This is a genomic window from Litchfieldia alkalitelluris (assembly GCF_002153425.1).
Taxonomy (GTDB): Bacteria; Bacillota; Bacilli; order Bacillales; family Salisediminibacteriaceae; genus Evansella; species Evansella alkalicola.
Window position 1 is genome coordinate 744,089 of sequence record NZ_KZ119600.1, and the last position, 57,671, is coordinate 801,759.

General features: G+C 40.4%; 60 protein-coding genes (2 of these 60 running past the window's edge). 39 read left to right on the plus strand and 21 right to left on the minus strand.

Annotated elements, in window-relative coordinates; genetic code table 11:
* From BW724_RS03500 to BW724_RS03520, 5 genes are all read left to right on the plus strand, one after another.
* Nucleotides 1-509: the final stretch of a gluconokinase gene (locus BW724_RS03500; RefSeq protein WP_088073698.1), read on the plus strand. 1,036 nt of this gene lie to the left of the window's left edge; 509 of the gene's 1,545 nt are visible here — the last part of the coding sequence; the start codon falls outside the window, past its left edge; its stop codon occupies nucleotides 507-509.
* 2 nt (nucleotides 510-511) lie between these two features.
* Complete coding sequence (locus tag BW724_RS03505) at nucleotides 512-1,855, plus strand: GH1 family beta-glucosidase (RefSeq protein WP_088073699.1); 1,344 nt, start codon at nucleotides 512-514, stop codon at nucleotides 1,853-1,855.
* A 242-nt stretch (nucleotides 1,856-2,097) separates the two neighbouring features.
* A complete protein-coding gene (locus BW724_RS03510) occupies nucleotides 2,098-2,943 on the plus strand; it encodes a DegV family protein (RefSeq protein WP_088073700.1) in 846 nt (281 codons plus the stop codon).
* Between the two features lie 56 nt (nucleotides 2,944-2,999).
* On the plus strand, nucleotides 3,000-3,518 hold the full coding sequence (locus BW724_RS03515; RefSeq protein ID WP_205160357.1) for a D-lyxose/D-mannose family sugar isomerase: 519 nt from the start codon (nucleotides 3,000-3,002) through the stop codon (nucleotides 3,516-3,518).
* 151 nt (nucleotides 3,519-3,669) lie between these two features.
* Complete coding sequence (locus BW724_RS03520) at nucleotides 3,670-5,418, plus strand: hypothetical protein (protein WP_088073702.1); 1,749 nt, start codon at nucleotides 3,670-3,672, stop codon at nucleotides 5,416-5,418.
* Nucleotides 5,419-5,471: 53 nt separating this feature from the next.
* Here BW724_RS03520 and BW724_RS03525 read toward each other — a convergent pair whose 3' ends face one another.
* Nucleotides 5,472-6,467, minus strand: coding sequence for an LLM class flavin-dependent oxidoreductase (locus BW724_RS03525; RefSeq protein WP_088073703.1), 996 nt, complete (start codon nucleotides 6,465-6,467; stop codon nucleotides 5,472-5,474).
* Nucleotides 6,468-6,611: 144 nt separating this feature from the next.
* Here BW724_RS03525 and dacB point away from each other — a divergent pair, with 144 nt between their 5' ends.
* The 3 genes from dacB (at nucleotide 6,612) to rbsK (ending at nucleotide 9,935) form a co-directional block, all read left to right on the plus strand.
* Nucleotides 6,612-8,090 carry a D-alanyl-D-alanine carboxypeptidase/D-alanyl-D-alanine endopeptidase gene (dacB, locus tag BW724_RS03530; RefSeq protein WP_176371275.1) on the plus strand — a complete coding sequence of 493 codons (1,479 nt, stop codon included), beginning with the start codon at nucleotides 6,612-6,614 and terminating at the stop codon, nucleotides 8,088-8,090.
* A 127-nt stretch (nucleotides 8,091-8,217) separates the two neighbouring features.
* On the plus strand, nucleotides 8,218-8,949 hold the full coding sequence (locus tag BW724_RS03535) for a DsbA family protein (protein WP_088073705.1): 732 nt from the start codon (nucleotides 8,218-8,220) through the stop codon (nucleotides 8,947-8,949).
* A gap of 47 nt (nucleotides 8,950-8,996) precedes the next feature.
* Nucleotides 8,997-9,935, plus strand: coding sequence for a ribokinase (gene rbsK / locus BW724_RS03540; RefSeq protein ID WP_088077651.1), 939 nt, complete (start codon nucleotides 8,997-8,999; stop codon nucleotides 9,933-9,935).
* A 22-nt stretch (nucleotides 9,936-9,957) separates the two neighbouring features.
* Here rbsK and BW724_RS24035 read toward each other — a convergent pair whose 3' ends face one another.
* Nucleotides 9,958-10,182: a sporulation protein YjcZ gene (locus tag BW724_RS24035; protein WP_088073706.1), complete on the minus strand. Its 225-nt coding sequence runs from the start codon at nucleotides 10,180-10,182 to the stop codon at nucleotides 9,958-9,960.
* 185 nt (nucleotides 10,183-10,367) lie between these two features.
* On the opposite strand from BW724_RS24035, the gene BW724_RS03550 reads away from it, so the two are divergent.
* The 9 genes from BW724_RS03550 (at nucleotide 10,368) to BW724_RS03585 (ending at nucleotide 20,077) form a co-directional block, all read left to right on the plus strand.
* The gene (locus BW724_RS03550; RefSeq protein WP_088073707.1) at nucleotides 10,368-11,309 is read left to right on the plus strand and encodes an ABC transporter ATP-binding protein; all 942 of its coding nucleotides are present in this window, start codon (nucleotides 10,368-10,370) and stop codon (nucleotides 11,307-11,309) included.
* 11 nt (nucleotides 11,310-11,320) lie between these two features.
* Nucleotides 11,321-12,283: an ABC transporter permease gene (locus BW724_RS03555; RefSeq protein WP_088073708.1), complete on the plus strand. Its 963-nt coding sequence runs from the start codon at nucleotides 11,321-11,323 to the stop codon at nucleotides 12,281-12,283.
* A 129-nt stretch (nucleotides 12,284-12,412) separates the two neighbouring features.
* Complete coding sequence (locus BW724_RS23450; RefSeq protein WP_176371276.1) at nucleotides 12,413-12,574, plus strand: hypothetical protein; 162 nt, start codon at nucleotides 12,413-12,415, stop codon at nucleotides 12,572-12,574.
* A 33-nt stretch (nucleotides 12,575-12,607) separates the two neighbouring features.
* Complete coding sequence (locus BW724_RS03560) at nucleotides 12,608-13,189, plus strand: hypothetical protein (RefSeq protein WP_088073709.1); 582 nt, start codon at nucleotides 12,608-12,610, stop codon at nucleotides 13,187-13,189.
* Between the two features lie 1,155 nt (nucleotides 13,190-14,344).
* Nucleotides 14,345-15,499, plus strand: a complete 1,155-nt coding sequence (locus BW724_RS03565) for a sensor histidine kinase (RefSeq protein ID WP_235848883.1) — start codon at nucleotides 14,345-14,347, stop codon at nucleotides 15,497-15,499.
* Nucleotides 15,496-16,134 carry a response regulator gene (locus tag BW724_RS03570; protein ID WP_088073710.1) on the plus strand — a complete coding sequence of 213 codons (639 nt, stop codon included), beginning with the start codon at nucleotides 15,496-15,498 and terminating at the stop codon, nucleotides 16,132-16,134. Before BW724_RS03565 ends, BW724_RS03570 begins: the two co-directional genes overlap by 4 nt.
* 594 nt (nucleotides 16,135-16,728) lie before the next feature.
* Nucleotides 16,729-17,661: an ABC transporter ATP-binding protein gene (locus BW724_RS03575; protein ID WP_088073711.1), complete on the plus strand. Its 933-nt coding sequence runs from the start codon at nucleotides 16,729-16,731 to the stop codon at nucleotides 17,659-17,661.
* A gap of 10 nt (nucleotides 17,662-17,671) precedes the next feature.
* Nucleotides 17,672-18,970: an ABC transporter permease gene (locus tag BW724_RS03580; protein ID WP_088073712.1), complete on the plus strand. Its 1,299-nt coding sequence runs from the start codon at nucleotides 17,672-17,674 to the stop codon at nucleotides 18,968-18,970.
* Nucleotides 18,971-20,077 carry an ABC transporter permease gene (locus BW724_RS03585; protein WP_088073713.1) on the plus strand — a complete coding sequence of 369 codons (1,107 nt, stop codon included), beginning with the start codon at nucleotides 18,971-18,973 and terminating at the stop codon, nucleotides 20,075-20,077.
* Between the two features lie 201 nt (nucleotides 20,078-20,278).
* On the opposite strand, the gene BW724_RS24235 is transcribed toward BW724_RS03585, so the two are convergent.
* Nucleotides 20,279-20,407 carry a hypothetical protein gene (locus BW724_RS24235; protein ID WP_268876139.1) on the minus strand — a complete coding sequence of 43 codons (129 nt, stop codon included), beginning with the start codon at nucleotides 20,405-20,407 and terminating at the stop codon, nucleotides 20,279-20,281.
* 732 nt (nucleotides 20,408-21,139) lie between these two features.
* Between BW724_RS24235 and BW724_RS03590 the strand changes: the two genes are divergently transcribed.
* On the plus strand, nucleotides 21,140-22,171 hold the full coding sequence (locus BW724_RS03590) for a serine hydrolase domain-containing protein (protein ID WP_176371277.1): 1,032 nt from the start codon (nucleotides 21,140-21,142) through the stop codon (nucleotides 22,169-22,171).
* 49 nt (nucleotides 22,172-22,220) lie between these two features.
* Here the strand turns inward: BW724_RS03590 and BW724_RS03595 are convergent, their stop codons facing one another.
* Nucleotides 22,221-22,619, minus strand: coding sequence for a DUF4181 domain-containing protein (locus BW724_RS03595; protein ID WP_176371278.1), 399 nt, complete (start codon nucleotides 22,617-22,619; stop codon nucleotides 22,221-22,223).
* Nucleotides 22,620-22,847: 228 nt separating this feature from the next.
* On the opposite strand from BW724_RS03595, the gene BW724_RS03600 reads away from it, so the two are divergent.
* Together BW724_RS03600 and BW724_RS03605 are read left to right on the plus strand one after the other, a co-directional pair.
* Nucleotides 22,848-23,693 carry an AraC family transcriptional regulator gene (locus tag BW724_RS03600; protein WP_088073715.1) on the plus strand — a complete coding sequence of 282 codons (846 nt, stop codon included), beginning with the start codon at nucleotides 22,848-22,850 and terminating at the stop codon, nucleotides 23,691-23,693.
* Nucleotides 23,694-23,851: 158 nt separating this feature from the next.
* Nucleotides 23,852-25,156 (plus strand): globin-coupled sensor protein, encoded by a 1,305-nt coding sequence (locus tag BW724_RS03605; protein ID WP_235848884.1) that lies wholly within the window; start codon nucleotides 23,852-23,854, stop codon nucleotides 25,154-25,156.
* A gap of 94 nt (nucleotides 25,157-25,250) precedes the next feature.
* Here the strand turns inward: BW724_RS03605 and BW724_RS23455 are convergent, their stop codons facing one another.
* From BW724_RS23455 to BW724_RS03620, 3 genes are all read right to left on the minus strand, one after another.
* Entirely contained in the window at nucleotides 25,251-25,643 is a 393-nt protein-coding gene (locus BW724_RS23455) for a DUF4190 domain-containing protein (RefSeq protein ID WP_176371279.1), read from the minus strand.
* Nucleotides 25,644-25,827: 184 nt separating this feature from the next.
* Nucleotides 25,828-26,589 (minus strand): PRC-barrel domain-containing protein, encoded by a 762-nt coding sequence (locus BW724_RS03615; RefSeq protein ID WP_088073717.1) that lies wholly within the window; start codon nucleotides 26,587-26,589, stop codon nucleotides 25,828-25,830.
* 123 nt (nucleotides 26,590-26,712) lie between these two features.
* Nucleotides 26,713-27,627, minus strand: a complete 915-nt coding sequence (locus BW724_RS03620) for a DMT family transporter (RefSeq protein WP_328588739.1) — start codon at nucleotides 27,625-27,627, stop codon at nucleotides 26,713-26,715.
* 1,849 nt (nucleotides 27,628-29,476) lie between these two features.
* On the opposite strand from BW724_RS03620, the gene BW724_RS03625 reads away from it, so the two are divergent.
* From BW724_RS03625 to BW724_RS23460, 4 genes are all read left to right on the plus strand, one after another.
* The gene (locus BW724_RS03625; protein WP_088073719.1) at nucleotides 29,477-29,845 is read left to right on the plus strand and encodes a PadR family transcriptional regulator; all 369 of its coding nucleotides are present in this window, start codon (nucleotides 29,477-29,479) and stop codon (nucleotides 29,843-29,845) included.
* Nucleotides 29,832-30,869 carry an HAAS signaling domain-containing protein gene (locus tag BW724_RS03630; RefSeq protein ID WP_088073720.1) on the plus strand — a complete coding sequence of 346 codons (1,038 nt, stop codon included), beginning with the start codon at nucleotides 29,832-29,834 and terminating at the stop codon, nucleotides 30,867-30,869. Before BW724_RS03625 ends, BW724_RS03630 begins: the two co-directional genes overlap by 14 nt.
* A 264-nt stretch (nucleotides 30,870-31,133) precedes the next feature.
* Entirely contained in the window at nucleotides 31,134-31,682 is a 549-nt protein-coding gene (locus BW724_RS03635; protein ID WP_088073721.1) for an isochorismatase family protein, read from the plus strand.
* A 333-nt stretch (nucleotides 31,683-32,015) separates the two neighbouring features.
* Nucleotides 32,016-32,180, plus strand: coding sequence for a hypothetical protein (locus BW724_RS23460; protein WP_176371280.1), 165 nt, complete (start codon nucleotides 32,016-32,018; stop codon nucleotides 32,178-32,180).
* 42 nt (nucleotides 32,181-32,222) lie between these two features.
* On the opposite strand, the gene BW724_RS03640 is transcribed toward BW724_RS23460, so the two are convergent.
* On the minus strand, nucleotides 32,223-32,954 hold the full coding sequence (locus BW724_RS03640; protein WP_088073722.1) for a gamma-glutamyl-gamma-aminobutyrate hydrolase family protein: 732 nt from the start codon (nucleotides 32,952-32,954) through the stop codon (nucleotides 32,223-32,225).
* Between the two features lie 317 nt (nucleotides 32,955-33,271).
* Between BW724_RS03640 and BW724_RS03645 the strand changes: the two genes are divergently transcribed.
* A complete protein-coding gene (locus tag BW724_RS03645; RefSeq protein WP_088073723.1) occupies nucleotides 33,272-34,255 on the plus strand; it encodes an immunoglobulin-like domain-containing protein in 984 nt (327 codons plus the stop codon).
* A gap of 636 nt (nucleotides 34,256-34,891) precedes the next feature.
* Nucleotides 34,892-36,862 (plus strand): S8 family serine peptidase, encoded by a 1,971-nt coding sequence (locus BW724_RS03650; protein ID WP_088073724.1) that lies wholly within the window; start codon nucleotides 34,892-34,894, stop codon nucleotides 36,860-36,862.
* A 145-nt stretch (nucleotides 36,863-37,007) separates the two neighbouring features.
* On the opposite strand, the gene BW724_RS03655 is transcribed toward BW724_RS03650, so the two are convergent.
* The 4 genes from BW724_RS03655 to BW724_RS03670 form a co-directional block, all read right to left on the minus strand.
* Entirely contained in the window at nucleotides 37,008-37,223 is a 216-nt protein-coding gene (locus BW724_RS03655; RefSeq protein ID WP_088073725.1) for a hypothetical protein, read from the minus strand.
* 2 nt (nucleotides 37,224-37,225) lie between these two features.
* Entirely contained in the window at nucleotides 37,226-37,453 is a 228-nt protein-coding gene (locus BW724_RS03660; RefSeq protein ID WP_088073726.1) for a hypothetical protein, read from the minus strand.
* Between the two features lie 40 nt (nucleotides 37,454-37,493).
* Entirely contained in the window at nucleotides 37,494-37,817 is a 324-nt protein-coding gene (locus BW724_RS03665) for an ArsR/SmtB family transcription factor (protein WP_088073727.1), read from the minus strand.
* A gap of 124 nt (nucleotides 37,818-37,941) precedes the next feature.
* A complete protein-coding gene (locus BW724_RS03670; protein ID WP_088073728.1) occupies nucleotides 37,942-38,157 on the minus strand; it encodes a hypothetical protein in 216 nt (71 codons plus the stop codon).
* 182 nt (nucleotides 38,158-38,339) lie between these two features.
* Here BW724_RS03670 and BW724_RS03675 point away from each other — a divergent pair, with 182 nt between their 5' ends.
* From BW724_RS03675 to BW724_RS03690, 4 genes are all read left to right on the plus strand, one after another.
* Entirely contained in the window at nucleotides 38,340-38,804 is a 465-nt protein-coding gene (locus tag BW724_RS03675) for an NUDIX hydrolase (protein ID WP_417891440.1), read from the plus strand.
* Between the two features lie 214 nt (nucleotides 38,805-39,018).
* A complete protein-coding gene (locus tag BW724_RS03680; RefSeq protein WP_088073730.1) occupies nucleotides 39,019-39,813 on the plus strand; it encodes an ABC transporter ATP-binding protein in 795 nt (264 codons plus the stop codon).
* Nucleotides 39,814-39,837: 24 nt separating this feature from the next.
* On the plus strand, nucleotides 39,838-40,959 hold the full coding sequence (locus tag BW724_RS03685) for an ABC transporter substrate-binding protein (RefSeq protein WP_088073731.1): 1,122 nt from the start codon (nucleotides 39,838-39,840) through the stop codon (nucleotides 40,957-40,959).
* 5 nt (nucleotides 40,960-40,964) lie between these two features.
* Nucleotides 40,965-41,729 (plus strand): ABC transporter permease, encoded by a 765-nt coding sequence (locus BW724_RS03690; RefSeq protein WP_088073732.1) that lies wholly within the window; start codon nucleotides 40,965-40,967, stop codon nucleotides 41,727-41,729.
* A 95-nt stretch (nucleotides 41,730-41,824) separates the two neighbouring features.
* On the opposite strand, the gene BW724_RS03695 is transcribed toward BW724_RS03690, so the two are convergent.
* Nucleotides 41,825-42,325, minus strand: a complete 501-nt coding sequence (locus tag BW724_RS03695) for a winged helix-turn-helix transcriptional regulator (RefSeq protein WP_088073733.1) — start codon at nucleotides 42,323-42,325, stop codon at nucleotides 41,825-41,827.
* Between the two features lie 135 nt (nucleotides 42,326-42,460).
* Here BW724_RS03695 and BW724_RS03700 point away from each other — a divergent pair, with 135 nt between their 5' ends.
* The 8 genes from BW724_RS03700 (at nucleotide 42,461) to BW724_RS03735 (ending at nucleotide 49,709) form a co-directional block, all read left to right on the plus strand.
* Entirely contained in the window at nucleotides 42,461-42,985 is a 525-nt protein-coding gene (locus BW724_RS03700; RefSeq protein WP_088073734.1) for a DUF4242 domain-containing protein, read from the plus strand.
* 25 nt (nucleotides 42,986-43,010) lie between these two features.
* On the plus strand, nucleotides 43,011-44,303 hold the full coding sequence (locus BW724_RS03705; RefSeq protein WP_088073735.1) for an acyl-CoA dehydrogenase family protein: 1,293 nt from the start codon (nucleotides 43,011-43,013) through the stop codon (nucleotides 44,301-44,303).
* 191 nt (nucleotides 44,304-44,494) lie between these two features.
* A complete protein-coding gene (locus BW724_RS03710; RefSeq protein WP_088073736.1) occupies nucleotides 44,495-44,707 on the plus strand; it encodes a hypothetical protein in 213 nt (70 codons plus the stop codon).
* A 736-nt stretch (nucleotides 44,708-45,443) separates the two neighbouring features.
* Entirely contained in the window at nucleotides 45,444-45,701 is a 258-nt protein-coding gene (locus BW724_RS03715) for a hypothetical protein (RefSeq protein ID WP_088073737.1), read from the plus strand.
* Between the two features lie 376 nt (nucleotides 45,702-46,077).
* Nucleotides 46,078-47,121: a DUF3895 domain-containing protein gene (locus BW724_RS03720; RefSeq protein WP_088073738.1), complete on the plus strand. Its 1,044-nt coding sequence runs from the start codon at nucleotides 46,078-46,080 to the stop codon at nucleotides 47,119-47,121.
* A gap of 241 nt (nucleotides 47,122-47,362) precedes the next feature.
* The gene (locus tag BW724_RS03725; protein WP_088073739.1) at nucleotides 47,363-48,727 is read left to right on the plus strand and encodes a dipeptidase; all 1,365 of its coding nucleotides are present in this window, start codon (nucleotides 47,363-47,365) and stop codon (nucleotides 48,725-48,727) included.
* Nucleotides 48,728-48,822: 95 nt separating this feature from the next.
* Nucleotides 48,823-49,275: a GNAT family N-acetyltransferase gene (locus tag BW724_RS03730; RefSeq protein WP_088077658.1), complete on the plus strand. Its 453-nt coding sequence runs from the start codon at nucleotides 48,823-48,825 to the stop codon at nucleotides 49,273-49,275.
* A 14-nt stretch (nucleotides 49,276-49,289) separates the two neighbouring features.
* On the plus strand, nucleotides 49,290-49,709 hold the full coding sequence (locus BW724_RS03735) for an HIT family protein (protein ID WP_088073740.1): 420 nt from the start codon (nucleotides 49,290-49,292) through the stop codon (nucleotides 49,707-49,709).
* Nucleotides 49,710-49,778: 69 nt separating this feature from the next.
* Here the strand turns inward: BW724_RS03735 and BW724_RS03740 are convergent, their stop codons facing one another.
* Together BW724_RS03740 and BW724_RS03745 are read right to left on the minus strand one after the other, a co-directional pair.
* Nucleotides 49,779-50,030, minus strand: a complete 252-nt coding sequence (locus tag BW724_RS03740; protein ID WP_088073741.1) for a DUF2164 domain-containing protein — start codon at nucleotides 50,028-50,030, stop codon at nucleotides 49,779-49,781.
* Between the two features lie 121 nt (nucleotides 50,031-50,151).
* A complete protein-coding gene (locus tag BW724_RS03745; RefSeq protein WP_088073742.1) occupies nucleotides 50,152-50,517 on the minus strand; it encodes a cupin domain-containing protein in 366 nt (121 codons plus the stop codon).
* 247 nt (nucleotides 50,518-50,764) lie between these two features.
* Here BW724_RS03745 and BW724_RS03750 point away from each other — a divergent pair, with 247 nt between their 5' ends.
* The gene (locus BW724_RS03750) at nucleotides 50,765-51,430 is read left to right on the plus strand and encodes a DUF4352 domain-containing protein (protein ID WP_088073743.1); all 666 of its coding nucleotides are present in this window, start codon (nucleotides 50,765-50,767) and stop codon (nucleotides 51,428-51,430) included.
* A gap of 52 nt (nucleotides 51,431-51,482) precedes the next feature.
* Here BW724_RS03750 and BW724_RS03755 read toward each other — a convergent pair whose 3' ends face one another.
* The 6 genes from BW724_RS03755 to BW724_RS03780 form a co-directional block, all read right to left on the minus strand.
* The gene (locus tag BW724_RS03755) at nucleotides 51,483-51,959 is read right to left on the minus strand and encodes a CBO0543 family protein (protein ID WP_088073744.1); all 477 of its coding nucleotides are present in this window, start codon (nucleotides 51,957-51,959) and stop codon (nucleotides 51,483-51,485) included.
* Nucleotides 51,960-52,108: 149 nt separating this feature from the next.
* The gene (locus BW724_RS03760; RefSeq protein ID WP_088073745.1) at nucleotides 52,109-52,621 is read right to left on the minus strand and encodes a MarR family winged helix-turn-helix transcriptional regulator; all 513 of its coding nucleotides are present in this window, start codon (nucleotides 52,619-52,621) and stop codon (nucleotides 52,109-52,111) included.
* 184 nt (nucleotides 52,622-52,805) lie between these two features.
* Nucleotides 52,806-55,427, minus strand: a complete 2,622-nt coding sequence (locus tag BW724_RS03765; protein WP_235848885.1) for an ABC transporter permease — start codon at nucleotides 55,425-55,427, stop codon at nucleotides 52,806-52,808.
* Entirely contained in the window at nucleotides 55,424-56,107 is a 684-nt protein-coding gene (locus BW724_RS03770) for an ABC transporter ATP-binding protein (RefSeq protein ID WP_088073746.1), read from the minus strand. The genes BW724_RS03765 and BW724_RS03770 overlap by 4 nt, the downstream gene beginning before the upstream one ends.
* A gap of 350 nt (nucleotides 56,108-56,457) precedes the next feature.
* Nucleotides 56,458-57,459: a sensor histidine kinase gene (locus tag BW724_RS03775; protein WP_088073747.1), complete on the minus strand. Its 1,002-nt coding sequence runs from the start codon at nucleotides 57,457-57,459 to the stop codon at nucleotides 56,458-56,460.
* Between the two features lies 1 nt (nucleotide 57,460).
* Nucleotides 57,461-57,671: the 3' portion of a response regulator transcription factor gene (locus BW724_RS03780; protein WP_088073748.1), read on the minus strand. The gene runs 482 nt beyond the window's last position; only the last 211 of its 693 coding nucleotides appear in the window; its start codon lies beyond the right edge, outside the window; it ends in the stop codon at nucleotides 57,461-57,463.

Sequence of the window (57,671 nt, forward strand, 5' to 3'; positions counted from 1 at the left end):
CTTTCCTTTATGGGGAACGAGCTCCTTACTGGAATGCAAATGCTAAGGGATCATTTATCGGAATCACTCATCAGCATAAGCGGGAGCATTTTATTCGTGCTGCATTGGAAGGGATCATTTACAGCATCTACTCGATAGGGAAATTATTAGAAGAGAACACACAGCCCATCAAGGATATCATCGTTTCTGGCGGCTTTGCGAGATCGGCCCTTTGGAGGCAGATACTTTCTGATGTTTTCGGGAAAAAAGTCCATGTTCCCGTTAGCCATGAAGCTTCCTCCTTAGGTGCTGCAGCAATCGCTTTATATAGCCAAGGCTTCATACGTGATTTGACTGATGTGAAAAAATGGGTGGACATTCGTCACACACATCAACCTAAAACTGTGAATCATGAAGTGTATGGGGAGATTTTCGCTGTTTATGCTAATCTCTATGAAAAATTGAAAGGTGAGTTTGATGTGATTTCGGAGTTGCAACGGAAGTTAAGCAATGGAAAGGGAGGAAACTAAGAATGATTCAATTTCCGAAAGATTTTGTATGGGGAACGGCCACTTCATCATATCAGGTTGAAGGTGCAGTAAGGGAGGATGGTCGCGGTGAAACGATTTGGGATCGCTTTTGTAGAGTTCCAGGCAAGGTGAGAAATAAAGAGAATGGTGACGTGGCATGCAATCATTATCATTTATTTGAAGATGACATTGACTTAATGAAATCGCTGAATATTCAATCCTACCGTTTTTCAGTGGCGTGGTCTCGCATTTTTCCAGAGGGTACTGGGAGTGTGAATGAAAAAGGACTCGATTTTTACAAACGAATGGTCAATAAGCTGTTGGAAAACGATATTGAGCCTCTACTTACGCTGTATCATTGGGACTTACCACAAGCCCTGCAGGACAAAGGTGGCTGGACCAATAGGGATATGACAGACTACTTTACAGAGTACGCCAGCTGTTTGTATCAAGAGCTAGGGGACGTGGTAAAAAAATGGGGGACGCATAATGAACCGTGGGTTGTTTCTTATAAAGGTTACTCATTAGGGAATAGTGCACCAGGCTATTTGGACTTCCGATCCCACTTAATGGCTGCTCATCACTTGATGTTATCCCATGGCAAGGCAGTAAAGGCATTTAGAGAGTTAGGCCCTAATAATGGGGAAATTGGTATTACACTTAATATTGAGCCAACCTACCCGTTGGAAGATACAGAGGAATGTTTTCAAGCGGCAAAAATAAAGGATGGCTTCCAAAATCGGTGGTTTATGGATCCGGTGATGAAGGGGAAGTATCCTGCAGATATGGTGGATTTGTATTCGAAGTTTGAGTCATTTCAATTTATTAAGGACGGCGACTTGAGTACTATATCGCAGGCAATGGATTTCCTAGGAGTAAACTATTATTCTATTGCTACAAACAAGAAGGGCACCGATGGCGAACTTGGCTTTCTCGGAGTAGAATCTGTAAAAACTGGCAAGGATCAAACGTTTATGGGGTGGGAAGTGGAGCCTCAGGGACTGGTGGATACATTGTTGCGAATAAAAAAGGATTACGGTGATATTCCATTATATATTACTGAGAATGGTGCCGCTTATGATGATCAAGTGGAGGAGGATGGCTCCATCCAGGATGATGATCGATTGGAATTTGTTCAAATGCATTTGAGTGCCTGTAAAGAAGCAATTGTAAGAGGTGTGAATTTAAAAGGCTATTATCTATGGTCGTTCATGGACAATTTTGAGTGGAGATATGGTTATTCTAAGCGTTTTGGTATCGTTAGAGTAGACTATGAAACACTAAAGCGAACTCCTAAGAAGAGTGCCTATTGGTATAAGCGAGTGATAGAGGAAAATGGATTTTAATAGACGGCTCTGTGAAAAAATTGAAGTTGCTTTTTGAACAGTTTGATTGAAACGAAGGTGCTTGACGTACGTGGAAAAAGCAATGATATGAAGCCCCAGCAGATAAAGGAGGGTGAAGCATTGCACGCGGCAAGGGAGTATCCTGAAGTGGGAATCAACTTTGAACAAATAATGAACTTAAAGGGTTTCCTATGCAATTGTCGAATACACCTCATAATGAATTAATATATGAGGTGAATGGCATGGGAACAATAAAAATAACTAGTGACAGTACATGTGATTTATCAGAAGAGTTAATTGGAAAATACGAGATTGATACCGTTCCACTCTATATAAACTTAGGTGAAGAGTCATATAAAGACATGGTGGAGATCAAGCCATCGGATATTTTTTCGTACGCAGATAAAACAGGAACTCTCCCTAAAACATCTGCCGTTACAATTGGTGATTATATAGAATTGTTTTCTAAATACACCAATTCACATGATGCCATCATTCATATTAACTTAGGGCAAGGGTTCTCGAGTTGTTATCAAAATGCAACGATAGCAGCAAAGGATTTTGAAAATGTTTATGTTGTAAATTCAGCTAATTTAAGCTCTGGAACTGGCCATCTTGTGATTGAAGCAGCCATCATGGCCCAAGAGGGAATTCCTGCAAAAGAGATTGTTGAAAGATTAGAAGAGTTAGCTAATAGGGTAGAAGCTAGCTTTGTCATTGATACGTTGGATTATTTACGTATGGGGGGAAGATGTTCCTCTGTAGCGGCGTTAAGTGCCAATTTGTTAAATATAAAACCGAGTATTGAAGTAATGAATGGTGCAATGGAGGTTGGGAAAAAATATCGTGGTCGCTTTGAGAAGGCGATTCCAAAATATATTGCAGACAGGTTAAATGAACGCAATGATATTATTCCAGACCGTATTTTTATCACCCATACAGGTTGCTCCGAGGAGCTTGTAGATAAAACCAAGGAGTTAGTAAAGGAGCATTATGCCTTCTCTGAAATTCATGAAACTACTGCCTCCTGTACTATTTCGAGCCATTGTGGTCCTGGCACGTTAGGGATACTGTTTATTAGGAAATAAGGTAGGGGTTAGGGCTCAACATAGAGACCACATCATCAGAAAGGAGAATGCTATCAATGGACCACCAAACAGCTATCGAAAAAACAATTACCATGCTTGAGGAAAACAATATTGTTTTAACAGAAGAAGAGAAAAAGAATATTGAAGTTGCAGACATGGGGTTAGGGAACCTGGAAGTAGAAGGACTGCAACTATATACGTATATTAATACAGAACGCTATTGTGCGAAGGAGCTCGTCCTTTTTCCAAACCAAACATGTCCTGAGCACTTACACCCGCCTGTCAATGGTGAGGAAGGAAAACAAGAAACTTTCCGTTGCAGGAAAGGAACTGTGTATTTATATGTGGAAGGGGAAGCAACAAAGGATACCAATACCCACCCACCAAAGGGAAAAGAAGTGTATTATACAGCAAAGCATGAAGTTGTACTAAGACCTGGGGAACAGTATACGATACCTCCGAATACGAAGCATTGGTTTAAAGCCAGTGATGAAGGTGCAATTGTATCTGAGTTTTCCAGTACGAGTAGGGATGAGTTTGATATCTTTACTGATCCTGAAATTAAGAGAGTCTAGAACTAGATGGCAGTAACGAGGTTAGGTTGAAGGTGTCCATGAAGTCAGCCCCTATTGACTTTATGGGCACTTTTTTTTAAAAGGGAAGTATGAATGGCAATGGCACTGGCTCCGAATTCGAATGGAGACTGAACTGGGGTAGGGAGGCTATTTGAGTCTTCATTTTCAAGGAATGGAGACTGAACAGGAGTTGCAAAGCGATTTGAGTCTTCATTTTCCCAGAATGGAGACTGAACTGACTCTGGGTCCTGTTCAAATTTATTCGCATTCAGTGGTTTTAAGGACTAGATTTAGGCTTGTTATTTATTCTAGTCCGCATTCTATGAAAATGCGGCCAAGGATTTGTATTTCCATCAAAGTTAGTCCGCATTCTATGAAAATGCGGCCAAGGATTTGTATTTCCATCAAATCTAGTCCGCAATCTGTGAAAATGCGGCCTAAGATTTGCATTTCCATCAAAGTTAGTCCGCAATCTGAGAAAATGCGGACTGAGATTTGTATTTCCATCAAAGTTAGTCCGCAATCTGAGCAAATGCGGCCTGAGATTTGGATTTCCATCAAAGTTAGTCCGCAATCTGAGCAAATGCGGCCTAAGATTTGCATTTCCATCAAAGTTAGTCCGCAATCTGAGAAAATGCGGCCTAAGATTTGCATTTCCATCAAAGTTAGTCCGCAATCTGAGAAAATGCGGCCTGAGATTTGTATTTCCATCAAAGTTAGTCCGCATTCTATGAAAATGCGGCCAAGGATTTGTATTTCCATCAAAGTTAGTCCGCATTCTATGAAAATGCGGCCAAGGATTTGTATTTCCATCAAATCTAGTCCGCAATCTGTGAAAATGCGGCCTAAGATTTGCATTTCCATCAAAGTTAGTCCGCAATCTGAGAAAATGCGGACTGAGATTTGTATTTCCATCAAAGTTAGTCCGCAATCTGAGCAAATGCGGCCTGAGATTTGGATTTCCATCAAAGTTAGTCCGCAATCTGAGCAAATGCGGCCTAAGATTTGGATTTCCATCAAAGTTAGTCCGCAATCTGAGCAAATGCGGCCTAAGATTTGGATTTCCATCAAAGTTAGTCCGCAATCTGAGCAAATGCGGCCTAAGATTTGGATTTCCATCAAAGTTAGTCCGCAATCTGAGCAAATGCGGCCTAAGATTTGGATTTCCATCAAAGTTAGTCCGCAATCTGAGCAAATGCGGCCTGAGATTTGTATTTCCATCAAAGTTAGTCCGCAATCTAAGAAAATGCGGCCTGAGATTTACATTTCCATCAAAGTTAGTCCGCATTCTATGAAAATGCGGCCAAGGATTTGTATTTCCATCAAATCTAGTCCGCAATCTGAGCAAATGCGGCCTAAGATTTGGATTTCCATCAAAGTTAGTCCGCAATCTGAGAAAATGCGGACTGAGATTTGGATTTCCATCAAAGTTAGTCCGCAATCTGAGAAAATGCGGCCTGAGATTTGTATTTCCATCAAGGTTAGTCCGCAATCTGAGCAAATGCGGCCTAAGATTTGCATTTCCATCAAAGTTAGTCCGCAATCTGAGAAAATGCGGCCTAAGATTTGCATTTCCATCAAAGTTAGTCCGCAATCTGAGAAAATGCGGCCTGAGATTTGTATTTCCATCAAATCTAGTCCGCATTCTATGAAAATGCGGCCAAGGATTTACATATCCATCAAATCTAGTCCGCATTCCGGGAAAATGCGGCCAAGGATTTGCACTTTCATCAAACCTAGTCCGCATTCTATGAAAATGCGGACTAAGAATTGCATTTCCATCAAATCTAGTCCGCAATCTGAGAAAATGCGGCCTGAGATTTACATTTCCATCAAACCTAGTCCGCATTCCGATCAAATTCGGCATAGGATTGCACTTCCCTCAAATCTGCGCTCCTAACCAAGACAACTATGATTAACAGAATCCACTCGGATCGGAACTTTTACACTTAACTATAGCAACTCATCAGCCAAAAGCTTGTAGGAATGGAGGCGGTCGTCAGGTGAATGAGTGATTGTTATGATCATCATTTCATCGGCGTTATATTCTTTTTGTAGTTTTTTGAGGTTCGTAGCAACTTCTTGTGGGTTGCCAATGATCATATTAGCTTTTCTATTTTTCACAGAAAGCTTCTCCTTATCAGTTAGACTCTTACTTTTTACTTCCTCTAAAGACGGGACCCCTTGACTCCCTTGTCCACCTTCTGTCTGCATTCCCCATATTAACCAACTTAATGCGATTTCCTCCGCTTTCTCTGTTGTTTCTGCGCAGACAACGGATACTGCTACAATAACTTCTGGTTTCGTATTTACTTTACCAGGCTGAAAGGCATCAATGTATTTTTCCACAATGTCTATTCCATTTTTTTCACTCATAAACTGACCGAATGCATACGGCAATCCGTATTTAGCAGCTAAGAGGGCACTTTTCATACTCGTACCTAGAATCCAAGGAACTGGTGCTTCGTTTGGAAACGGATTAGCTGTTAAGTTATGGTAGGTGTGACCTTCTGGAAAGTCGTTATGAATAAAGTGAAGAAGTTCTTCCACTAAGTTAGGCATATCATACACTTTTTGCAGAAAGTTGTCTGACAAGGCATTTGTCGCTTCGGCTGATCCCCCTGGTGCTCGTCCTAGTCCAATATCCATGCGTCCAGGAAAAAGGGTTGCTAATGTATGGAACGATTCAGCAATCTTGTATGGTTTATAGTGAGGCAGGAGGGTAGCACCTGATCCAAGTCGGATAGATTTTGTATGTGCGCCTATGTAGCTGAGTAATACTTCAGGTGAAGTGCATGCTAAACCTGGCAGGTCGTGATGCTCTGCGATCCAATATCTTGTATACCCGTACGCTTCCCCAGCTTGCGCTAAGGCTACAGCCTCAAGCAGTCCTTCCTTTGAGGTTTGATTCGTGGAGATGGGGGCTTGGTCTAATATGCTTAACTTCATCTATATCAATCCTTTGAAAAATTTTCCTGTTCTAATAATACATTGTATGAGGAAGCTCCATATTACACAAGTAGTATAAACGAAATGGGATTGTTTTACATTAATGTGTGGAGGACATTCAATATTGAAAGGGGCACCAGACTCTTGAATTTTTTCAAAAGAATACTAACAGTAGCTTTAATATTGCTAATAGTAAATACTCAAATTGTCTATGGGACAACCAGTTCCACTCAAATGGGAGATATATTAAATACGATTTTTCAAGAAGAATCAGCATTAACGGGAGCCGTGGTTGGTGTTAGTGTCAGGTCAGCTGAAACGGGTGAGTTATTATACGATTACAATGGAAAAACTCGTTTAAAGCCAGCTTCCAATTTGAAGTTATTTACGGCCGCGGCTGCATTATCAGTGCTTGGGAAAGACCACACCTTTCAAACTGAAATATTGACCGATGGGAAAATGAAATGGAAGGTGCTTAATGGAAATCTTTATATAAAAGGAAAAGGTGATCCAGCCCTAACATACCAAGACATAGTAGCGTTGGCAAAGGGTGTGAAAGATGCTGGTGTGAAAGTCATTCGCGGTGACATTGTGGCAGATGATACTTGGTACGATGATGTCAGGTATTCGATAGATGTTCCTTGGAGTGACGAGACTTATGATTACGCAGCGCAAATTTCTGCATTAAGCCTTTCTCCAATGAAAGATAGTGAAACGGCCTGCATTATTGTGGAGAGCCTTCCAGGGGAAAGGGTTGACGACAAAGCCGTAGTGAAAGTATTTCCCGCAATGGCTGACGTTCGTATTGTGAATGAAACAGTTACCGTTACAGAGGAAAGTGAACATGATAAGGAACTGGAGATTACGCGAAAACATGGAACTAACACCATAGTGGTCGACGGCGAAGTTCCAATCAATAGTGAAAACAAAAAAGAGATTGTACCAGTTTGGGAACCTCAGGAGTTGGCGGGTAAAATGTTTTATGAAGCCTTAAAGGACCAAGGGGTCATCGTTTTAGGGGACCTTACATTTCATGAAGCACCAGATAACGTCACGGAGATTGTGGGAAAAAAATCGTCGCCGTTATCTGAACTCATCATTCCTTTCATGAAGCAAAGTATCAATAGCTATGGTGAAGTTTTAGCAAAAGAAATGGGGAGACAAGTTCATGGAGAAGGAAGCTGGAAAAAGGGGCTTGATGTTGTGGGAGACGCCTTAAGTGAATGGGACATTTCTATAGATGAGCTGGTGATAAGGGACGGATCGGGCATTTCTCATGTGAACGCCATACCAGCAAATGAGGTAACAAAATTATTATATGAAGTCCAACATGAGGATTGGTTCCAAGCATTCTTTGACTCCTTACCGGTCGCTGGGGCAGCGGATAAAAAAGATGCTGGAACATTGAAAAATCGTTTGAAACAAAAACAGTTAGAGGGGAAAGTATGGGCAAAGACAGGAACCTTGTCCACTGTATCTTCTTTATCTGGGTATGTGGAGACGGCGAACGGGGAGAGGCTAATTTTTTCTATCCTCATAAATAACGTCCTTGATGAGTTTGATGGGAAAAAGATAAAAGATAGGTTCATCTACACTCTGGTTCAAGGGGCGATGACGCATTAAAATCTGAGGGTGTACTCGGACATGAAATTGTAACAAACACGCATGCCATTCCTTCTAAATCTAGTTATGATAAAACTTAGAAAGAGTGTAATATAATGGTTTTTTAAACTAGGGGGTGGCTCAAATAATGAAATGGGTGTTTGGGATTGTGAAGCTGTTATTGATACTAGCACTAGTGGTGATGTCTGGTTTATTTCTTTTTAATATGAGTAGTGGGAGTGGTATAGACTCTACAGGTGAAGCATATCTTGCTGAGTCTAGAACAATTGATGAATATGAAGTCTATGAAACGATTGAATTTACAGTAGACAGGGTCTATTTAGGAGAAGAATCTGCTACAAATGAAGTGATCCTAGTTTTGGATTACATGTGTCCGTTTTGTAAGGATTGGCTGGAGGAAGTGTTTCCAAAACTAAAGGATGATTTTATTGATCAAGGTAAAGTAAAGTATTTTTCCATCCCACAAGTTTACTTAAGTAAACAATCACTCGCCTTAACAGAGTTTACACAGCAGGTGGAGGAGACACACCCTGAACGCTATTTTGAATTGCTAAATAGAATTTTTGCAGACCATACAATAGAAGAATGGGGATCAGAAGAATATATAGCAAACGTGTCACAGGAAATGAATTTGTCTGGTTGGGAGGAAGTTGAGTTAGACTATGATGTAATACGCAGGACGCGTCAGGTCACGAGAGGTTTAGATGTAGACGTTGTACCTTCTATCTATGTGAATGGTCGTAAGGTTAATGATATGATGGATTATGAGGAAATTGTAGATCTCCTAATGGAAACGGAGAGGCCGCCGCAATGGGTTCCGTCAGAAGAAATGTGTGGCCAGGATGATGATGATTGTTAATGTCCTCAAGGTATAAAATAGATGGTGAAATAGGAGGAGGTGGACAAATGCCTAAGCCGAGACTCGTTGTTATTGGTAGCATGAACATGGATATTGTTGTGGAAACAAAGCAAGTACCAGAAAAAGGTGAAACTGTATTAGGGCAAAAGGTGAGTTTTGTACCTGGAGGAAAGGGAGCCAATCAGGCAGTTGCATGTGCACGGCTGGGAGCGGAAACAAGCATCATAGGAGCAGTGGGAGATGATGCATTTGGGTCGCAACTCCTAAATAGTTTAGAGGAGAATGATGTAGACATTTCTGGAGTGAAAAAGGTCGGGGGTACATCTTCCGGTGCAGCTTCTATTTATCTATCAGAAGGGGATAACAGAATTGTTGTCATTCCAGGTGCAAATGAAAGATTAACCCCAGACGATATTGATGAAAATGAAGATAAATTAGTATGTTGCGATGTTGTTTTATTGCAATTAGAGATACCTATAGAAACAGTCGTTTATGCTGCAAAAAAAGCAAAGTCATACGGGAAAACTGTGCTGTTGAATCCGGCACCAGCACAACCACTTCCGGATGAGATATTTTCCAACATAGATATTTTTACTCCAAATGAAACGGAATTGATTAGCTATACTGGGCTAGATAAAGGTAAGGATTCACTAGAAGTAGGGATGAAAGAGTTGCGAATGAAGGGTGTAAATCATATAGTCACTACTCTAGGGGAAAAGGGGTCAGCGTACTTAAATGAGAGTGATCAAGTGGAGTATGAATCAGGATATCAGGTGACAGTTGTAGATACAACTGGAGCAGGTGATGCTTTTAATGGGGCTCTCGGATTTGCAATAGGTGAAGGAAAGAAAATAAGGGAAGCACTGGAGTATGCTTCCCTTGTATCCGCCATAGCTGTTACGAAATTCGGAGCTCAGGGGGGAATGCCCACTGAAGCCGAGATCCAGGCTTTTGCTCTAGAGGGGAATAAATTGAAGGACACCTAAATGGTGACCTTATGAAATTAGATTAGTAACCTGGTGTAACGACAACGGCACCAATAATTACTAGTAGAACGAACACTACTAGAATAAATGAGAAACCGCCTAGAGGTAAGTTTGTGTGTGTCATGAGAATACCTCCTTTAATAGCAGTTAAAATTGAAAGGGAGAATGGAATCTCCCTTTCTACGTTTACCATATTTATTAAATCAAGTTTTTGATTGGATTCATGTCTAAAAATAAAAAACTCCACGATTGTCCTTCTTCTTGAAATCGTTTCTTCTTACGCTTTTAACTGCCCCCCCCAACCCAAAGAGCAACCTCAATCTCAAATCTAAAATTTAACCTCCTACCAAAGAACTAATTTACAAATATTTGAAACTTTCTCTACTCTCAAACGTCTAATACTATTAGAAACAAATTAGGGGGCATTTTTGAATGGAAGACTTTGTTTTAGAAGTAGAAGGTCTTACGAAAACAGTGAAGGGTAACAAAAAAATAGTAAATGAAATGTCCTTTCAGATGAAAAGAGGGGAAATCCTCGGTCTGTTAGGGCCTAATGGCGCTGGTAAAACAACGACAATTAGAATGCTTGTAGGTCTTATTGGCAAGACGGCTGGTAAAGTAGTCATTAACGGGAAAAACCTAGACGTAGAAGGGCAAAGGTGTAAAGAAGATATTGGAGCAATTGTAGAAAACCCTGCTTTTTACGAACATATATCTGGTTTTAAAAACTTACAGCAGTATGCCCGAATGGCTCGCCAAAATATTACGACTGATAGATTAAATGAAGTGGTGCAGCTTGTTAAGTTGGAACATGCCATTCATGATAAGGTCAAAACATACTCTTTAGGTATGAAGCAGCGCCTTGGTGTTGCCCAGGCAATCATACATAAACCTGCCGTACTCATTCTTGATGAGCCAACAAATGGACTAGACCCACAAGGGATTCGTGATTTAAGAGACTACTTAAAAGTTTTAGCCAAAGAAGGCACTTCAACACTCGTTTCTTCTCACTTATTAAGCGAAATGCAGCTCATGTGCGATAGGGTAGTGATAATGGAGCGTGGAAAAGTAATTGATGTTACGGAAGTTTCCAATATAAGTAATGGTTCGGACTCAGACAATAAATCAGTACTTATAGCTGTGACAGTTGCTGAAGGACAATCTCTTGATCTTGTATTGGACGGCGCATCTAGTAATTATGAGCTTATGAAAACAAATGGCAATGTCGTAACTATTAAACTCGCTCATGATAAGATCCCCGAATTAAACCGTTTCCTTGTAAAAAAAGGAATAGATGTATTTGGAATAGAGATCGTAAAAACAACATTGGAAGACCGATTCTTACAAGTGACGAATCTGGCAAATGAAGGTTAGGGGGGCTGTGCATGATATCGTTACTAAAAAATGAATGGATAAAGCTATGGACAAAAAAACAGCCATGGATTTTTGTAATCTTGATCGTTGTAATTACTGTTGGAATAAGCTTCTTGTATCAAGCCCTTGAATCTAATATGGGTAGTGGAAATCAGTCTGGAGACTGGCAAGTAGGTTTAGAAATGGAAATAGAAAGCGACCAGGAGCTGATGAATTCTTCAGATGCAGAAGCTTGGGATCGGGATATGGCAGAAATGAGGGTGGAGCAAAATCAAGCATATTTAGAGGCAGGAGTAAACCCTAATGCCGTAACCAATATCTCCTTCTTGAATGATACGTTTCTTATGGCGGCCTCTTTCATTACATTGTTTAGTGTGATAGTTGCGAGTACAGTTGTTTCATCTGAATTAAATACAGGCACCATTAAGCAGTTGCTTATTAGGCCGTTTGAGCGCTGGCAGTTTCTATTGTCGAAGTTTATTATTGTGGTTTTATTTTCTCTCATTTTAATTGTTATCTTGTTTGTAACCATGTTGCTGATGGGAACCATCTTGTTTGAAACAGCTAGCTGGGGTAGTGCTGTACTGGAATGGGGTGCAGAAGGGAATTTTGTTGCACCTGGACATGAATTAATTTTTTCAAAACTCGGGTTGTATACGTTGAATATGCTCGTGTTTGTCATTATATCCTTTTGCATCTCCACGTTATTTAAGAGTCAGGCATTAGCCGTTGGGGTTGGTATCTTCACTTTGTTTTTCACAAATATATCTCAGCCGTTCGGTATGTTACTAGAAAATAAAGCATGGTATAAGTTCATCATTCTTCCACACTTAAGTTTGCCTGAATATGCGAGGCAGGGCACGTTAATAGAAGGTGTGACACTGCCGTTTTCCTTGATGATCATTGCAGTATATTGCATCATCTTAATGACTATCACAACTGTTTACTTTCAGAAAAAAGATATTGCTTATTAAATTTAATGGAAGTCTGCGATAATACAATTCTGATTTATCGTTTATCGTTCTAATTTGTAAAAAGGATGTAACCTCTCTCATATAACCTCGTCTAATATATTGAAAAGAGGTTATGAGGGAGGTTTATTTATGAGTTTTAGACATACGCTTGCTTTTTTATCCATAATAACGATCGGGATATTTAGTTTATTTTCTAGTTCTGTTTTAGCAGAATCAGGGGAAGTGAGGGACGGGGAAAACTTGTTGATTGAGCTAGATGATGAGGCACCTGAGTTTCATTCTTTCGATTAAATTGATCAAATCCGTGAGTATATTAATGATCACGTGGATCCGAGTCAATTTGCCAGCCTTCACCTGGACTATGAACAGAATCCTGCAGGAACAATTATCCTTTCCTTTACAGTGGAGCCTTCAGATGAAGTGAAGAAAGAGATAGAAGCCTTGGTGGCGGACGACCCAGGGGATGTTGCCTTTCGAGTTGTTCCATACACGGAAAAGGAATTGATGGAAAAACAACGTGAAATTGATCATGCTGTTTTTGAAGAGAATGTATTAGAAGATAAAGGGATATCTGTTTATTATACTTCGCCTGATATTATAAACAGCAGAGTGGAAGTTGGAATTTCCCCATTTAATGAAGAAACGGTGGCAGTTATTCACGAACTGTTTGGGGACGAAATGGTAGAAGTGGTTGAAGGGCAACAACCACAGTTACTCATTGGTGACGATGCAATTGGTAATAAAGAGATGGCAGTAGTCGAGGATCCAGTATTACAGGACGCTTTGGACGACGAAGTGGAAATTCAAATTATGTCGTCTGATTCAGAACTGGACGTAATGGACAGTGGTGAGGAGCCTGGATTCTTCGCAAGAATTTGGAATTGGTTTATTGGGTTGTTTCAATAGGGGTAGATTGTATTTAATGATTGCTGGTTGAGGGTGTCTCCGAAAGTTTTGTATTTGGACTTTCGAGAGAGACCCTCTTTTTGTGTTTATGTTACTTGGAATGCATGATTTGAGCGTAGTTTCAAGCGCTATGGGCGGAGTTCCCTATTTAGGGTGGATCTTTTGTTGAGGGGTAATTAGGTATTTTTGTAAGTGGTGGGTGTTGGTGCCCGGAGCGGAGTTCTTATTTGTGTTTCGGGCACTAATGAGTTGTGATAGTGCCCGGAGCGGAGGTCTCGATGTGGTTTCGGGCACTAATGAGTTGTGATAGTGCCCGGAGCGGAGGTCTCGATGTGGCTTCGGGCACTAATGAGTTGTGATAGTGCCCGGAGCGGAGGTCTTATTTGTGTTTCGGGCACTAATGAGCATTGATAGTGCCCGGAGTGCAGGTCTCGATGTGGTTTCGGGCACTAATGAGCTGTGATAGTGCCCGGAGCGGAGGTCCCATATGTGTTTCGGGCACTAATGAGCTGAGATAGTGCCCGGAGCGTAGTTCTTATTTGTGTTTCGGGCACTAATGAGTAGAGATAGTGCCCGGAGCGGAGGTCTCAAAGTGGTTTCGGGCACTAATGAGCTGTGATAGTGCCCGGAGCGCGGGTCTCAAAGTGGTTTCGGGCACTAATGAGCTGAGATAGTGCCCGGAGCGAAGGTCCCATATGTGTTTCGGGCACTAATGAGTAGTGATAGTGCCCGAAGCGGAGGTCCCATATGTGTTTCGGGCACTAATGAGCTGAGATAGTGCCCGGAGCGAAGGTCCCATCAATGTTTCGGGCACTAATGAGTTGTGATAGTGCCCGGAGCGCGGGTCTCGATGTGGTTTCGGGCACTAATGAGTAGAGATAGTGCCCGGAGCGGAGGTCTCAAAGTGGTTTCGGGCACTAATGAGCATTGATAGTGCCCGGAGCGAAGGTCCCATCAATGTTTCGGGCACTAATGAGCAGAGATAGTGCCCGGAGCGCACAACCCATAAGGTTTTCAGGCACTATCAAGCTCTCACCGAAGCATCAAATCGAAACAGCTCGCAAAATTCATATAATTGTTATTGCGGTTTTGCTATGATAAGACTAGTAATTGGTTATTGGTACGAAAATCAAGTTTTTCAAGGGGAGAATTGGCTTGAATACATATTTGATATGGCTATTATTACTAATGATATCTTGGCTATTTGCCTTATTACAATTTGAAGGGAGCTTACTAGAGATTCCTTTTCAGATTGTTGGGAGTGCGGCCTTCTTTGCTGTCATTTTCCTGTTACCTTTATTTAAGAAAAATCAAATCATTTATACGATCATCATGAGTGCTGCAGCTTTGCTCGCTGTCATCATCCTTTGGCCTGAAAATGATGGAACAGTAAATGTATACGTTCTTCTTGTTTTTACTATCATTGCAGGTATGTCGGTCATCACCCTTTCTTGGCAAAGTGTCTTTGTGGGAGGCATCTTGCTAACTGGAATGGTTGCACCTTATTTTTCCCACTATCCGAGCTTTGCACCAGCATTTCTCATCTTGTATGGTGCGTTGCTGAGCCTTGCGTTAGTGACTTACCGTCAAACGAAAACGAAGGTCGATGGAATTGAAGCACGAAATGAAGCGTTATTTAGTGAATATAGAAAACTTAAGCGACGCCTCGTGAATGAGGAGCAGGCTGCAAGACAAGAGGAAAGGGCTCAAATTGCAAGGGAAATTCATGATTCTGTTGGACACAAATTAACGGCTTTACTTATGCAACTTGAAGTTGTCCGAATGGAGCAAAAGGGACAAGAAGATCAGGTTGATGACCAAAGATTATTGGAATTAAAACAGCTGGCAAAGGAAAGTCTTGAGGAAACGCGGAGTGCTGTAAAAACGTTGAAACAAGATGAAGTTGGTGGCCTAACGGCGATTATTAGACTTATACGGAAGTTGGAAGCGGAAAATTATATGCGGGTTCATTTCTCGATTAGGCATGGCGCATTAACAGCCCCATTAGGTAATGAACAATCTGTGGCAGTGTACCGCGCTGTACAGGAGGCATTGACGAATGTAATGCGCCATTCGGGGGGAAGGGAAGTAGAAATTGTTTTTGAAGCGCCTGCTGGTGGGGTATTCAGGTTTGAAGTCTCAAATCCATTGAAAACAGAGAGCCGAATAAAAGAGGGATTTGGACTTTCCTCAATGAGAGAACGAATGGAGCAAGTTGGGGGAACACTTGACATTGCTCAATATGATGATCAATTTATAGTGCGAGGCACTTTACCATTATTAGATGTGAATAGGAGGGGAACGGAATGATACGGATTTTGTTAGCTGAGGATCAAGGAATGGTGAGGCATGGTTTGAAAATGATGGTGGAGACGGATGAAGTGATGAAGGTCATTGGAGAAGCGAGTAATGGAAAGGAAGCCATTTCTCTTTGTGAAAAACATCATTTTGACGTGATCATTCTAGATATTCGTATGCCTGAAATGGACGGCTTAGAAGCAGCACGTATCATTCACTCCCGTTGGCCAGATAGGAAAGTACTCATATTGACGACATTTAATGATGATGAATATGCGCTGGAGGCACTGAAGAGTGGGGCAAGTGGTTATATGTTGAAGGATGCAGAACCACAGGAGTTGATAAAAGCTATTCGAAGTTGTTTAGCTGGGGGACTATCTTTACAGGATCAAGTGGCTGCAAAAGTAATGCCACGCCTTATTAAACAACAGCAGCAGGTTTCAGAAGAAGCGGATCCGTCCCTCACACCTCGAGAGCTAGACATTATCCGTAAAATTGGCGAGGGCAGGAGCAACAAGGAAATAGCGGAAGAATTAGCGTTATCTGTAGGTACGGTAAAAAACCATATTAGTATCATCCTAGATAAGCTTGAGCTGAGGGATCGCACGCAGATTGCGATCTATGCCATTAGACATGAGATTGTTTAGGGTATTGTAGTAATGGCTGTTTGTTTCGTTCAAGAAGATAAAATGACTTAAGTCATGGTAAAACAAAAAAGTGATGACTGAAGACAGTGGGAGCACTGTCTTTTTATGTATATACTTTGATTAAGCAAGTGGATAAGGCTGTACCGCGTCGGTAATATTTATGTTTTTCTAAGAACAATTGAAAAAGTAGCTTAATGAATAGCTCTGTTACAGGATAATGTTGATATTTAATACTTTTTGATTTTTGTGGAAGGTGCACCTGTCTCTTCCTCTACGAGCAAATGCTTCGTAGTGTATCCGTCGAGACAACTCGCAGCATACTCGTGATGTTTATGCTCGTTCCTGCGGGATTAAAGGCAGGGGTAAGACCCCGCAGATGCAGGAGGCAGGACGCCGACATTACGCCGTTGCCCACAGGACGTGGGCAAGTTCTTAGGCGGAATTTGGAGGAGGCTTACCAGCCGCCCGCGGCAAAGAAGACACTGCGAAGAATGAGCAGATGTCGCACTTGTACCTTGCGTGAAAGCGAGTACCTGTAACAATAAATCAACATCTGTATTTAAGAGAGCTTAATGAAAAAAAGGAGGTAGCAATATGCTTGAAACGGAAGAGCTAAAAAAGGTTTTTAAAGGTAAGCCAGCAGTAGATGGTGTTAATTTATATATGGACGAAGGAGAATCGGTAGGGCTGTTAGGGCCAAATGGAGCAGGGAAATCAACGACTATTTCTATGATTTCGTCCCTTATTAAACCGACTTCTGGAGACGTTAAATTGAAAGGACAAAGCGTCCTAAAGGATCCAGGGATTATTCGAAATGTACTCGGAGTTGTTCCACAAGAAATTGCATTATATGAAGAGCTTACTGCATACGAAAACTTAAAGTTTTTTGGCAGAATATATGGTCTAAAAGGGAAAGAGTTAGATTTAAAAATTCAGGAAGTATTGGAAATAGTCGGGTTGCGAGATCGCCAGAAGGATATTGTTAAAACTTATTCTGGAGGTATGCAAAGACGGATTAACATGGCAGCAGCAATGCTTCATGAACCAGAACTTCTTATAATGGATGAGCCAACAGTAGGGATTGATCCTCAATCAAGGACCCACATCCTAGATACAGTGAGACATCTCAATCAGGAGAAAGGCTTAACCGTCCTTTATACGAGCCATTACATGGAGGAAGTGGAGCGACTTTGTGACCGCGTTTATATTATGGACCATGGTCAAGTAATCGCATCAGGAACGAAGGACGAGTTAAAAAGTATTTTATCAGGTGAGGAGACGATCTTAATTGATTTAGACCGCCCTTACCCAGCTTTAGTCACAGACTTGCAGTCACATGAAGGAATTAGGCAGGCGCTGGAGACGACTAAAGGTTTGAAGCTAATTGTACCAAAGGGAAGTAAATTGCTCGGAAGTATATTTCAAATTGCAGAACGTCATCAAGCACAGATTCTAAATGTCAATGTGCAAGTGCCAACATTGGAAGACGTGTTTTTACACCTAACTGGCAGAAAGCTTAGGGATTGAGGTGAAAAAAATGGGCAATTTTCTTAAGAAGGATATACTCGTTTTGCTTCGAGATCGTACAGAATTAATCCTCCTCTTACTCATGCCAGTTATATTAATCGCTATACTGAGCTTCGCATTACGGGGAGTTCTAGGTGGAGAAACAGCTGACATTCACTTGGACATAGGATTTGTGATGGAGGATGATGAACAGCAAGGGATCGTCACATTCATTGAGGAATTGGAAAGCTCGGGAATGCCCCTTGAAGTGGTTCAGGAGCTACAATATGCTGCAGAAGAAGCAGAGCCTTATACGATGTTAATAGATTTATTGAACCATGAAAGTATTACGGACATGGTGACACTAGTAGAACTCGATTTTTTACAAGGGAAAGAAGCTTTAGAGAATGAGGAAGTTTCCGCTTTGTTAACCATTCCTGAACATTTCACGTACCGTACACTTCAGAAAATGATATTAAACGAAGGGGAAGGAAGTGAACTTCTTATTACGGTAAAGGATTATAGTTCGCTCACGACAGAAGTGTTTCTTAACATTATAAATCGCTTTGTAAACACCTTAAATTTTGAAACGGCGATATCCCATACCCTCATAGAGATGGGAGAGGAAGAGATGCTATACGAGCTTGCTGAACAAGGGGACTGGGGGACACAGGATTTTGGTGGGATTGAATCGATTACTCCTCGTGATCCTATTACTTCTTTTCAATATTACACGATTAGTATGGCCGTCATGTTTGTATTATTTGTTGGATCGACCATTGCTAGTAAAGCATATGTGGAAAAAAAGCAGCATGTATTTAATCGAATCATGCTTTCAAATCAACACCCGATTATATATTTAGGTGGAAAAATCATTTCCGCATCGGTTATCTCATTTATCCAACTAGTGATATTGTTTCTGTTGTCCACTCTGGTTTTTCGCACCTTTCCGTTGGACGATCTAGCCTTCTGGGGTGGGATAATTATCATTGGAGTTATTCTTGCAATTTGTGTAGGAGGATTTGCTGCCCTGTTAACATCAATTGCCGTAAAGTACGAAAACGATGCAATAAATCATATTTATTCAGGTGGGATTGTGACTCTACTTGCATTTGCTGGAGGAAGCTTCTTCCCAACGTCCGAAATGCCATCATTCATTAGCGCGATAGGAAACTGGACACCAAATGGTGCAGCATTAACAGCATTTTTGAAATGGATGCAGGAGCTTGATTTGATGGTGATTCTTCCTTATTTGATACGAATTGCTATTCTGGCTATTATCTTGATTGCTGTTAGCATTTTAATTTTTCCAAAAAGGAGGTCGGTGTAGATGATATCTGTGTTTCTATTACAATGGCAGCGCCTACGTCGGGCACCAATACTTGTACTCTCTTTTCTTGGATTAACGATTTTGTTCGTATCGGTGTTAGCAGGATTTGGTGGGCCGAATAGTCAGTTTACAATCTACACTTATGGCGATCCTACCTTGGAGGAAGAGAATAGGGATAAATGGCTTGACCGCTTAAATGAAGAGGGAAATCTCACTTTTCATTGGGTAGAGGAATCAGAAGCTGTTGAAGCAGTTACTAGCAGAAGTGCTGGGATGGCCTTAAAGCTTATGAATGACGATTATCAGATTCTCATTGCAGTGCAGGATCCTTCAAGTGTAATGATTGAAAACTATGTATATCAAGTGTTTTCAGAGGAGCTTCGATTGCAAGAAGTGGCTTCTCATGTAAACGCAGATGAATTTTATTCTAATCTAGATAAGGTAATGAGTGATCCTACCATGAAGGTGACAACGGAGTCCTTAAGTGGAGAAGAGAGTTCCTATGCTTTTGATGAACGGCTCCATTTCCTATTTGGCATGACACTATTTTTCTCCATTTACACAATGATGTACAGTTTAATGAATGTAGCGGAGGAAAAAAGGGTTGGAACTTGGGATCGCCTTATCGTCTCTCCCCTATACAAGTGGCAAGTTTACACTGGTCATTTGCTTTACAGCTTTTTAATAGGAATGATTCAAATTGTTGTTGCATTCTTATTTTTTCAAGTGGTTTTTGGATTTGATTTAGGGGAGCGATACGGAACGCTGTTACTCGTCATTGGTTGTTTTGCATTTGCAATCGTCAGCCTTGGCATGCTCGTGATGGGCTTAGTTAAAAGATCACAGCAAATGCAGGCAGTTATTCCAATCTTGGCTACGGCGATGGCAATGCTCGGTGGTGCTTATTGGCCAATTGAAGTTGTTTCGAATGAAATCATGCTAGCATTATCAAAAGGGATGCCGATATATTATGGGTTGGACGCTTTGAAAGGTGCCGCTATTTATAACATGGGTATGCCTGAGCTATTACAGCCAATATCCATTATGCTATTGTTCGGTGTTGTATGCATGGGGATTGGAATTAACTTAATGGAACGCCGGGCTTAGTGGAATAGGGATAATACGGAGTTAGTAGAGAAACCTCAGAATGAGTAATGTGGAAATTATTCATTCTGGGGTTTCTTGATGTATGTTAAAAAATCAATTAATGTTTTGTTAAAAGGTACTCGCTATCCAAAGTGGTCATCCGCAGAAAGCGAGTAGGCTGTAGCGCACACCAATGCAACAAAAACTATTCTCAGGGAAACCTTATTCGAATACCATATTGTATATTTTCGCAATATCCTCCTTGAATTTCTCTATATGAACGATCCTTGCTTCCCTCAATGCTTCTTTTCCATCTACATATAAAACAATGACTGGCACTGTGAATGCCATCAGTTCACCTGCAATTTGTGGAACTTTATCTAAATCAACTAATCTTGCCTCGAGCTTTGGGAATGCTTGTAGAACTTCCTCAACCTGAGGAAGGAGACCATGACAAACGCTTCACCTCTCAGCAAATACGTATATGAGAGCCATATCATTTTGGTTCTTAAGTTGTTCTACTTCATCAATTGAGATGATTTCTTTCATGATTTTATTTTCCTCCCTGTCCTTGTCTATGTATTAGTATTATCATAAATGATTCTTATTTTAACTCAAAATTATTGGTGATTTACCCTAAATTAATTATTTAGGTTGGTATGGATTGGACTAGCAGATCTGGCCCTGATCTGGTATGAGAATCAAAGAAATGCATTTTTCATACCAGATCTCGCCCTGATCTGGTATGAGAATGTAGAATTAGAAGATCTCATACCTAATCTCGCCTAGATCAGGTATGAGAATGTAATTTTTGAAGATCGCATACCTGATCCCGCACTGATGACCTGGTATGGAATTCTAGATTTCCTTATTATTATCCCATATCTCTCCAGCTCTGGTCTGAAGAACTAGGGGTATCTGATGAAAAAGATCAATATGACAAAATATCAATTAGCAATCTTCTGAAAAAAGCACACTAAAGGGTGGATAAATGTGGTAACATGTTTTTGAGTCCAGGAACCGTTAAAAATATGTTGTCCGTTGCTAAAGTCATTTGATTAAAAGCAAAGGAGCTTATTTAATATGAACAAAAAACTAAATAGCAACGTAATGGAATTAGTGAAGGAGCAGTGTGACAAAATCAACTTTTCAGGTGTCATCCTTGGGAAAGATAATGAAGACGTCTTATTTGAGTCTGCATTTGGTTTTGCAAACAGGTCAGACAAACTAGAAAATAACATGGATACACGCTTTGGAATAGCATCCGGTTGCAAGATTTTCACAGCAGTTGCCATATGTCAACTCGTAGAAAAAGGCTTGCTTACATTTGAAACGAAGTTGGAGGACTGTTTAGAAGCGAACTTTCCTCACTTTGATGAAAAGGTGACAGTACATCATCTCCTTACCCATACATCAGGGGTGCCAGATTATTTTGATGAAGCTGTGATGGATGATTTTGAAGACCTTTGGAAGCAAAATCCAATGTATCGGATTAAAAGATTAGAAGATTTTCTTCCCCTGTTTCAGGATCAGAAAATGATGTTTTCCCCAGGAGAGAAGTTTCACTATAATAATGGCGGATTTATTCTCCTAGGTTTAATTGTGGAATCAATCTCGAGGCAGAAATTTCAAGATTATGTAGTAGAACATATTTTTTCTCCAGCAGAAATGAAAGAGTCTGGGTATTTCTCTTTCGACTGCCTTCCAGGGAATACAGCCTTAGGATATATTGATGAGGAAGATGGGTCATGGAGAACGAATATATATTCTCTACCAATAATAGGTGGATCTGATGGTGGCGCTTTTATCACTGCCAAAGACATGATTCGATTTTGGGAGGCCCTATTGACGAATAGGCTCCTTAAAGAAGATATGACTAGAAAATTACTAACACCTTATGCACAAGAGGAAGTTGATGGGGACGAGTATTATGGATATGGCGTTTGGATAAGCAAAAAAGATGATGACATATTTAAATATCACGTGATGGGTTATGACCCTGGTGTGAGCTTTGCATCTTCTTTTTATCCAAAACTCGGGTTGAAGCTTGTCATACCATCCAATAGGTCTTGGGGGCCACATGATGTGACGGAGACAATTGAAGATTATCTGTAAGAAGAAAGCGCATGGGTTCAGTGGGAAACCACCGTGGCCCATGCGCTTTTTAGATGAAGTCCAATAAACCAAACTGCATGATAGCAAGGATAACAAATGAAAAGTAGGCTGCATCACTGATGGAAAGTATGGCCTGCTTTGGTTTGTCAGAATAATTTTTCTCAAAATGAGCGTTGATTATTGAAACGGTTAATAGGTACAAAAGTAAGGCCATAAAGAAAAAGTTAAGCGAAAGGTAGCCATTTGTTTGTAATAAGGGGATAAAGGGAGTAACTATAGCGAAAGTTATACTGATTGTTCTTTCAATTATCTTATGCGTCCGATTCACGTGATTACTGCCGAAAATTTTTCTTTTTTCTATATTAAACTGTTTTCTTAAAGCAAATTGGATTAGATAGTTTAGAGCGAACACAGCGATAAATGCCAATATAAAATAAATCCAAAACATCATTATTACCACCTTAAAAATCATAGTTTTCCAAGACTTATGTATTCTTAAAAATCATTTTAACATAATTTCACTGTTATTTTTGTTGAATAATAAGATATTTCAAAAAATACTTCGTTATTGTGGGAATGGGAGGAACTAGCTGAAAATCCTACAAAACTGTGCACACATTATCGGGTTGGAGCAGCCTGTAATTGCTATTCTATAAAGGAAAGGGAGGTCATATTAATGGATTCGCTGGAAAACATGAATGGTGCCATCAATTATATTGAGGATAATTTAGAAGGGGACATTGATTTTAAAGTAGTTGCGATGATTGCACAATGCTCTGAATATCATTTCAAACGAATGTTTTCGTTTCTGGCTGGAGTATCCTTGTCTGAATATATTCGTCGACGTCGTCTCACATTAGCAGCTTTTGAACTAAAGGATAGGGACTTGAAGGTAATTGATGTAGCCATGAAATATGGGTATGGATCTCCAGACTCATTTACCAGGGCATTTCAAATCATTCATGGTGTTACTCCTTCTGAAGCCCGTGAACATGGCCATTCATTGAAAGCTTTTCCTAGAATGACCTTCCAACTAACCATTAAGGGAGGAACGGAAATGAATTATAGAATAGAAAAAAAGACAGCTTTTCGTATTGTTGGGTGGAAAAAAAGAGTTAAACTGGTTCCAACAGGTACAAATCCTGAAATTGGAGAGATGTGGGAATCGATCAGTGATGAAACCTATACGCAGATTGAGGAGCTTTCTGATTTAGAACCATCAGGAATTATTAATGTATGTGCAAACTTTTCAGAAGATGGTGTAGAAAATGGAGAACTAGATTATTATATTGCTGCTGCAACGACGAAACCATGTCCAGAAGGTTTAGATGAGCTTCAAATAGATGGGTACTCCTGGGCAGTCTTTGAAGTAGAAGGTGATTGGGAGAAAGTCCAAGATACTTGGGGAAGGATTTATTCTGAATGGTTTCCATCTTCTGGCTATGAGCATGTGGAGGGACCAGAGATTTTAGGGAGCAAAGATAATAAGAGTGAGATTTGGATGCCTGTAGTAAAAAAATAGTATCTGTTTTTTGAAAGTCCTAGATAATGAATCTAGGACTTTTTAACATAATCATAGTTCTAAAGGTGTATTCCCTCCCTCCTATTTGGAGAATTATGCTATATTTAGAAAAAGCGTGGGGCTTATACTATAGAAAAATAGTAATCGGGGGAGTTATGATGTTTCTAAAGGGGAAAAAAGAGCGACTATTAGAGTATGACGTTGAGTCGATAGGTGACATTGATTTTTTAGCCAAAGAAGGCGGAAGCAGCTTAAACAATCAAATTGAAATGATTGATTTAACAAAAGAGGATTTAGCAGTGGTGAGAGCACTTCAGCCCACCATTGAAGAGAACTTAAAGGATTTAGTGGATAAGTTCTATAAAAACATTGAGACGGAATCATCACTTACAGATATTATTCAGGATCATAGCTCATTTGACAGATTAAAGAAAACGCTTACGATTCATATTCGTGAAATGTTTAGTGGCGTCATTAATGAGGAGTACATACAGAAACGATTGAGAATTGCTTATGTTCATGTAAAAATCGGCCTTGAAACGAAATGGTATATGTGTTCTTTTCAAGACTTACTGTTATCAATTATTCAGTTGATTGAAGATGGAAACTATCGAAAAGCAGATGCGTTTAAAGCAATGAGGGCTGTAACGAAAATATTTAATTTAGAGCAACAACTTGTTTTAGAAGCATATGACCAAGAAACAGCCCGGATAAAACAAGAAGCAGAGAACCAGAAGGTAGAATTGAGTAAAGAAGTCTCGACAGCTGCTTTGAGCCTTGCAGCAGTCTCTGAAGAAGTAAATGCATCTTTCCAGGAGTTGCAGTCACAGTCAGAAGAAATTAATAGATTTGTTACTGATGCTGATCATTTATCCACATTGGCAGAGGGCCGTTCTGTAAAAGGAAAGGAGCACATCACGAAGCACCATCAAAACATGTCGAAGATTCAACATGTTATTGATGAAGTAAGGGAAGATGTAGCGGGCCTTTTGGAGATATCAAAGCAAATGCAGGATATTATTAACATGGTAACTGGAATTGCAGAACAGACTAATTTACTTTCATTAAATGCTGCGATAGAAGCTGCCCGAGCTGGAGAGCATGGGAAAGGTTTTTCTGTCGTAGCAGATGAGGTAAGGAAATTATCAGACGAAACGAAAAAGTCAGTCGGTAATGTTTCTAATCTTATTTCAAATACTAATGAGCAAATGGATAAATTGACCGATTCCCTTGAGAGGATTCGTTCTGAAGTGAATGAAGGCAACACAAGTATGGAAGAGACACAGAGTCACTTTGATGAAATACTTGATACTTTACAGAACTCTAAAAAGCAAAATGCGAGTATTAAAAATGAATTTACTGATTTTGTGCAGAGAGTGAATGAGATTGGTGCAACCTTTGATGAGGTCGCAGCTTCCGCAGATAAGCTCACGGGGATTACGCAAGAGTTGGAGGAAGCTTAGTTGGAAAAGGGAATACTAAAAGATGGGTCCTATTCTAAAATGATTAGGCCCCATCTTTATTAGTTATGATTTATTATTTTTGATACTTCAATCATCAACCACCAATATTCATATAAAGATAGAAGACGAGTGCTGCAAGGAGGAATGGGGTTAAGATGGAGAGTATGCTGATGATGATCCCTGCAATCGCCATTTTACGTCCTACTTCTTGAGTGGTTTTTATCTCCCGAAGGCTTAATATACCAGAAACAAGTGCAATAATAGCCATTGGTATGCCAATAAAAAATTCAAAAAATGATATAAATAGAGACCCAATACTTAATACAAGAGAAATGATTGCTTTTACATTTCTTTTTGGCGGTTCAACAGTGTCAGCTGCAGGGGGATTAATCTTAGCGCTGTTTGAGTCAATGTTAGTTTCATCATTTGGTGTATTTCCTTCATTTTGTTGATTTGGTTGTTTTGATTGTTTTGCTTTATCGCTCATGTTATCTAATCCATCCATTGTTTTTAGTAGTGTTTTGCTTTTGTTACTAACTATAGCGAAGTAGGATTTGAGTGTCAAACGCAAATGAAAGATGAATTCGTAGACATAAAAAATCACGTAAGGCTTTCCTAAACTTAACCTTACGTGACTATAGCAGACCAGTACTACTCGCCTATCCAAATATTTAAAAATATGGTGTCTTGTTATAGCTTTCATGAAGTCTTCTTTCATCTTCTCTCGTAAACGGTGTGTTGAATTCGAAGAAAGGGCCATTTTCTACCAAGTCTTTCGGAAGGTCAATGATAACTTCCTTCTCTTCCCAAGAGATTTCTTCCATCCAATCTACTGATAGGGCAGTAAATTTCCCATGTAACATCGGTTTTGTATCCACAACAAAGTATTGAAGTTTCCAGTTATTATCATCAATGATGAAATTAGTTACCTTGCCGAGTTTTCCATCAGAAGTTTTCACCTTAAAGCCAGTCAAATCGCCTTTCATCTCATTCACACTTGCCAACATACGTGATTCTTCTTGTTCAGGAGTGAGGTTTGGTTCCGTTCGTGCTGCGTGCTTTAATTCTTCAGGTGTAGGGAAAGCACCATGATTTGTAGTATCATGGTGGTTCCAATAATGGGGCCAGGCAAAATAAGTGTTCAAGATAGCTTCTTTTCGTCTAGAAATGGGCTCGTCCTCTTCAACGACTGGACTATCTTTAATGTTTTCCTTTGTTTCTAGTATATTGACTGTTTTGTTTTCAAAGTCCACATGATCGAATGTGACGGGAGAGAGAAGAACTCTTTTGCCAGGGAGCCATTTTCTTGTGTCAATAACGAGATAACGGGCAGTCCAATTTTCTTTATCAAAATAAATGTCCTTTACTTTTCCTAATTCACCATTGGTTGCTTGTACATTAAACTCTTGTAATTGTGTTGCAAAAACTAACATTCGATGATTCCTCCTCAAATGTTTTGTAGTTGTAGTTTACCTCGTCTTAGTTTTCTTTTACCGTGAGAGAGAGAATTTAAACATTTGACTATAGAGAAAGACACTTCTAATGGAGAAGTGTCTTTAGGAGGCGCTTTTATCTGCTAGTTTTTTCGCCGTATCGCTCTTCTTAAGCGTTGTTAGTATTACGCCACCTATAACGATAAGTGCCCCGATGACCTGCATCACAGTGATGTTTTCCCCAAGCCAGAAGTAAGCTCCAATCATTGTCACCACTGGAAGAAAGTTAAGAAAAACGGAAGCCTTCGATGGTCCAAGGACATTAACCACTCTGTTATATAAAATGAGTGCAATTAAGGAAGGGAAGATCCCTAAATAGAGAAGTCCTGCAATATACCCTGGATTCCCGAGTGATGGAATGCCTGTAAAGAACCATTCAGTGAGCACGATAGGCAGTAGAACAATGACGGAAATACCTGTCATAACTGTAAGGGCAGCATATGTTGGAAAAAGATGCATGTACTGCTTGACATAGATGGAGTAGATTGACCATGAAGCAATGGCGCCAATCATGATAAAGTCTCCCACATTCCAGTGCATGGAGGCCAAGTTAAGTATGCGTCCGTCCATAACCACCCATACGGCACCAATACAGGAGAGTGCTACCCCTAACCATTGAATTTTTAGTAATTTTTCCTTAAGTATGTAGGCACTCAGAATGACAGTGACGACTGGAATGACAGTTTCAAGTACGGCAACGTTTGAAGCTGTTGTGAATTGTAGTGAACCATAAATGAAGGTGTTGAAAAATGTGACGCCGGCTAAAGTCATGATAAGAAATGGCTTTCTATATTCCCAGAAGGTCATTCGATTTTTCCAAGCGCTTAAATATCCGATTGGAAAAACAACGGTGAATGCGATGAGCAGTCTAAAAAAAGCAATTGTAAATGGTGGCAGTTCGTTGATTGCTTTCCCAATCAAGATGTTTCCTGCATAGAAGAAAACAACCAACATAATGAATATGTAAGGATAGATAATAACACCCCATTGTTGTGAAAGTTAGTTTATTCAGTATTTCTACCATAACATAATCGTGTATTTTTAATAATGAATATGCTGCGTCGGTGACTTGAAGTGGTTGAGCTGGATGTGGGCGGAATTGAGGCGGATGGGGTGGTGACTGGTGCGAATTTAGGGGGAGGCTGTGACTGTGGAGATTTGAGGCGAACTGAGGTGGAATAGAGGCGGAGGCCGTGACTGTGGGTGATTGAGGTGAATGCCGTGACTGCGGAGATTTGAATGAATAGGATAAGAAAAGCTCTTGAATCGGATCGGTTAGGAAATTTGAATAAATTTTAGTGGTAGCTGGCTCCATTCATTACATGTGAAGGGAGTTTTTTGCGTTGCTGTCCGTAGATTCTAGGGCAGCGGACAAAGTAGACTAGCTAGCTCGCTGAAATGTCCGTAGATTCTAGGCCAGTGGACAAAATAGCTTAGTTATATCGCTGAAATGTCCGCAGAATCTAGGTCAGCGGACAAAGTAGCCTAGCTAGCTGGCTGAAATGTCCGCAGACTCGTGAGCAGCGGACAAAATAGCTTAGTTAGCTCGCTGAAATGTCCGCAGCCACCAGGTCAGCGGACAAAGTAGCCTAGCTAGCTCGCTGAAATGTCCGCAGAATCGTGGCCAGCGGACAAAGTAGAGTAGTTAGCTCGCTGAAATGTCCGCAGCCTCGAGGTCAGCGGACAAAGTAGCCTAGCTAGCTCGCTGAAATGTCCGCAGAATCGTGGCCAGCGGACAAAGTAGAGTAGTTAGCTCGCTGAAATGTCCGCAGCCTCGAGGTCAGCGGACAAAGTAGCCTAGCTAGCTCGCTGAAATGTCCGCAGAATCGTGGCCAGCGGACAAAGTAGAGTAGTTAGCTCGCTGAAATGTCCGCAGCCTCGAGGTCAGCGGACAAAGTAGCCTAGCTAGCTCGCTGAAATGTCCGCAGAATCGTGGCCAGCGGACAAAGTAGAGTAGTTAGCTCGCTGAAATGTCCGCAGCCTCGAGGTCAGCGGACAAAGTAGCCTAGCTAGCTCGCTGAAATGTCCGCAGAATCGTGGCCAGCGGACAAAGTAGAGTAGTTAGCTCGCTGAAATGTCCGCAGCCTCGAGGTCAGCGGACAAAGTAGCCTAGCTAGCTCGCTGAAATGTCCGCAGAATCGTGGCCAGCGGACAAAGTAGAGTAGTTAGCTCGCTGAAATGTCCGCAGCCACCAGGTCAGCGGACAAAATAGCCTAGCTAGCTCGCTGAAACGTCCGCAGAACCGTGGCCAGCGGACAAAGTAGACTAGCTAGGTCGCTGAAATGTCCGCAGAATCGTGACCAGCGGACAAAGTAGACTATTTAGCTTGATGAAATGTCCGCAGAATCTAGAGCAGCGGACAAAGTAGACTAGCTAGGTCGCTGAAATGTCCGCAGAATCGTGACCAGCGGACAAAGTAGACTAGTTAGCTCGCTGAAATGTCCGCAGCAACCAGGTCAGCGGACAAAATAGCCTAGCTAGCTCGCTGAAATGTCCGCAGAACCGTGGCCAGCGGACAAAGTAGACTAGCTAGGTCGCTGAAATGTCCGCAGAATCGTGACCAGCGGACAAAGTAGACTAGTTAGCTCGCTGAAATGTCCGCAGAACCAAGGTCAGCGGACAAAATAGACTAGTTGTATCGCTGAAATGTCCGCAGACCCCAAGCCAGCGGACAAAACAAACTAGTTAGATCAATAAACTGTCCGCAATCACTCCCTCCCCCCGCACCCGCAGCTCCCAACCTCCCCCTCTCACTACAAAATAAAATATTTTATTTTGACAATAGTGTGCAACACACACTATAATAACACTGTAGGAGTTGATCGGAATGGAGAAAAACAAAGTAGACGAAATTATCTTAAGTTTAATGCAAGAAATGAGGCGGGGAACGATCATCATTGGTGTTCTAAGTCAGTTGTCCAAACCACAATATGGATATTCTTTAGTAGCTGTTTTAGGGGGAAAGGGAATACAAGTGGAACCGAATACCCTCTATCCACTTTTAAGGCGGTTGGAAAAACAGGGACTACTGGAAAGTCAGTGGGACACGAATGAAACGAGACCAAGGAAATATTACGTGCGCAGTACTTTAGGAGAAGAAGTATATGATCAACTTTGCGTGGAGTGGGGCAAAATGGTCCAAAGCATGAGCACATTGCTAAAGGACGAGGGAGGAGAAGATGATGGAAGTAATTGATCGGTATATTTATGCTGTTGTTCATCGATTGCCAGCAAATCAAAGGGAAGATATTGAACGGGAGCTTCGTGGATTAATTGCAGATATGAAGGAGGAACGGACGGGGGTTCACGCCGGAAATGGTAACGATGATGAAGAGATAGTAGAAGAAGTATTATTGGAATTAGGAAATCCAAGGGAGCTAGGGGATAAATACCGTGGGAAAAAGAGGTACCTGATTGGGCCAGATCTTTATGATTCATATTGGTCTATTTTGAAGATTGTTCTAGTGGCTTTAGGGATTGCTATGAGCGTTGTATATGTGATACAAGCAATCATGACCCCTCAAAATATTCTACAGCATTTCATAGAATTTTTTGCAACAGTTATATCAGCGGGGATTCAAGGGTTTGCTTGGGTAACAGTAATATTTATGATTATGGAAGCGCGGGGAGTTAATAAAGATTCCCTAGGAATAGAGGAAGGTGTAGGCTGGAAACTATCAGATCTTCCATCAGTGCCTGATGATCGCTTGCGTATTATGCGCAGCGAACCTATTATTGGAATTGTTTTCTCCATATTGTTAGTTGTATTTTTCATATTTTCTAACCATTTCTTTGCAGTATTTACTTTCCAAGATGGAGATACAACCTCTATTCCTGTTTTTAATGACGTAGGAATTAGGGCTGTCCTTCCATATTTGTATGTATTACTAGGTCTAGGGATATTGAAGGAATGTGTGAAACTCGTTGCAAAAAAATGGACACCAAAACTAGCATTCTTTAACATTATCGTTAACGCGGTTTCGTTTATCTTTATTATATTTGTCTTTACGGAACCAACACTTTGGAATCAGGATTTCATGGGTATGATGGTTGATGCTGGCGTTTTAGCCATAGGAAGTGACGCATATCAAACCGTGATGTCTATATGGCAAGAGGGACAACACATCATCTTAATCCTAATTGGGATCGGATATTTAATAGATACCATCGTTCCCCTTGTAAATATCTATCTCAAAGGTGACAAGAAAGTAAGTAGTTAGCTTCAATAAAAAACTAGTGTGTAATGTGGGGAAATAGGAGATTGATCCTTTGAATGAGGCTTAGGGATTGATCTTTTTTATTCATCATCAATCTCATTCAATCGGGACTTAATGAGCTGTTATGGAGGCGAACTGATAAAGATAGTTTTTATGTTTTCATTAAAGAAGCTGTTCAAGAAGAAACGAATTCCCATGGAAAAATAAAGGTATCCTGCACTAATATATAGAAATAATTACCTATTAAATAAACAAGTAGGTGAGCATATGAAAGGACTTTTAGTCATTGATGTACAAAATGGTATCGTGAACCATGGTGAATTTAGTGAGGAACTTTCCTTAATGGAAAATGTAATAAAAGATTTCAAAGAAAATAAATCTCCTGTCATCTTTATGAGACATTTTGATGATGTGGAGGAAAGCTCCTTGTACAAGGATTCTGTTGGCTCTGAACTACATGATTCATTAAAGGGTCATGCAGAATATGTATTGGTGAAAAAAACGCCGAGTTCCTTCTATAATACAGAACTCTCTAGCACATTAGAAAAGCTAGGTGTTGACCATCTTTTTATCATAGGCTTTAACACGGAGTTTTGCTGTATGTTTACGGCAATCGCAGCATTTGACAGAGGGTATAAAGTGACGTTTATTGAGGACGCAACTGGTACCGTCAATAATGATGAAACTTATGAAATGAAGGGTCTAGACATAAAAGACTTCGTGGGGACTGTTTTACACTGGTCGGAAGCAATTGAGGTATTGGATTATGAAGAGTATATCGAGGTATACAAAGGAGACAAAGGAAATGTTTTTTAGCTTCTATGAAAAAGTAAATAATTCCATTCCATATAATCTGAGGTTCGGTGAGTTTATTCTTTATTTTTTCATATGCCTGGCTATAATAGCATATTTCATTGGTTATATGGCAGGTAGCACATATTCCCATTTCATAAACAATTAAAGTAGTGTGGGAGGCGAGTAGATGAACCCGAAGCTAAATACAAGGAATTTAGTTCTAGTTTAAGGCGTTATTTCTAAAATAATTTGTACATGCCTACCAAGACAATTATAATAAATATATATAGAAACGCTAGTAGTCAAGGTGCAGCATGAGTGGTAAGCCACCTTTATCTTGTAAGGAGCGAAGTTATGAATAAATGGACTTTAATATTGTTTAGTATCGTATCAGTGTATAGCTTTATTTCATTAGTATATATCCTGATTGCAAATGGTGGAATAGATATGAGCTTAGTTGGTTTATTCGCTGGTTCTACTGGATTAGCTTATTACAACTATACAAAGCTAAATAAATGAACAGAGGAGGTACCTAGTTGATGGTATCTCCTCTTATTTTTATTAAATTAGTGCTCCAGTTTTTAATTTGCATGCTTCAACGAATGCCTCGAATAGTTTTCGACTATGGAGGTCTGATTTATAGCTGAATTCAGGGTGCCATTGCACAGCCATATGAAACGTCTGATCAGGTTTTGCGACAGCTTCCACTAGACCGTCCTCTACTGTTGCGATGCACACCAGTTTATCCGCCAATGTTTTAATACCTTGATGGTGATAGCTGTTTACCATGATTTTGTCCGTTTCTAAGATGTCGTAGAGCAAACCTTCCTTTTTTAGAAAAACAGAGTGTACAAGCTTGTCATAGGGTGGTTTTTGCTTATGAAGGAGCTTAGGTTCTGCAATTCGTTGAGTTGGCAGGTCTTGGTACAATGCGCCCCCTAATAGGGCGTTGAATAGTTGAATCGCGCGGCAAATTCCAAATACAGTTTTATCAGACTTGATTAGTTCCTGGTACAGCATTTTTTCCATGGCATCCCGTTCCCTACATATTTCTCCGCACTCAGGTAATGCCGTTTCTCCATAAATGGAAGGATCAACATCTTGTCCGCCAGTAAAAAGGAAACCGTCATATGTACTTGCGAGCGTTTGAATGGTCTGAAGGTCCGTCGTTAATGGCAGCATGACGGGAATTCCACCTGCCTCTTCAATCCCTTTCATATAACCAGGTACCATCCAGTAGCTGTCTTTCTCAGCATCGTATAATGGCAAAACGCCTATCAATGGTTTCTTCATGGAAATCAATCATCCTTTCTTAAGTGTTGTAGCTTCCACTACCATTCGAACAGTTTAATCATGGAATCATTTTAGCACGACTCTTGAAAAATGTGGCATGAGATGAACTTTTCTTTTAGTTTGGTTACCGTAAAAAATAGGTTTTGATGGAACAAACTACAGTTTACTTGCTTTCCTTGGAGAAGCTGACAAGCCTCTTCGAGCATCGCTCTGTAGAGTCTTGCCCTGCCTCCAGCAACTGTGGAGTCTCAACCAACGATGAAACTTTTTCTCCTGACTGTCGTCTAATGAAAAAATGATAAATAGGTGTGATAGGGATGGAAACTTCTGATAAAAAAATCAGTGTTTTGATGCTAAAAAGGTTTAAGTATTTCACTCTCATGGTAGCCACTTTCACAATGCTCCTTATAATAGTTGGGTGTGGAGAAGGTGGAGCCTCGAAGTTGTCTACACATGATTCAGTACCTTCAGAGACAGAATGGGAGGAAGGGCAAGGAGAATTAAAGAGTAGAGCTGGCACTGCTGAGGTAGATCCTGACGATGCAGTTACTGATGAAGCGATACCGATTGGTGAATTTCCTCATTACTTTTGGGAGGGAACGGAATATGAAGAACCAACTGGTACCTGGTTTTTGAATAATGGAGAAGGCTTTTTCGGTTATGGTTTGACGGGTGGGACACAGGAGGCTGGCGCTGAGCTATTTGTCTCTTTATTCGGTCACAATCCAGATGGAGAAATACTTGAACGGGATGTTCGTGTCCAATTGACGGAACGGGACAACGGCTCTAACGAAAAAATAGAGTTAGTTTATGAGGAAATAGTTTATGTGGAAAAAGTGGAGGAGGAAACAGTAATTTTCACTAACGTTTTGCCTGAAAAGGAAAATGTCACTTATTTTCTTAGTGCTGAAATCCTGAACGAAAACGGAGAGGTAGAGGATACACAAGTAGCTGCGATTTATGTACCTAAGCCTGAAATTAATGCAGAATTGACGACTGAACAAGTGGAGTTCAGCACTTCAGACTCAGAACTCACCCTTATTCTGGAAAACTATGGTCCTACTCATCTTTTCCTTGGTACGTATTATACGATTGAAAAAAAGGTGGATAACACATGGAAGGTGGTCCCTTTGCATGCAGACTTCGAAGATATCGGCATTGTTTTACAAGTGGGAGACACGTATGAGCAGTCAGTAAATATAAGTGGTCTCAACGAGGGATTATATCGAGTTGTTAAGGAGATAGGGGCAGATGGACTGGATCTAAGAGAGGTACTAGCAACGGAGTTTTTAATAGATTAGTAGTTCATGAGCCAATTTATTACTATTATGCGTCTAAACCTTGGTGCGTCAAAGCGTAACAGTGCCAAGGGTTAGGCGTATTTTTTAGGTACAAGGAAGTAGCATGAGGGAGTTATTACTATAATTATTATTCGTTTAAAGAAATAGGATCTCCAATCACTAGGAATATGATAGTGGTAATAGATAGTTATACTACGAACTTTTTCATGTTTTTGAGGGTAGGGTGATGTCGATTCATGTAACAATAATGCATTCCAACTCAAAGTGAACGGCATTTCTTAAACGTAGTGTAAATGTAGCAATTCTATTAGATGTATAGCACATAATCGGTTTTATAGAAAAATAGATCACATGACACAATCTTCTAGTATATTTTCAGTATTTTCTTACAATTACATTGATTGTAAAAAGAACTGTGCTTAGTATTGTAACTGAGTTCATAGCCCGTTCATTTTTTTCAGCAAAGCAATTCGGAATGGGTATGAACGACAACAAACCCCTAGTAGAGTCTGTTCAGTTGCACAGTCAACAATCAGGGTGTTAGGGAGAAAAGGGGGATTAGGCCAAGAACAGGATTTATATGATGTGAAAATGTAGGTGAAGTTTTCAAAAAAATCATTCTGAAAGGGGCATTCAATGAAGAAGTTACTAACCTTGTCGATATTGACTCTTGCGATGCTTGTAGGGTTCTTTTCTGTTAATGCGTTCGCGGATAATGAGGTCCAGAAGGAAGAGCATAAGTACATTGAAGGGCAACTAATTGTTTCAGTGGAGATGGACGGGAAGGAAAACTCATTAAAAGGCCAATTGAACAGCACCACAGAATTATTACAAGATAATGCAGAACTTAAGAAGAAGGGCTTTGTTGTAGCTGATTCCTTACTGGAGGAGAAAACATCTGATTCCCAAAGTGTGTTCAGCGATTCTTTTGTAGAAAAGGCAGCAAAGAAGACAGGGTTCGTGTACCTGATGGAGTATTCAACTGCTGAATATGACTCCATAAAAACAGCTAAAAAAGAGCTGGAAGAAACATTGAATGAACTTGGCCTAAAAGTAAGATACGTATCAGAAAACTTCGTTGTAGAGCTTTTGGAAACAGAAGCTGTAGCCGAAGCAGATGAAAATAAAATTGCTCCTCTTATGCATAGGAATCAAGAATGGCATTATGGCATGATAAATGCTCCTGATGCATGGGGAATTACAACAGGCAGTAGTAATGTGAGAATGGCAGTATTAGATACTGGGATTGACTCCAGTCACCCAAGCTTGAGGAATTTAGTTGATACAAGTCTTGGAAGAAGTTATGTTGGTGGAAATCCTGAGGACAGACAAGGGCATGGAACGCATGTTGCTGGTACCATTGCTAGCTATGGTAACGTGTCAGGTGTTATGCAAAATGCATCTCTCATTTCTGTAAAAGTACTAGGAGATGATGGAAGCGGCTCAACGTATGGGATTCAACAAGGTGTTTTATATGCCGCAAGCATCAATGCAGATGTTATCAATATGTCCTTAGGTGGTGGTGGATATAGCCAAGGTTTCAGTGACGCCATTGATACTGCTGTGGCAAATGGAACTGTCGTCATTGCTGCATCTGGAAATGATGGGAGAGCCTCTATTTCTTACCCTGCTGCATATGAAGGGGCAATTGCAGTTGGGTCTGTAACCTCTAGTGGAAGTCGTTCTAACTTTTCTAACTATGGAAATGGTTTGGAGTTAATGGCTCCTGGTTCAAGTATTTATAGTACTTACCCAAATGGACAGTACAGAACGTTGTCTGGTACTTCCATGGCTGCTCCCCACGCAGCAGGGGTTGCAGGATTAGTAAGGGCAGTCGATCCAAGTTTGTCTGTATCAGAAGTTCGTGGGATTTTAGCTGATACTGCTCAATATGCAGGTGGCTCCCATCAATATGGAAACGGAATCGTGGACGCTTATGCTGCAGTGCAAGCAGCTGGAGGTTCAGGAGGTGCACCAGCTCCGTCTGAAACAAATACGTCTGTTTCAACTAATGGTAGTGTTTTTGAACGTGGCGATGATGTAACGATGACTGCTTCCGTTACGGATGGTAGTGGGAATGGACTTCAAGGTGCGACAGTGAATTTTACAATCACTCGACCAAATGGTTCCACTGTCACAAACACAGCTACAACTAATTCATCTGGGAATGCAACGTGGACAATTGGTTCAAACTCACAAACCGCATTAGGCACATACGAGGTAACGGCTGAAACGACTCTATCAGGATATGAATCTAGTTCAGATACAACATCATTTAGTTTTTCAAATCAAGCACAAACCCAACAAACAGTCACCGATGTATCAACGAATAGTAATTACTATGTACGTGGACAAAATGTTACAGTATCGGCTGAGGTAAGGGATCAAGATGGGGCGGCCCTTTCAAACGCCACTGTTTCTTTCACGATTACACGGCCAAATGGAAGCACCGTGACGAATACAGGAACAACGAATAGCGCTGGTGTTGCGACTTGGACTGTATCCACAAGTGGAGCAACGGCTACAGGAACTTATCAAGTTACAGCAGAGACCTCCTTAACTAATTATGAAGGAAGCTCAGACTCAACTAGTTTCTATGTTTATTAATTAATAGGGATACTTAGAGATAGTAAGAGGGGATGAATCAAAGGTGAAAATTAACTTTTTGATTCATCCCCTAAAAAAACTAAAAAATTGTTTGGTGAAATGTACCATTAATAACTTTATTGGTGGCCTACAAAAGTCTCGTAGATTAATCCACTTCTTTTAACATCTTTTCTATCTTTGTTATCCGATTAGTTATTTCCTTCATTTGCTGGTGTTGTAGTGTTGCATTTTCTTTTTCAAGCCTTAGTCTTTCCTCAGCTCGTTGATCCATTCTACGTACTACTTTTACAACAGCAACGATAACGAGAATGGGTAGTATAAAAAATATTACGAGGAAAATCAATTGGAACATGATATCCATTGTTAATCTATCTCCTTCAGCATTCTTTCTATGTTCGAAATTCGATTATTTATCTCATTCATTTGTTGCTGTTGAAGAGCAGCATTTTCTTTATCGAGCTTCAATCTCTCCTCAGCTCGTTGATCCATTCTGCGTACTGTTTTTATAACAAAGACGATGATAAACACGACTATTCCTAAAGGAATTAGCATCATCAATAATGGTAATAGTGCAAAAACGATAGTCTCCACTTTCATACACCTCCAAAGCTTTTATAATATACGTGTTAAGTTACTTATTTTTCTTTTTCATTGTCAGACTGTTTTCTAAGCCAGCGATTAGCTCCTCATCCAATGGAAGATTGAAGGGGGTTAATTCATAATACTTCATTGCTTTACCGTCTTCAGATACCTCGTGGTGTCCTTTGATGATGTCAACCTCCTCTAGTTTTTTTAAGTGTAAATAAAGCAATGGTCTGCTAATACCTAATTCTCTAGCAAGCTGGCTAACGTATTGCCGATCTTGTTTTAACACGGCAATGATTTTAAGTCTGTACGGGTTTGATAAAGCTTCCAAAACATGTAATAGGTCGTCTCCATATTTAATATCTTTCATATGTAATAATTTTATTACAGGTGTAATGAAAATACAACTAATAATTTTAAAATGTAGAGGTTGCGTTAGTGCTCTGCATGAAATTTAGGTCGTGGAGAATGTAATGATTGCGAAGGTCTTTTTGTTAATCAACTTCTTTTAACATCTTTTCGATATTTGTCATCCGATTATTAATTTCATTCATTTGTTGATGTAGTATGGCTGATTTTTCTCTTTCGAGCTTCAACCTTTCCTCGGCACGTCGTTCTATTTTTCGAATTGTTCTTATAACAAAAACAATGATAAATATAATAATGCCTAATGGGAAGATCAAAGGTAGTAATGCAGTAAGAATTTCCAATTCCGATCACCTCCATATTTGTAATATCTAATCTTCTTTATATCCCCTTTGCTTTTAATATTTTTATTTTATTACTAGTATTATAGGAAAACAACTGTAATTTTGAATATTTTGAAAATATTTACAAATAGGTTTGTGATAATATGGTGTTTATAGAAGGGGAGTGTATCAACTTGGGATATGTGGAAGATTTGAGAGAGTTAGTTGGTCAGAGGCCACTTATATTCGTAGGTGCAGTCGTCATCATTGTTAATCCTGATGGGAAGGTTTTGCTACAACAAAGAACTCATCCTTATGGTGTCTGGGGGCTTCCGGGAGGCTTGATGGAGTTGGGCGAGTCAACAGAGGAGGCAGCAAGGCGCGAAGTATTTGAGGAAACTGGTCTAAGAGTAGGGGAACTAAACCTTATCAATGTCTATAGTGGTGCAGAAAACTTTGTCGTTGCTAAAAACGGAGATGAATTCTATGTCGTTGTTGTCGCTTACTATACGACTGAATATGAAGGTGATCTTCATGTAGATTTATCAGAATCCATCAAGGTGGAGTTTTTTGGACGTGAAGATATTCCGACAGAGATGGTTGGTAGTCACAGAAAAGTATTAGATGAATATTGGCGGAAACATGAAAACTTCCTTAAGGAGCGATAGCTTTTGAGGGAGTTTTTTAATTCGCTTATTCGTTGATAACAAAGGGAGTTTTCAGAATAAAAACATTTTCATTATACGAATAGTGAAAAATAGGTTGATTTTTTTAACTCACTCGAATAAAATAATTCATATAAATCATAGTAAATTAATAGGAATTATAAGAATATAGGGACGAAGGATTCAACTTTGAACCTCGTTCGAGGAGGTGCCGTGCATGGCAGCAGGAACAAAACCATTTCTTCAATTAGATCGTGTCGATAAAAGTTTCGAAAACGATGGAAAGCTTGAGAAAGTCCTTCAAGATATTACATTTGAGATGGAGAAGGGAGAAGTAGTCTCGATACTTGGAAAAAGTGGGTGTGGAAAGAGTACACTGTTGAATCTGATTGGTGGATTCGATAAGCCATCGAGTGGTGATGTTTATTTTGATGGATCCATTGTTACCTCCCCAAGTCGTCGTGCGATTATGTTATTTCAGGATTACGGCCTATTTCCATGGAGGACGGTTAAGAAAAATGTGGAACTTGGGCTTGAGCCAGATAAAAGCTTAACACCTGAGGCGAGAAAAAAGAGAGCCTTGGATTATATAAAAATGGTGGGCTTAGAAGAGAGTCAAAATCGTTTTCCAAGTCAATTGTCTGGTGGAATGAAGCAACGGGTGGCTATCGCTAGGGCGTTAGCAATTAAGCCAGAACTCATTTTAATGGATGAACCCTTTGCGGCACTGGATACATTTAATCGTTATTATCTTCAAGACGAATTGTTAAAGCTTCAAGACCAGGAGAAAACAAACATAGTGCTTGTGACCCATGACATTGACGAAGCAGTTTATTTATCGGACCGTGTAATCATTATGGATTCAAATCCAGGAAGAATAAAGAAAGTAGTTAAAATAAACCTTTCAAAACCGAGAGACCGCAGTCATGGTGATTTTCATTATTATCGCAAAGTTATTTTTGATTCGTTCCGATTTGCAAAAAATGAAAACCAGCCAGAATACAATATTTAGTTAAACAGCAAAGGAGGTGGAGGCATGAAGCGTTGGTTTAGGGTAAGTACAATATTTTTCTTAGTAATATCATTAATCTTATCAGCTTGTGTTGGGCAAGGTCCTCGTGAGGAAAATGTCATCAGAGTAGGTTATTTACCTATCACACATGCAGCTCCATTATACTTCTCGAAGGAATTTGAGGAAGAGTTTTTAAATGGAGGAAGAATTGAGCTTGTTCGTTTTGGATCGTGGATTGAGCTCATGGATGCGTTGAATACAGGGCGAATAGACGGTGCTTCTGTTTTATTTGAACTAGCAATGAAAGCACGAGAAAAAGGAATTGATTTAAAAGCGGTGGCTTTAGGACATAGGGACGGAAATGCGATCGTAGTAGGTCATGACATTGACGATGTTTCTGATTTAAAAGGGGAGACGGTTGCGATTCCCCATACATTATCAGCCCATAACATTCTCCTTGATGATATGCTTCAGCAGGCAGGGCTGAACTATGAAGACGTTAATGTCGTGGAAATGCCACCACCTGAAATGCCGTCAGCCCTATCAGAAGGAAGAATATCAAGTTACATTGTAGCGGAGCCATTCGGCGCATTAGGTGTGACCTTAGATACAGGTCATGTTTTATTTCAATCAAATGAAATTAGGGCAAATTCCCTTTGCTGTGTCCTCGTCCTGAGAAGCGATTTTATGGAAGAGCAACCTGAATTTGCAGATACATTCGTAAAGGGATATATCGAGGCAGGAAAAAAAGCAGAGAGCTTCCACGTCCATGAACATGGGGACGGTTCTAGTGTTCACAACAGTCACCATGGTAGTTATGTTCAAGAAACTGTTGCACAAGAAGGCGCTAGTCCCGATGAAGGAACAGATGGAGCGGACGTATCAGAAGGATCGAATGTTGAATCTAGTAATCTAGCAAACTCTTCGTCTACACAGTGGGATATTAAGGAAACTCACATGAATTACTTGAATATCACTGAGGAGGCACTCGCCCTGTCTTTAAACTGGATTTCATATGCAGATTTGCAGATTAAAGAGGAAGAATACGAGTTTTTAAGGCAGCGTGTAGTAGAAATGGGATTATCTGATAACCCACCGCTGTATGAGGATTTTGTTGATCAATCATTCTTTGAAGAAGAGATGTGAATCATATGAGACGAGTATTTTCTAAGTTTACTAATATACTAGTGGCATTTGTTTTAGTGATTGTTGTCTGGCAGCTTGTCATTTTTATTGGTGATTATCCCGAGGCGTTGCTGCCCCCACCATTAGCTGTAGGGGAAGCGATTGTATCACTTATTCGAGATGGAACATTCTTCGTACATTTGCAAGTAAGTATGTTCCGTTTTGCGAGCGGCTATTTGTCTGCTGTCATTGCTGCAGTCGTTTTAGGTTTAATTTTAGGGCGCCTACCGTTAGTCTGGAAAGTTGTGGATCCTATCGTTCAGGTTTTGCGACCAGTCGCACCTGTAGCCTGGGCACCATTCATTGTACTTTGGTTCGGGATTGGAAATATGCCAGCTATCGTTACAATCTTTATTGCTGCGTTTTTCCCAGTACTCTTATCGACTGTTTCGGCTGTGAAAAAAATAGATAGAACGTACTTAAAGGTGGCACAAAATCTTGAATTAAATCAACCAGCATTAATGTACAAAATCATTCTGCCTGCTGCTTTTCCGTATATTGCGAACGGTTTGCATATTGCTGTGGGGACAGGTTGGATCTTCCTTGTAGCAGGTGAAATGATCGGTGCCCAATCGGGACTAGGATATTTAATTATTGACTCACGAAATGCCCTAGATTTGGACTTTGTCCTCGCAGGGATCATTTTCATCGGTGTACTTGGCTTAATTCTAGACAAATTAATCGGATTTTTTGAAAAATGGGTTGGAAAGCAGTGGGGCGCACAAGGGTGAAGAGGAAATAGGGGAAGGAAAGAGAACAGCCTCTCAAGTGGAGGTTGCTCTCGCACGCTCGCTGATTGCGATTCTATTCTTCCGTTGTTCTTAGGTTATTCTTCCGTTGTCGCAAGTGTAGCTGAATCTGAAGTTGAAGCTGAAGTTGGAGCTGAATCTGAATCCGCATCTGATAATTCCACAGCCCTTATTTCATCCTTACTGACGACCTTGTCACAGGCAGGGCAATAATACTGAAGCTGTACCTCCGTATCGCATGTATGTACCAGTTTTTTGTAACACTTGTCCAAATGGTTTCTGCCCCAGATGATCAGGGCATGAAAGACATCCTCCAAGTCTTTACCGCTTTGAGTGAGGCGGTACTCATATCTCGGTGGATGCTCAGAATAGATGGTCGATTGAACAAGACCTGCTTCCTCTAAAAACTTTAGTCGGTCAGATAAAAGATTAGGGGAGAGCCCCTTCAAGTTTTTCTTGATTTCGTTAAAGGTCGTATGGCCAATTAATATTTCATGAATCACTAATAAGGTCCAGCGATCGCCAACAAGATTAAGAGTTTGGGCGATATTGCATGGAAGTTTATACCGTTCTTTCATTAAGAATCATCCTCATTTAATAATTATTAGCTTGTTTCATTATAACATAGGAAACAAGTGAGTTGTTTTTTTATACTTAGTATAATAAAATGACTTACATAAGAAACAAATTTGAAATATCGAGGAGGAATTACAGTGGCTTTATTTTTAGTAGAATCATTGTTTGATGGTAAAAAGTTGGAGAAAGAGGATTTTGAAGCGTTAGTTGCATCTCTTAAGGAGACTGTCAAAGAAGAATTAATCGAGGTACAGGTCTCGAAGGATATTCAAAGGGCATTCTTTATTTTCGAAGGTGATGATGAAGGTGCACTCACTAAAGTTTTAGAAGAAAAAGATGTTCCTGTTTCATTAGTTAAGGAAGTTCGTATTGTCGGCCAAGACTTAGAAACTGTGAAAAAGCAAAATGAAAAAATTAACTATTTAGTCGAGTGGAATCTTCCAGAAAACTTAACAATGGACCAGTATTTAGCTCGTAAGAAAAAGAATTCTGTCCATTATTCCGAAGTTCCTGAAGTATCATTCTCAAGGACGTATGTGTGTGAGGATATGAGTAAATGTCTTTGCTTCTATGACGCACCAGATGATGATGCTGTAAAAAGAGCCCGTGAAGCAGTGCAAGCACCAATTGATGCCATTACGGAGATTTCATCAAAAGAGTAATTGAAGTTAGGAGAGAGGAGAGACGATGCACGTGATTGAACACAAACTAGACTCCCTATACGAGATTTTAGAGAAGAAACTGAAACCTCAAGTGAAGAAGATTGACGGGAAAAGCCTGTACTATAAAGATATTTTCAAGATACTTGGGGAAAGAGGGTATTTTTCCTCCGAAGGCCTGTCACTAAGTGATGTTGTTCAGAGGGAAGTGGAGGTAGTTAAAGAGACTTCTAGATTCTGTATGACGACAGGCTTTATCATCTGGTGTCATCTTGCAGCCCTCACTTATCTTAGACACAGCGATAATAGTTTTTTGCGGAACAATATCCTTCCTCAATTAGAGTCTGGGGAAACGATTGCTGGTACAGGACTCTCTAATCCAATGAAATATTATGCTGGTTTGGAAAAACTTCATTTGAGCGCAAGGCAAGTTGTAGGTGGTTATGTCGTCAACGGAACCTTGCCATCCGTTTCTAATCTAGGGGATGACCACTGGTTTGGTGTAATCGCTGAAGTCTCCGATAACCAAAGGGTAATGCTGTTTATTCCTTGTAATGCGGAGGGTCTGTCTATGAAAGAGAAGATAGATTATATGGGGATAAATGGTAGTGGCACGTTTGCTTGCCGATTTAATGAAGTGTTTATTCCCGAGGAGCAGGTCATTGCGGAGAATGCAGATCAATTTGTTAAAAGGATTCGTCCATCCTTCGTCGTATACCAAATCCCTCTCGGTTTAGGAGTCATTCAATCGTCACTTCTCTCTATAAATAAATGTAAAAATCGTCAAAATGGCTGCAATGAGTTTTTACCAATCCAAGGAAAAGATGTTGAGGAAAAGCTATCTGAATTGGGGAACCGGTTAAAGGGTGCATTTGCAACGGAGGTTGAAGCAAACGGGACTTCTGTGCAGGGGTTGGGATCGCCCGGATTGGGGGATTCATTTGTAGCGGGTGAAGCTTCTGTTGAGGTTACTGATGAGGCTTCCAATGTGGGTACTGGTGAGGTTACTGATGAAGTTTCCAATGTGGGTTCCGATGAGGCTTCCTTTATAAGGGAAGGCACTGTAAGCAGCAAATCTTTCTACTCAGGTGAAGATGCTGTTTCCTCGCCAAGCAATGTTGAATTGGATTGGAAAGAAATCTTGGCGATCAGGCGTGATGCGGCCACTGCAACACATGAGGCAGTCCACGCTGCCATGCTTCATGGAGGCGGGGCAGCATATCTAAATAACAGTGAGGACGGCAGACGACTGCGGGAGGCGTATTTCCTTCTAAACCTAACTCCTACTTTAAAGCATTTAGGAAAAATGCTGCAGAGTTAATAAAATGGTTGATGATGATGATGTTGCTGATGAGGTTTTTTGGATGGTTTTGCTATTGGGCTTTGGCTTATTATAAGGTTTAAACGAAATTCTCGATTGGGATTGGGTTGGGGTATCAATAGTGTTTGTTTAAAGTTTAAAAGAGGTTTTATAAGAGACTTTTTAGTTTTTTTTCGGGTTTTCCTACTCACATGTCATGGTTAAGTGGCATGGTAGGGAAGCCTTTTTTGTTTTGTGGTAGTAACCAGAAAGCTTGGTTGGAAGGTGGAGATGGACTGCGGACAAAAGGGAAGCGAATGAAGCTTGAAATGTCCGCAGATGGAGGGTCAGCGGACAAAAGGCCAGCGAATGAAGGTGGAAATGTCCGCAGAATCAAGGTCAGCGGACAAATGACAAGTGAATGAGGTAGGAAATGTCCGCAGCAGCAAGGTCAGTGGACAAAAGAAAAGCGCTTGAGGTTAGAAATGTCCGCAGATGGAGGGTCAGCGGACAAAAGGCAAGCGAATGAAGTAGGAAGTGTCCGCAGATGGAGGGTCAGCGGACAAAAGGCAAGTGAATGAGGTAGGAAATGTCCGCAGAATCAAGGTCAGCGGACAAAAGGCAAGCGAATGAAGCTTGAAATGTCCGCAGCAGCAAGGTCAGCGGACAAAAGGCAAGTGAATGAGGTTGAAAATGTCAGCAGCAGCAAGTTCAGCGGACAAAAGGCAAGCGAATGAAGCTTGAAATGTCCGCAGCAGCAAGGTCAGCGGACAAAAGGGCTGCGAATGAAGGTGGAAATGTCCGCAGAATCAAGGTCAGCGGACAAAAGGCAAGCGAATGAAGCTTGAAATGTCCGCAGCAGCAAGGTCAGCGGACAAAAGGGCTGCGAATGAAGGTGGAAATGTCCGCAGAATCAAGGTCAGCGGACAAAAGGTAAGCAATTGAAGCTTGAAATGTCTGCAGCAGCAAGGTCAGCGGACAAAAGGCAAGCGCTAGAGGTTAGAAATGTCCGTAGCAGCAAGTTCAGCGGACAAAAGGGAAGCGAATGAAGGTGGAATTGTCCGCAGCAGCAAGGTCAGCGGACAAAAGGTAAGAGATTGAGGCTGGAAATGTCCGCAGAATCAAGGTCAGCGGACAAAAGGTAAGCGATTCAAGCTGGAAATGTCCGCAGAAGTAAGGGCAGCGGACAAAAGGCAAGTAATTCAAGCTGGAAATGTCCGCAGAAATAAGGGCTGCGGACAAAAGGCTAGTAATTCAGGTTGCAAATGTCCGCAGAAACAAGGTCAGCGGACAAAAGGGAAACGAATGAAGGTGCAAATGTCCGCAGATACAAAGTCAGCGGACAAAAAGCAAGTGATTGAGGTAGGAAATGTCCGCAGAAGCAAGGTCAGCGGACAAAAGGCAAGCGCTAGTGGTTAGAAATGTCCGCAGAAGCAAGGTCAGAGGACAAAAGGGAAGCTAATGAGGTCGGAAATGTCCGCAAATCCACAAACTGAGTACAATCCGCTTATTTTTTTCCAAAATATAATTGTCTTTAATATATGTTCGTACGTCGATTTAAGCCAGAACAACTGTTAGAACAACTTCCAATATACACCATATTGATTTATTCGGTGAATTTCAAAATATGTGTTTTTCTTTTCAGCTAAAATCGGTCTCCTGTTATACTAGGAAGACGGGTGGCAGAAAATGCGCCAGAAGTGTAGAATTAATTGATGAATAACGACCGTATGAACAGACGGTATGACAGATGATATATAGTTGGATTTTGTTATGAAGGTGAAGGTGGGAGATTATGAAAGTTGTTTTACCAAAGGAAGATCGTGACGAGATTTTTGCAAAGCTGACTCCAGCGCAACAGGAGTTTATTCAGAATAGTGTGAAGCGAGGTAAGAAAACGATTTTTGCCAATGAAATGGCAGCTGATAAGGGGATTGTTCTGCCGCCTGGGATTGAAAGTAACGAAATGGAATATTTGCTCGATGAATGGGTGCTAGTGGATTATATCGATAATGGCTTTCAGAATCCTGAAACGCCTTGTGAATGTGGGCGCCCCCTTAGGTACCAATATATTGTGAAGCACAAGAGTACGAATGAAGTGCGACGCTTTGGGATTACTCATTTCGAAGAGCACACGGAGATCCCTGCAGAGCTTGTTCGTCGGATAAAAAATGGGTTCCAAACGATTGAATATGAAATGGACGAGTTACTGATTAAGTTGAATGATGGTTGGAATATAAAAGACGAGCTTCCATACTTGCCGGATGATTATGAGTTCCCAGCTGATATGCAGCAACATTTGGATGCTAATGTTCCACTGCTAGATCGCCAAGTCAAGCGGTTAAAACAAAAGGAGTTGTCGTTCGTTTCAGGGCAAGGAGAACGTGAACAAAGGGAAAGTGACGGAAACAGAGGAAGTGCCGAAAGCAATACTAGCGCTGGAGGGGAAAACGCCGGAACAGATACGTTCTCTAACCCATTTGGGCAAGTGGGAACTGGGGCGGAAATCTCTTCTAATACAGCAGAAGCCGTGACAATCAATTTGTTCGGTGAAGAAGAAGTTCCAGATCCGAAGAACGAGAAAGACCTTGTTCCATATGCTCTTGATCAAAAATATAGAAGTGCTGCTTTAAAGTATCTTGAAGAAGGTGTCACCAGTGCCAGGATTTTAAGTGAACTGTTGATAAAAAATGAAGGGGCTCCAGGTGAGCGATATACTTCCAGAAAACCGAAAATTTATGTAGGCGTATGCTTCTACTTAGATTTACTTGTAAGCAGAGGACAAGCTAAACATATTGGCAAATTAGAATTAGACGATCGATATTATAAGTTGGTTTAGTCGGATGGGGTGTGCCTCCCAAACGATGCGTGAGCGTTGGAGAGTGGGGTTCTGCGGTTCTGAGATCGTAATGATGGATATATTCAGTTAACTGATGCGTGAGTGTTCGTTAAATGAGTTGGTTACCTGGTAACGAAGGTGTTCTTTAATACAAGAAGTTATAAGTTTCATATGCTAACTGTGTTTGGAGTGTTCGTTAAATGAGTTGGTTACCAACTAACAAAGGAAAAGGAGTGATCTTATGTCAAAACAAGCATTAGAATATTTACAACAAAACCGTGAAAACTTGCTAAACAAGCTAAATGAGTTTTTAGCAATTCCAAGTGTGAGTACAGACAGCAGACATAAAGACGATGTGGTCCAAGCAGGAAACTTTGTCGCAGACTATTTAAAGGAAATTGGATTTCAATCGGTCGAGCTTCAAGAAACACCAGGACACCCACTTGTATACGGAGAGTGGCTAGAAGCAGAAGGAGCTCCAACTGTTCTCCTGTATGGTCATTACGATGTCCAGCCTGCTGATCCACTTGAGCTTTGGGACAGTGAACCGTTCAAGCCAGAGATAAGAAATGGTCGTATTTATGCCCGCGGAGCCAGTGATGATAAAGGACAAACCTTTATGCATCTTGCAGTTTTCGAAGCATTTATGAAAACAGAAGGGCGCCTGCCTATCAATGTGAAGGTTTGCATTGAAGGGGAAGAGGAAATTGGAAGTAAGCACCTTTATCAAGTTTTAGAGGATAAACTGGACCAATACAAAGCGGATTTCGCAATGATCTCTGATTCTGGCATGGTTGAAGCTGGTCAGCCTACGATCTTATACGGACTTAAAGGTTTTACAGGACTAGAATTTACAGTCACTGGCCCAAACCGAGACGTGCACTCAGGGATTTACGGTGGCGCTGTGAAAAATCCAGCCATGGCCATGGCCCATATGATTGCTTCTCTGAAGAATGAGGACGAGCAAGTAACTGTACCTGGTTTTTACGATGGCATAGAGGAATTAGACGCTGAAGAACGTCGTTTAATGAATGAATCTCCTGGGGAAAACTACAGTGAATCTATTGGAATTATGGAAGAAACACCTGAGAAGGGTTACACGGCAAAGGAGCACACAATGGCTCGTCCAACCCTTGAAATCAATGGAATGTACAGTGGGTATCAAGGGGAAGGGGCAAAGACCATTATCCCATCGACTGCGACAGCAAAAATTTCATGCCGACTTGCACCAGGACAAGAACCAGACGTGGTTCAAAAGCTAATTGTGGATCACTTACATCATGTGGTTCCAAAAGGAGTAAAGCTTGATGTGACGCCACTCCCGCTATCAGGAAAAGCATATAAAATAGATCCAAATCATGAACTCCTTCAAAAAGCGGCGCAAAGCTACTCAGACGCTTTTGAAAAAGAAGCTGTTTTTGTTCGCTTAGGTGGATCTATCCCAGTAGTAGAAATGATTGATCGTTTGTTTGGAATTCCCGTTGTCCTCCTAGGATTTGGAACTCCAGAAGACAATCTTCATTCACCTAATGAAAGCTTCCCGTTAGAGAGCTTTGACAAAGGGATGGAAGTTCTAGTGAATTATTTAGAAAAATTAGCTGAATAGTATTGAAATGACGTGCTTTTTCTCCTGGAGTAATGAGATCCTCTTATGAGAAAAAGCACTTTTTAGCTAAGGAGGAAATGGAGGAGAAAGATTGTATGGAAATAAGGAAATTAGGGAAAGGGGAGGCAGCCCCACTAGATCTACTTTTACTTGCTGACCCTTCGGAAAAAATTGTTTCGGACTATGTGGAACGGGGAGATTGTTTCATCGCAGAGCTGGACGGTCAACCTGTAGGTGTTTACGTCCTGCTTCCTACACGCCCTGAAACTGCTGAAATTGTGAACGTTGCAGTTTTAGAAAATATGCAAGGCAAAGGTATTGGGAAAAAGTTAGTGGAGCATGCTGTTGAAACAGCTAGAAAACGAGGTTTTAAAACGTTGGAGATCGGGACAGGGAACTCTAGCATTCATCAATTGGCACTCTATCAAAAATGTGGTTTTCGTGTTGTAGGAGTAGATATTGATTTTTTCACAAAGCATTATGATGAAGCGATCTTTGAAAATGGTATTCAGTGCAGGGACATGATTCGTCTATCACAAGATTTGTAGGGAGATGCTTGCATATGGAACAACAAAATGGTTGCGTGTTTTGCCAAGTGGATTTGAAACCCGGTCAAAACGTTATATTGGAAAATGAGCATTGTATGTTTTTACAGTTGGATGAAGTCATGCAAAAGGGCAGTCAGTTGGAAGGGTCTGGCTTAATTGTTCCTAAGAAACATAGGAAAACTGCCTTCGACTTGTCCGCGGACGAATGGCAAGCAACATACGCACTCCTCCATGAAGTGAAAAAGTACATAAATGAAAATCATGGTCCACAAGGATACAATCTAGGCTGGAACTGTGGCGAGGTAGCAGGGCAGCATATTTTTCACGCCCATTTTCATGTTATCCCACGGTATAATGATGAACCACTGGCAGGTAAAGGGATACGCTATCTTTTTAAAGGTGATGAAAACAAGCGGGAGAACGCTGAAGGCTAGGACCGGTTAGAGGGGGGCGATGAAGTTAATGAAAACCTCGCCCCCTATCTACGGTACAGTCTCGACGGGCTATCTGCGATTGATAGTTGGTCGCTCCAAGGAAAGTATATCCTCTTCAAGATTGGCCATCCTCTCCTGGCAGACGCCCTTCGCATCCTTCACGCCCTCATTATAGTAATATGGGCCAAATTCCTTTGTGAAGTATTCAATAAAGTTCTCTGCAGCAAGATCACCAATTTCCTCCGAGCGTTCATTATAGAAATACTCCTTCACTTGCTCCATCATTTGAGCTTTGTTTTCCTTCGAAAATCGTATGAACATGAGATCACTCCTTTCATTTTGAATAAGATTTAAGGGATTTCTAAACTGAGCGTTGCTGGACACGAATTAAATTATGTATGACTTATTATCGATTCCCGCATAATATTCGCAAATACTCAGCTTATAATTCTGTATCTTTTTTAGTCATGAATTTTGCTGGGCTTAACTCTTCAGCTTCAATGACAATGGCAGTTAATCCAGTTTCCGTTGTTGTTTCGTGACCTTCTCCTTTTTTCCAAAAAGCTGCTTCGCCAGCTTTAATATGTACAGGTGGATCATTATCACTGCGGACCAAGCCTTCCCCTGAAACAATGAGAAGTAATTGGGGAACAACTGCCTCATGGAACCCGATAACCCCATTTGGCTCTAAGTGCATGCAACCAGTTTTAGTCAGACCGTCCGTCATAACGATCTGGGACATAATGAAATTAGAATGATGGTGAGTAACTTGCTTCCCAACCTCCTGATCGAACCTATAAATCTCCAAACGGTTTTCCCCCTTCCCTTTTCGATAGTAAATTCTATAAAAAATGAGGTGAATCCTCTATTTATCATAGGGAATTTTTTTTATGTGATTTGGAGGGGCTGAAAAACTTTTATGGCGACGTAAGAACTGGAGCCTCGTCTAGTCATTCAACATCTTATTAAAAATACTGTTATTTGTAAGCGTTTTCGTAATATAATTAAGAGAAGTAAAACTTTTAACTGCAAACAAATTTATTGGAGGCGGGGGAATGAATCGAAAATTATTGTTAGTTATTGTTCTTGCGGTATTGTTAGTGTTATTAGCCTGTGATAGTGGGACAAGCACTGATGTTGAACCTGAAGAAGAGGTGGGAGACACAACAGAAGAGGTTAATGAGGAGGAGAACGCTGGGGAAGGGGACAGTGATGCTGAATCTGAAAATCCTGCTGAAGAGGAAGATGTAGCTGACTCCGAAGGTAAATCACAAGAGGAAGAGGCTGCAACGGAAGAAGAGGACCAAGAAGATGTCATTTATAGCCTTGGAGAAACTGGAGTAATGAGCAGCCCCCATGGCGAGTACAATCTGACAGTGGAATCATTCGAATTTTTTACTGAATATGAAGGAGAAACACCCCTTAGTGGAATATTTTTAGCAGTAGATGTTGTTTTTGAAAACATTGGTAATGAGCCAATTAATGCAGAAATGATAACACGTGCAAATTTGTTCACAGAAGATGAAACGAGACGTGAAAACAACACCTCTTATGACTTCACAAATGATTTCACTGGTGAAATCGGTGTAGGAGAAACAATGGAAGGTAGAATTTGGTTTGACCATAGGGATGAGGACCATTACGAGCTCGTCTTTGGTTATGGTGTCTCCCACCTATCAACAGTGTTAACATGGGAGTTTTCAGCGGAAGAGGCAAAATAATGAGGTCAGCTCGAGTCAAAAAGTCTTCTCCTTGCTACAATGGAGGAGGCTTTTATTTTTTCGCATACTTAAAAAACCACACATAGTACTTGCGAGAAAGAAAGAAAGTAATCCATAGTGAAATAAAACTCCAACTCCACTTCCATTTATTATATTTAATTAAGTCTGTACGCTTGAGAGCATAATACTCCAAAGCTGAAATACTTCCAGTAAAGACAAAATAATATAACCCCTTCACTAGAACTCCTTTAGACTGGGGATAACGCATATTGAACATTGCAGTAAGTGCAGGGAGTATAAAGTATTCAAAAGAAAAGCTGTTCTTTGATGCATATTTAAAAATTCGGACTGGATAACGAATGAGCTTTTTTTCGGTTACAAGTAGTCCTAGCAGCCATGTCAGAAATTGTGTAAATAGGAAAGGGATTTGTGCGTTTCTAAATTTCCCTTTTGGAACAAAGAGATATAGCAGTAAACTAGTGCCGATCCAAGAGCCCGTTATAATCGTCTTCTCTTTTGGATAACGCATGGAATCCCCCTTACAATTATTGAGAACTAGTGCTTGCCCCTTGCCCTTCATAAGTTTATTTTTCACAAGCCCAAAGAAATTATTTGCAAATGCAAATAAAAACGAACTCCAAAATGTGGAATTCGTTACTTACGTTTGATTTGAAGGGTTTAAACAAGTTTTTCATTCTCAATATTCAAAGCTGACTTTGAAACCCATTCAGTATAATATTCACCTGTGAGACTGGCGCCTAATTTTGTTGTTATATGAGTGAGTTTGTTCAGGTCTTCTGGATCAATCTCCTCTAAAATTTTTGTGAACTGAAAATGATTTTCTGAGGCGTGGTCATCTATGTAATTACTTACAAGTGACCTTCCTTTGTCAGTTAGGCAGATATCTTTTGTCCGTGCATCTTTCCCTGATTTTAAAGTTACCATCCCAAGTTCCTCTAGTTTTCTTAACTGGCGAAAAACATTAGAAATGTCCGTTTGAAGGTGGACAGAGATTTTTGACATGGTTATGTTTGGGTCAAAATAAAGGTTCCATAATACGCGGAAGCAGGGGAATGAAATATTGTATTTACATAAAGATTTTTTTATATCATTTTCTATGGACAAGTGTAGTCCCCTAAATAAAGCATAAATATAATAGCCTTTTGCAAACAATTCTTTTGGACTATCCAACAGTATCCCTCCTAAGATTTTTCCGAAAGATGATGAGTAGTTGATCGCAGAGAGGTATATTATACGAACGGAATGATTGTATGTTTATTATCTCCAGTTCCATAAAATGTAAACACTAAAATAAGGAGCAATGGAAACCGCTCCATAACTAGTAGCGGTCATCCATTGCTCCTCCAAAAGGTGCCTATATATTCTCTTGTTTTAGAGTATCAATTATATTTTCTTTCCTTACCTTTGAAGTAGAATACAGCATTGTTACACTAACGATACTGAAGACGGCAATAATTACTATGATAATACTTCCCCATGGTATATCAAAGCCGAATGAGAATCCATCGGCGATAAAATAGTACATTAGATACATTATACCAATGCTTATTGGCAGTCCGTACAATAATGATTTTATGCCGTAAAAGATGCTTTCGTAATGAATCATTTTTCTGAATGACTTAGGGGTCATTCCAACTGACTTTAACATAGCAAATTCTCTTTTTCTCAGAGAAATACTAGTTGAAATGGTATTGAAAATATTAGCTACTGAAATTAATGTAATCAATACAATAAATCCATAAACGAAGATCGACATGATTAACATAAACTGACCATCTTGTTCACGCATTTCATGATAGTTGTATATACTCATGGAACCTGTTATAAGCTCATCTATTTGTTGGTGTGTTTCCGTAGGATCAGAGCTGTTAATGTATAAATAGTTACTAACTTCCATTTGAATCTCTTCAGATGAGTGGACTAGTTCTTGAAAAACTTGGTCTGAAACGATAATATCTAAGGTTCCTGGGTATCTGGATCCTACCCCCATGGGATATATATCTGTCAGAACTTCCGTTTCTAGGGTCTCCATGAGTGTTGCATCTTCTGTATGCCAATCGATATGATAGAGGTCAATAGTGTCCCCTATCTGAAGCTTGATGGAATCTGTCTCAACAAATTGACCTGTATCCCAATCTTGATACGAGATTGTGTCAATGATAATGGCACCCAACTGAGCTGGATCATTTAAACGAGCTAGATCAGCTCCGATTACTTCCGAATATTCTTCTAAATATGCATCATTGAAGCCATGAATCGTTATTTGATAGTAATACTCTTCCTCTGGACCTTTAATTTCGTGGTCAACCCCATCATCCATCTCTAGTAATGGATCACTAACTTTTTCTTCCTCCACCCAAGACGACAGCGACATTCTTTTTATTTTTGAAAACTCAGTGATATCCTCTAACTGTGTGATAGCCTCAACAATTAATTCATCTTCTGCAGTCAGATCTTCACCAAGATAGACTTGAATATCATAATTAATATCAGCCAACCACATGCCTGTAGATTTCTCTAATGCATGTGTAAAATAAGAGACACTTAAAAACAGAATAATACTGATGACTAATGAAAATACAGTAACTTTATATTTTCGTTTATTACGTTTTAAATTTTTAAGCCCAATTTCAGCTTCCATGCCAAACAATTTACGGACGATCTTCGAGGTTTTGACAGCTTTACGGCTCAGTTTTACATCTGTTGTCTGGCGAATTGCATCAATGGCTGATATTTTTGATGCCTTCCTCGCTGGTAAATAGGTAGATATAAAGATCGTAATAATGGAAATGATACAAGCCGTTAAAATAGACCCAGATGTAACAACAGTTTCTAATTTTTCTGACGTTGCAAAAATGTCTGACATGATGCTGTTAATGAAGGTAAAAGTGACCGCAATTCCTCCTATACCTGAAATGATTCCAATGGGAATACTAATTAAACCGATCACTGCCCCTTCAAAAAACACGGAATTCCGTTTTTGACGCTTGGTAGCTCCTACGCTAGAAAGCATACCTAGATGTCGTGAACGTTCAGAAACGGAAATTGCAAATGCATTGTAGATGAGTGCTACGGAACCAATAATAATGATGGTTATGATAACTCCTGAAATACCATAGAGAGCTCCAATAGCACCTTCATTTCTTGAAACACCGTAGTACATAAGTAGGTTCCTATTATAGTTAACTTGTTCTAGACTAATTTGATTATCTTCTGCCAGCTTTTCAGCATTTTCATAAAAGGAACGGTTAAGCTTTTCAAAAATAACAGAGGCACGAACCGTTGTATCTGGTGTCAGTTCACCTTCATCTAAATAACTGATAACCGTATAGCCAGGTGACCAAGGTGTTTCCCAATTTGGGCGTTCCATCACACCGACAACAGTAAAGGTTTCAGCAGTGATGTTTTCTAAGGTTTCTTTGTTTTCACCGTCTTCTCTACGAAAGGAAAAGGTATCATCCATTCCATAGATGTCTTCAATCTCACTGTATCTGTCACCGATTTCAAGGACAATCTCCTCACCAATGTCAAACTTCACTCCAGCAATTGCTTCAATTTCTCTAGAAACAATGATCTCACCATTATTTTCAGGTAATCGACCTTCCACTATTGAAATGGGAAAACGATCGAAGCTACCCTCACTAAAATTCTTGATAAATAAATAAGGCCGATAATCTTGTTGACTTCCTTCCAATAGGGAGAACCCACTATCTTTTTGAATAAACAAATCATCGATGAGTGGACTTTCTCGAAGCTCATCTATTTGTGATGCGTTTACTTCATTAAATTGTACGTGCCATTCCCCAGAGTTCTCAATTTCACCACGTTGCATTAAATCAAGGAAGGATACAGCTAGAGTAGCAACAGCAGTAACCATGGCAACGGAAATGATTGTTCCTATGATGGTTACAAGGGTGCGCCGTTTATTTTCCTTTAGATGTCGTAATGTAAGCCTGTTGACGATGTTCAGTTTCATTTTCGTATCACCTCATCTTTGGCAATCATGCCGTCCTCGATGGAGATGACCCGATCAGCTTGAAGTGCAATTTGCTCATCATGAGTAATGACAATGAGAGTTTGATTGTGCTTCTTGTTAAAAAGCTTTAATAGATCAATAATTTCACCACTGTTTTTACTATCTAAGTTACCAGTCGGTTCATCAGCAAGCATGATAGATGGATTACTGATAAGTGCTCGTCCAATGGATACGCGCTGCTGTTGTCCGCCAGAAAGCTGATTCGGTAAATGATTGAGTCGATCTTTTAAGTTAAGGACATTAACGATGTTTTCAAGCTGCTTTTGATCCACTTTATGTTGATCGAGTAGGAGGGGAAGCGTTATGTTTTCCTCCACTGTAAGTATCGGAATAAGATTATAAAATTGATAAATAAGACCAATTTGTCTGCGGCGGAAAATAGCAAGCTGCGTTTCATTTAAATCATAAATATCCGTGTTTTCAACATAGACCTTTCCACTTGATGGTCTATCTACACCTCCTAACATGTGAAGGAGTGTGGATTTACCAGATCCCGATGGGCCGATGATGGCAACAAACTCTCCTTTATTTACGGTGAAGGATACGTCGTTGAGTGCCTTCACTGCTGTTTCTCCTTTTCCGTACACTTTAGACAGATTTTCAACTCTTAATATTTCCATTTGATGACCTCCAATTTTCTTGTTAGTTTGAGTGTATCTGTCTAAGGTGACTTTACAGTGACTCTTAAGTGACAATTTAGTCACTTTATGATGACTTAGAAAATTTAATCATCTAACTATGATGTTGATTTTGCTTTAGATTACTCGCTTTCCGCGGGCAATGCTTCAGCCTCCTCCTTCGCATAAACCGAGCTCACTGCGGGGTCTTCAGCTATTGCTTTTCCCGCAGGAGTCTCGAATCTTTCTCAAAATCAACTACTATCTAAAAATATAAGTCAATCACTTTCTTTTTCTAATGGACCGAGTAGGAAGGAGGACTGTCGATGCAAGAAACGTCACTTACTACCAAGTTACACCACTTGTTTGTAAAACTTGAGCCGGAATTCTGTTCCTAGGTCTAATTTTTTTACTTCAATGGTGCCATCTTGACTTTTTACAATAGTATTTGCCATGGCTAGTCCAATACCCACACTCTCATCACTAGCATGCTTTCCTTTGAAGAAACGTTTGAATATGTAGGGAAGCTCATCCTTTGGAATTCCCTTTCCTGTATCTGAAATAATGATTTCTGTAAAAAGGGGGTTCTCTGCATAGCTCACATCAATCTTTCCACCATTGGGAGTGTGCTCTACACAGTTTTTTAAAATATTTATAATAGCTTCAGCGGTCCAATTTAAATCACCAAGAAAAGTAGTGTTATCTTCTCCAGCCATGACAAGGGTTTGTTCCTTAATTTCCATCGGAATGAGAAGGGGAGCTGTTGCCTTTTTCAATAATTCTTTAACAGAAACCAACTCCTTCTTAAATTGAATTGTTCCAGCGTCCATTTTCGACAGCTTAAGTAAGGAGGTAACAAGCCAATCAATTCGCTCCAGCTGTACTTGAATATTACGAGTGAATTCCATTCGTTTTTCATCAGAAAGATTGGCCGAGCTTAGTAGATCAGACATAACTGTCATGGAAGTGATTGGTGTTTTTAGCTGGTGTGAAATATCTGAAATGGCATTAGTTAATGTTGCCTTATCCGATAAGAGGTGAGACCGTTGCTCTGATAACATGATCGTCACCTTGTACATTTCGTTTTTTAGAATGCTTAATTCACCTTCCTCATTATCTCTCACATCTAAACCATAGTCTCCAGCGCTTATTTTTCGAAGATATCCTGACAGCTTCTCTATGTGGCGGTATCTCCATGCTGTGAAAAAGAAGGTACAGCTAATCAAAATCAGAGAAAGGCTACCGATAAGAATTGCAGCACCTAAGGAGAAAAAAATCGTTGCAATTACCACGCCAAGGGAAGCGACTACTATCATCACGAGTAGGAGCAAACGAAACTCTCGATTACGCATCATGTTAATCACCAACCTTATAGCCTAAACCACGGATGGTTTTTATGAGAGTAGGCTGATGTGGATCGTCCTCCAGTTTCTCACGGAGGCGTTTAATGTAGACAGTTAAGGTATTATCATTGACGTAATCCCCAGCCACATCCCAAATCCGCTCGAGTAGTTGGTTTCTTGTAAGAACTTGTCCAATGTGATTGGAAAAAATTAGAAGTAACCTA

Bases quoted from the DNA above. Each gene is read 5' to 3' on its own strand.
- BW724_RS03505 (WP_088073699.1), top strand. From the start codon at position 512: ATGATTCAATTTCCGAAAGATTTTGTATGGGGAACGGCCACTTCATCA.
- BW724_RS03510 (WP_088073700.1), top strand. From the start codon at position 2,098: ATGGGAACAATAAAAATAACTAGTGACAGTACATGTGATTTATCAGAA.
- BW724_RS03515 (WP_205160357.1), top strand. From the start codon at position 3,000: ATGGACCACCAAACAGCTATCGAAAAAACAATTACCATGCTTGAGGAA.
- BW724_RS03525 (WP_088073703.1), bottom strand. From the start codon at position 6,467: ATGAAGTTAAGCATATTAGACCAAGCCCCCATCTCCACGAATCAAACC.
- BW724_RS03535 (WP_088073705.1), top strand. From the start codon at position 8,218: ATGAAATGGGTGTTTGGGATTGTGAAGCTGTTATTGATACTAGCACTA.
- rbsK (WP_088077651.1), top strand. From the start codon at position 8,997: ATGCCTAAGCCGAGACTCGTTGTTATTGGTAGCATGAACATGGATATT.
- BW724_RS03550 (WP_088073707.1), top strand. From the start codon at position 10,368: ATGGAAGACTTTGTTTTAGAAGTAGAAGGTCTTACGAAAACAGTGAAG.
- BW724_RS03555 (WP_088073708.1), top strand. From the start codon at position 11,321: ATGATATCGTTACTAAAAAATGAATGGATAAAGCTATGGACAAAAAAA.
- BW724_RS23450 (WP_176371276.1), top strand. From the start codon at position 12,413: ATGAGTTTTAGACATACGCTTGCTTTTTTATCCATAATAACGATCGGG.
- BW724_RS03570 (WP_088073710.1), top strand. From the start codon at position 15,496: ATGATACGGATTTTGTTAGCTGAGGATCAAGGAATGGTGAGGCATGGT.
- BW724_RS03575 (WP_088073711.1), top strand. From the start codon at position 16,729: ATGCTTGAAACGGAAGAGCTAAAAAAGGTTTTTAAAGGTAAGCCAGCA.
- BW724_RS03580 (WP_088073712.1), top strand. From the start codon at position 17,672: ATGGGCAATTTTCTTAAGAAGGATATACTCGTTTTGCTTCGAGATCGT.
- BW724_RS03585 (WP_088073713.1), top strand. From the start codon at position 18,971: ATGATATCTGTGTTTCTATTACAATGGCAGCGCCTACGTCGGGCACCA.
- BW724_RS24235 (WP_268876139.1), bottom strand. From the start codon at position 20,407: ATGGCATTCACAGTGCCAGTCATTGTTTTATATGTAGATGGAAAAGAA.
- BW724_RS03590 (WP_176371277.1), top strand. From the start codon at position 21,140: ATGAACAAAAAACTAAATAGCAACGTAATGGAATTAGTGAAGGAGCAG.
- BW724_RS03595 (WP_176371278.1), bottom strand. From the start codon at position 22,619: ATGTTTTGGATTTATTTTATATTGGCATTTATCGCTGTGTTCGCTCTA.
- BW724_RS03600 (WP_088073715.1), top strand. From the start codon at position 22,848: ATGGATTCGCTGGAAAACATGAATGGTGCCATCAATTATATTGAGGAT.
- BW724_RS03605 (WP_235848884.1), top strand. From the start codon at position 23,852: ATGTTTCTAAAGGGGAAAAAAGAGCGACTATTAGAGTATGACGTTGAG.
- BW724_RS23455 (WP_176371279.1), bottom strand. From the start codon at position 25,643: ATGAGCGATAAAGCAAAACAATCAAAACAACCAAATCAACAAAATGAA.
- BW724_RS03615 (WP_088073717.1), bottom strand. From the start codon at position 26,589: ATGTTAGTTTTTGCAACACAATTACAAGAGTTTAATGTACAAGCAACC.
- BW724_RS03625 (WP_088073719.1), top strand. From the start codon at position 29,477: ATGGAGAAAAACAAAGTAGACGAAATTATCTTAAGTTTAATGCAAGAA.
- BW724_RS03630 (WP_088073720.1), top strand. From the start codon at position 29,832: ATGGAAGTAATTGATCGGTATATTTATGCTGTTGTTCATCGATTGCCA.
- BW724_RS03635 (WP_088073721.1), top strand. From the start codon at position 31,134: ATGAAAGGACTTTTAGTCATTGATGTACAAAATGGTATCGTGAACCAT.
- BW724_RS23460 (WP_176371280.1), top strand. From the start codon at position 32,016: ATGAATAAATGGACTTTAATATTGTTTAGTATCGTATCAGTGTATAGC.
- BW724_RS03640 (WP_088073722.1), bottom strand. From the start codon at position 32,954: ATGAAGAAACCATTGATAGGCGTTTTGCCATTATACGATGCTGAGAAA.
- BW724_RS03645 (WP_088073723.1), top strand. From the start codon at position 33,272: ATGGAAACTTCTGATAAAAAAATCAGTGTTTTGATGCTAAAAAGGTTT.
- BW724_RS03650 (WP_088073724.1), top strand. From the start codon at position 34,892: ATGAAGAAGTTACTAACCTTGTCGATATTGACTCTTGCGATGCTTGTA.
- BW724_RS03655 (WP_088073725.1), bottom strand. From the start codon at position 37,223: ATGGATATCATGTTCCAATTGATTTTCCTCGTAATATTTTTTATACTA.
- BW724_RS03665 (WP_088073727.1), bottom strand. From the start codon at position 37,817: ATGAAAGATATTAAATATGGAGACGACCTATTACATGTTTTGGAAGCT.
- BW724_RS03680 (WP_088073730.1), top strand. From the start codon at position 39,019: ATGGCAGCAGGAACAAAACCATTTCTTCAATTAGATCGTGTCGATAAA.
- BW724_RS03685 (WP_088073731.1), top strand. From the start codon at position 39,838: ATGAAGCGTTGGTTTAGGGTAAGTACAATATTTTTCTTAGTAATATCA.
- BW724_RS03690 (WP_088073732.1), top strand. From the start codon at position 40,965: ATGAGACGAGTATTTTCTAAGTTTACTAATATACTAGTGGCATTTGTT.
- BW724_RS03695 (WP_088073733.1), bottom strand. From the start codon at position 42,325: ATGAAAGAACGGTATAAACTTCCATGCAATATCGCCCAAACTCTTAAT.
- BW724_RS03705 (WP_088073735.1), top strand. From the start codon at position 43,011: ATGCACGTGATTGAACACAAACTAGACTCCCTATACGAGATTTTAGAG.
- BW724_RS03710 (WP_088073736.1), top strand. From the start codon at position 44,495: ATGTCATGGTTAAGTGGCATGGTAGGGAAGCCTTTTTTGTTTTGTGGT.
- BW724_RS03715 (WP_088073737.1), top strand. From the start codon at position 45,444: ATGTCCGCAGAAGTAAGGGCAGCGGACAAAAGGCAAGTAATTCAAGCT.
- BW724_RS03720 (WP_088073738.1), top strand. From the start codon at position 46,078: ATGAAAGTTGTTTTACCAAAGGAAGATCGTGACGAGATTTTTGCAAAG.
- BW724_RS03725 (WP_088073739.1), top strand. From the start codon at position 47,363: ATGTCAAAACAAGCATTAGAATATTTACAACAAAACCGTGAAAACTTG.
- BW724_RS03730 (WP_088077658.1), top strand. From the start codon at position 48,823: ATGGAAATAAGGAAATTAGGGAAAGGGGAGGCAGCCCCACTAGATCTA.
- BW724_RS03735 (WP_088073740.1), top strand. From the start codon at position 49,290: ATGGAACAACAAAATGGTTGCGTGTTTTGCCAAGTGGATTTGAAACCC.
- BW724_RS03740 (WP_088073741.1), bottom strand. From the start codon at position 50,030: ATGTTCATACGATTTTCGAAGGAAAACAAAGCTCAAATGATGGAGCAA.
- BW724_RS03750 (WP_088073743.1), top strand. From the start codon at position 50,765: ATGAATCGAAAATTATTGTTAGTTATTGTTCTTGCGGTATTGTTAGTG.
- BW724_RS03755 (WP_088073744.1), bottom strand. From the start codon at position 51,959: ATGCGTTATCCAAAAGAGAAGACGATTATAACGGGCTCTTGGATCGGC.
- BW724_RS03765 (WP_235848885.1), bottom strand. From the start codon at position 55,427: ATGAAACTGAACATCGTCAACAGGCTTACATTACGACATCTAAAGGAA.
- BW724_RS03770 (WP_088073746.1), bottom strand. From the start codon at position 56,107: ATGGAAATATTAAGAGTTGAAAATCTGTCTAAAGTGTACGGAAAAGGA.
- BW724_RS03775 (WP_088073747.1), bottom strand. From the start codon at position 57,459: ATGATGCGTAATCGAGAGTTTCGTTTGCTCCTACTCGTGATGATAGTA.